The organism is Moraxella sp. CTOTU48717, from assembly GCF_032057165.1.
GTDB classification, from domain to species: Bacteria; Pseudomonadota; Gammaproteobacteria; order Pseudomonadales; family Moraxellaceae; genus Faucicola; species Faucicola tetraodonis.
Genome location: NZ_DAMBBC010000001.1, coordinates 173015 through 230685, shown reverse-complemented (window position 1 = coordinate 230685; position 57671 = coordinate 173015). Strand labels below are relative to the sequence as shown.

The window sequence follows — 57671 nt, the reverse complement described above, 5'->3', positions numbered from 1 at the left end:
GGCTTTTTAAAACAGCATACCTTAGCCCAGTTGCACCAGTGGCGTGAACAATATTTGCAAGATGAAATCGCGCCAAAAGTGCGTCCAAAAGCGGTTAACGCTATCCAATCACATTTACAAGCAGGACACGATGTGGTGGTAATTTCCGCTACCAATGCCTTTGTGGTCAAAGCGATTGCTAACAAATTATTTTTGGTAGCGGAAGATAATATTTTAGCCACTGAGCTTGAAGTCACCGAGCAGGGGTACACGGGTAAGGTCGCAGGGCAGCCAAACTTTAAAGAAGGCAAAATCATTCATTTAAAAAATTGGATTGCTCAAAAAAACGCGCAAGGCATTACTTATACCAAAACCTACGCCTATTCGGATTCAAAAAATGATTTACCGCTATTAGAATGGGCAGATGTGGCGATTGCGGTCTGCCCCGATGATACCCTACACGCGCATGCCTTAGCGCATCATTGGGCAGTGGAAGATTGGTCGATAAAAGCACAGGCGTAGTAGGCAACAGCTAAGATGAATCCAGTGACAGATTCAGGTATAATAGCGCATTTTTCATAGAAACACATTAAGGTAACCTCACATGGAAATCAACCCGTATTTAGAGCATATCAAAGACTTAACTGACCGTGGCAATCAGCTTCGGGGGTATCTTTGACATCGAAGCCAAGCAAGAGCGTTTGGAAGAGGTCAATTTAGAGCTTGAAAACCCAGAATTGTGGAACGACCCAGAGCGTGCCACCAAAATCAGTAAAGAGAAATCGCAGCTTGATAATGTCATTGGCGTGATTACTGCTTTAGATGACAAGTTAGAAGACGCCAAAGCCATGATTGACTTAGCGGTGGAAGCCGATGATGCGACGCTATTGGCAGACGTACAAGCGGAACTCGATGAGGCCGAAGCCAAAGTCGCAGATTTAGAATTTAAACGTATGTTTAGCGGTGAGATGGATGGCAACAACTGCTATGTTGATATCCAGTCAGGCTCAGGCGGTACCGAAGCCCAAGACTGGGCAGAGATGCTGCTGCGGATGTATTTACGTTGGTGTGAATCACATGGCTTTAAAGCCGAAATCATGGAACTATCAGCAGGTGGTGTCGCAGGGATTAAAAGCGCATCGATTCATGTCAAAGGTGACTATGCGTTTGGCTGGTTACGTACCGAAATCGGCGTGCATCGTTTGGTAAGAAAATCACCGTTTGATAGCAACAACGGTCGCCACACGTCGTTTGCGGCGGTGTTTGTATCGCCTGAGATTGATGATAATATTGAGATTGATATCAACCCTGCCGATTTACGTATCGATACTTATCGCTCAAGCGGTGCAGGCGGTCAGCACGTTAATACCACCGACTCTGCGGTACGTATCACCCACCAACCGACAGGAATTGTGGTAGCGTGTCAAAATGAACGTAGCCAACATGCCAACAAAGACACGGCAATGAAAATGCTACGCGCCAAACTGTACGAGCGTGAAATGATGCAGCGCATGGAAAAGCAACAAGCGCTAGAAGACACCAAATCGGATATCGGTTGGGGTAGTCAAATTCGCTCGTATGTGCTCGATGACTCGCGGATTAAGGATTTGCGTACAGGGGTGGAAACTTCCAATACCCAAGCGGTGCTAGATGGCGACCTTGATAAATTTATCGAAGCGAGCCTAAAAGCAGGGCTTTGATTTAACTGCGTTGCCTACAATAACCCATTGCTAATTTATCCGCACTTGCTAAAATTAGAGAGTCAATTTTTTAGTTGACGCTCTTTTTTTCATAAGGATTTGATATGCTGTACCAATGGCAAGACAAAAAACCCACCTATCAGGCACCCTTCACAGGCTGGGTCGCAGACTCGGCTGAAGTCATCGGCGATGTGCATTTAGCTGATAACGTCAGTGTGTGGTTTGGCGCGGTGATACGCGCGGACAATGCACCGATTTATTTGGGCAAAAATAGTAATGTGCAAGAAAACAGTGTGATACACACTGATGAAGGTATCGCCGTCACCATTGGCGAAGGCGTGACGATTGGGCATTTGGCGATGCTACACGGCTGCACTGTTGGTGATAATAGCTTGATTGGTATCGGTGCGATTGTGCTCAATAATGCCCAAATCGGCAAAAACTGCATCATCGGTGCCAATGCGCTTGTCACCGAAAATATGCAAATCCCAGATAATTCCATCGTGATGGGAAGCCCAGCTAAAGTGGTCAAAATGTTACCAAAAGAGCGCGAAGTGATGCTTCAACAATCAGCTTTACATTATGTTGATAAAGCCCATGCTTTTAAAGCAGGACTTAAGCCTCTAGCGATAGTGTATTAAGTTTGATAGCAGTTATTGGAGCATACAGATTAGTGCAAAAAAAGGATAGTGAATGCACGCTCCTTTTTTATGCCGTGTTGCTTTATGCCCTGTTATTCCTGTTACTTGACTATTAAGCAATACGTTGTCTTAACGCTGTAGCACGTTCTACCAACGCCGTGTTGTTGCTGTCTTTGATTTCATCAAGCAAGCGTTTGGCACTGTCGTATTCCCCTAAATTCACATACTGTTCTGCCAAATCTACGTTTAACGTATCCGTGTCGATATCCTTAATGACATCGAGAATCGCTGATAAATCTTCAACAACTGGCGCAGTCTTTAGGCTTGCCTTATCTGCAATCGATGTTGTTTCAGGACTAGCGGTTGGGGTCGTAGTTGTTTGTGTATTTGCTGGAGTGGCTGCCTGAGTAGTTGAGTCATCAAAAGACAAATCAAACATGTCATCTGAGATAAGTAGCGAATCAGATGGTTTAGGGGCGTTGACTTCTGCCAAGTCAACGACAGGCTCAGCGACCGATGGGGTAGCAGGCTTGGCTAGTGAAGCCGCTTCTGCTTGGCGTAGTAATTCATCATCCAAAGCAAACGATGCAATATCTGTGGCTTCATCACTGGCAACCGGTACAGAAGTCACCGCATCAGAAGTTAGATTGCTAGATGCTTTAATATCTGACGCGTCAAAGCTTAAGTCGGCTTCTGTAGTAGCGTCATTGGTTGGAGTAACCGCTGGCTCAGCGTTCAACTCAAAGTCGAAATCAAAATCATCTGCGACATTGTTGTCAGCGCTCGGTGCAGCCGTTGGGGTCGTTAGCGCTGGAGCAGTAGCGGTAGGTGTTGATTGCGTCTCTGGTAAACTAAAGTCAAAGTCAAAATCGCTGTCGCTAATAGCATTGTTATTGTTATTGACGTTACTTGCTGACGTGGTTGTAACAGGTTCATCTATCGGCGCAAAAATTTTGGTAGTCGATTCTAGGACAGGGGCAGCGACAGTCTCAGCGGTCGCGGGCTCTTTGCTAGATAGATCAAAATCAAAATCGTCAAAAGTTAACTCATTTGATTGTGATTGTGCCGCTGTAGTCTCGGTAGTAGGCTTAGTTGCAGGTGGGACAGGTACAACAGGTGCAATTTTGGTTTCAGGCACATCGAGTGCAAAGTCAAAATCTAACTCGTTATCGGCTTTGCTGCTAATACCATCAACTGGGTTTGCTGGCTGTGCCACTTGAGTGACGGTCGGCCTGACAACATGTAAGGTACTGTTGATTGCGGGTTTATCACTGTCTTGTTTAAAACCTGGCAAATCAAAATCAAGTCCATCAGGTTCAACCGCTTCAGCGGTATGGGTCATCGCTGTGCTGCGTGCGTTTATTGATTGATCTTCATCTACCAGCGTTTTTAGGTTATGGGCTTGGGCGTTGAGATTGAGGGTTTGAACAGTCTGCAAAGTCGTTTGCGTTAGGTCAGGCACAGCTGGGCTTGGCATCTGCGATTGACGTTCCAGTTCTAGTTCACGCTGCTGCTCAGCCAAGGTTTTTGGACGTTTGACTTGGGTCTGAGTATCAACCGTTGTCTGGTTCTTACCTTTTTTCATCAAGAAAACGCCAGCAACAATTACCAAAATCACTACTGCTGCGATACCTATCATTATTGGATCCATCTTTCACCTCATCGTTACGGTAGATAGTTATCATTAGGGCATAGCAAGATATAAGCTACCGTGCGACTAATGAATCACCACAAATTTGTTGTACGGTATGAAATGACACAGCACACAGGCAATATCATCCACGCGCTGTATTATTTTTTGTTTAACTCTTTTAAGCGTTTTTCTAATTGGGCAAGCTTGGTGTTTTGTATTTTCAAGCGATTTTCAGCGCCCACTAAGTCTTGATTGAGTTTGTTAACTTTAGTGGCTTGCTGGGCGGTAGCTTGGCGTTTTTGCTGAACTTGAGCCGCCACTTGGGATGACATCCCTTTGCCTACCTTGTTCTTGGTACTCTGACCTTGTACTGAACCATTGCTATGATTAGGTGCGATGATGGTCATTTCAGATTTTTTAGTCGCTGCGTATGGCCGCGGTGTTTTTTGTGCTTTAAGTGTCTTTTTTGTCGTTTTTGGGGTGGCTGGTTGTTTGGCAGCAGATTTTGGTGCGATGACAGACTTTTTGCTTGCGACACGTTTTTTGTTTTGACGATATTGTTGTCGCGCTTTATTGGCAGATTTTATCCCAATTTGTGAAGGGACTACTTTGTATTTTGGGATCTTTAATTGGGTATTGGCGACAAGTTTGGTTGGGTCATTATCGGGGAACGCGGTCGGGTTGGCTGCCATGATATCTGCCATCACTTGATCCACATCTTTGCGGTTTGCCGCTGCGATATTACTGGCGATGGTCCAAAGGTTGTCATTGCGCTGTAGTGTATAAGTGGTTGTCTCGCCAATGACTTGCGGGTTTTTGGCGCTATACTTGGACTTAGATTTTTCTGAAGATTGATTGCCATAACTAGCTGCTGGGCTTGGCAATTGATTATCTGCGGCGTTTGTTTGGATGGGGTTTTGCGTTTGTGGCACGGCTGGCGTATAGACAGCGCCATTTGGCCGAATAGCTCGAACTGTTCGCGTCTCTTGGATACGCAGGTAGTCACTGTTTTCGCTAGCCAGCGTCATTGGGGCGGCGCCAGCGGGCATACCAGTCGTAGGTAAATTAGGCAGCTGGTTGATGGTGGTTGATGGCAATATTATCGCTTGCATGGGCATAGGGTCGGGCGACGTAACAGGCAACTGCATAGGATTGGCCGAACCTATGACGATGTTTTGCGCAGGTGATTGCAAAGCCGTAGTATTGGCTTGCGTGGTGATTTTTTGTGCGCTGTCGATGGGCATCAACAAGGTTTTTGGCAGCGTTTTGGTCACGCCATTTTCCGTGATATTGAGCACCACGTCGGTAAATGGGGCATTAATCGCACGTTTGGTGGTCAATACAATCTGACCGCCATTGCTACTGGTTGGGACAAATTTGATTTGAATATCGGCATCTTTTGACAAGCCTAGCTGGCGATACACATCAGCTTGGGCGACTTTGACAGAAAAAGTTCTTGGATTGATATCACTGACATTAATACTGGCGTTTAAAGGTTGGTTTTGTTGGGTTTGTACATAAGTATCGCCAATATTGACAGCGTAAGCGACAATGGGAAGCGATAAGGGAAAACCCAATACCAAGTGTACAGAGTATTTTTGCCAAGACATAAAAAATCCTTGCTGAAGGTATCATAGCCTAGTTAGGGGTGTTAAAAAATGCCTACTTGTGTGGTCGCATGGTAGTCAATATACCGACAGGTAATATTCAAACATCAAATTAATCGATAGTCCAACAACTTGACAAAAGTTTCAGTCAAATTATCTGCTCAACTTTACACTTTTTGTCCAAAACTCTCAATAGTCTGGCTCGCTTATTATTGGCATAAAGCCCGCTGTTGATAGCAATTTGAGCGTGGATTGATGCTTGGATAATGACGCTGTACTATCAATACCCTGACAATACCCTGATAATACCCTGATAACGGCAATCCCTGTTTACTGGTCATGGCGTTTTTTAGGGATAAATAAGGGATTAACACTATCAGGTTTATCTACTCAGGCATAAAAAAACACGCCTTAACAAGCGTGTTTTTTTTATAAAACCTTGGGTTTATAATTGATTGCGGATAATCGCAAGGGTGCGGCGTAATGGCTCTGCCGCGCCCCATAACAATTGATCGCCCACGGTAAAGGCGGATAAATATTCGCCACCTAGATTCATCTTACGAAGACGACCTACGGCAACTTTAAGGGTGCCAGTGACCGCCACTGGGGTTAAACGCTCAACGCTTGCTGCTTTGTCATTTTCTACCACATCTAGCCACTCATTGCCACTGTTACGAAGCGCAGCTTCAATTTCTTCTAGAGGGATGTCTTTTTTTAGTTTGATGGTCAAGCCTTGTGAGTGACAACGCATGGCACCGATACGCACGCAGATACCATCAATCGGCACAATGTTGGCATTATTTTTGTCTGCATCATTGCCTAAGATTTTGTTGGTTTCAACACAGCCTTTCCATTCTTCTTTTGATTGACCGTTTTCTAGTTGTACATCAATGTAAGGAATTAAGCTACCAGCAAGCGGCGCACCAAAGTATTGTTTTGGGAAGTCGCTGCTACGTTGTAATTCGGCTACTTTACGGTCAATCTCTAAAATTGCGCCTGCCGGGTTATTGAGTTCGTCTGCAACGCCATCATGAATGTAGCCCATGCCCTTGATAAGCTCACGCATGTTGTTGGCGCCCGCCCCACTTGCCGCTTGGTAAGTCATCGCAGATACCCATTCAACCCAATCACGTTTGAACAACTCGCCAATCGCCATCAACATCAAAGATACTGTACAGTTACCACCGATAAAGTCTTTTTGACCATTTTTGATAGCGTCATCAATGACATTGCGGTTGACTGGGTCTAGGACGATGACGCTATTGTCCGCCATACGCAGGGTGCTTGCTGCATCAATCCAGTAACCTGTCCAGCCTTTATCACGTAGCGGTTGATGGACTTCTTTAGTATAGTCACCGCCTTGACAGGTAATAATGGCATCACAAGCCGCTAAAGCCGCTAAGTCATGCGCATCTTCAAGCTTGCTAGGGGCAATGCCATTTGGGGTAGGGGCATCACCACCGGCATTACTGGTAGAGAAAAACACTGGGGTAATCCCTTCAAAGTCGTTTTCATCCATCATACGTTGCATTAATACCGAACCGACCATTCCACGCCATCCGACCAAACCTACGCGTAGCTGACTCATGATAACCCTTCCTTACTGTAAACAAAATAAAATAAATAGTGCAGAAAATCCACATTGATTTTTCAATTAGTAACCTGTTACCTTGCCTGTATTTGTAATGTTTTGCAAGTGAATTTTTTTTTACATGGGGCATCTATTTAGCTATAGATGGTAGTTAGCTATAGATGGTAGGCTGATAGCGATGTCAGGGTGAAAAATAGCGTTTGGCAACACAACTGCAATTTATCAGCCGTATTTTTGCGGCTACTATATCGCCATGCTAATGATCACAAGATAATGATAAGAAGCTAATATTGACCAATGTGAACCGCAATATAACATGAAAGGATAGACAATGACGCTGTTGTTACAGTTGCTAGCAGGTTTTGTGGTTTTTGCAACTTTTTGGGCAACCATCCCTAGGTTTGAATGGTGGTTTAGGGTTGCTGATTTTCCCAGAAATCAATTGATTTTTTTTGGGGTGGTGGCGCTCATTGGCTTACTTTGGCTGGGCGCTTTTGACAGTCGTTGGCAGATGGGATTGATTTTGCTGCTGGTTATTGCGCTGGCTATGCAAGCGTACATGGTGTTGCCTTATACGTTTTTGTGGAAGAAACAAGTGCAAACGGCACAGCCAAAATCACGCGATTATCAAGTGAAATTGTTGGTTGCCAATGTGTTGACGACCAATCCAAATAAACAAGCTTTGATTGACCTTATCCATACCCATCAACCCGATATTGTATTGACGCTCGAAACTGACCAAGTGTGGCAAGACGCTTTAAGCCCAATCGAAGCTGACTATCCATTTAACGTCAAAGTGCCACTCGATAACTTGTATGGTATGCATTTGTACTCAAAGCTTGAGCTTATCAATCCGCAAGTAAAATATCTGGTGGTGGATGATATCCCATCGATTCATACCCAAGTTCGACTAGCCATGGGGAAGGTTGTTTGGCTATACTGCTTGCACCCCATGCCACCGAGTCCAACCGAAGCCGATAAATCGGTAACACGGGATGCTGAGCTGTTAATGGTAGGCAAACACATCAATGCCAACGACTTAACGGTGATTGTTGCAGGCGATCTCAACGATGTGGCTTGGTCGCATACCACACGCATGTTCCAGCGTATCTCAGGGCTACTAGACCCTCGCATTGGGCGAAAATTCATCAATACCTTTCATGCCAGTTACCCATTTTTGCGCTGGGCGCTTGACCATGTTTTTCACAGCAATCACTTCACGCTGGTATCGATGGCGCGTATGCCGAACATTGGATCTGACCATTTCCCCGTGCTCACTACTTTACAATATGAACCTGAAGTCATGGATGAGCAGCCTGAACCTTTGCCAAGCATCGCCGATCTCCAAGAGGCAAAAGAAACCATCAAAGAAGGGGTCACAGAAGGTGAAAAGCTATCGGAAGCTCAGACTGATAGCGCTAGTGATGCTAGCAAATTATTGAAAGGCGCATGAGAAAGCTAACAGCGGGCAAGTTAAAACCCCATGTAAGCATTTGCTTACAACAGATTCCGCCTTTTGCGGCTAGTAAGCAACCGTGCAACAACCTACAATGAACTCATCAACACAAGGATGATACCAAGGAATGGTAGTGTTGAGACGCTCAGGATGAGTAATATCATGGAAAGCCAATAATAATAACATAGTTGACATGAAGTGCCCTAAAACCCAAGTCTATTGCCCTAAGACTTGGGTTTTATCTTTTTTGGTACTTATCAATCATAATCTAGCCTAATTTAGCATAGTCTAGCTACCTTGTTTTTTGCTTGTTTTGACTACTTAAATGCAAATTCTGCAAGGCTTATGGCAGATTTATTTTCACGGACAGCAAATAATCGCTGTCAATAGTTATAGTCACCAAATAATAGCTACCAAATAATAGTCACCAAATAGTCTAAGTTTTTTAAAATAATCTTTGCTAAAATATCCGCACTTTTTAATCAAAGCTGACGGACAATGACGATGAACCAGTCTGAAATTCTTGAAGACTCACCTAAACAAGCCCCTAATAAATTTGCCCATCCAAATAATGATAGCCAATTTTTGATTGCGCCTTCGATTTTGTCGGCAGATTTTGCCCGTCTGGGCGAGGAGGTCGAGAAGGTTATTGCCGCAGGTGCGGATGTGGTGCATTTTGACGTGATGGACAATCATTATGTCCCAAATTTGACCTTTGGTAGCATGATTTGTCAGGCGCTGCGTGATTATGGGGTAACTGCGCCGATAGATGTGCATTTGATGGTGTCACCGGTTGATAGTATGATTGAGCAGTTCTTAAAAGCGGGCGCCAGCATCATTACCTTTCACCCAGAAGCCACGCAACATGTCGATCGCTCTTTACAACTCATTAAAGATGGGGGTGCTGACTGTGGATTGGTGCTGAATCCTGCCACGCCGATACACTATCTAGACTATGTGATGGATAAAGTTGACCAGATTTTATTGATGAGTGTTAACCCAGGGTTTGGTGGGCAAGCATTTATTGATGGCACCCTCAAAAAAATAGAAGCGGTGCGCGAAATGATTAGGCTATCGGGTCGCAATATTCGTCTTGAAGTCGATGGCGGTATCAAAGCCAGTAATATTCGTGCGGTTGCCGAAGCAGGGGCTGATATGTTTGTCGCAGGTTCAGCGATATTTAATCAACCTGATTATCGCCAAGCGATTGATGCGATGCGTGCCGAACTGGCTTTGGTCGGTCGCTTGCCAGCGTAAATGCTACACAAGCAATGATACACAAGGAAATTGGTATGGACGTTCAATCCCCGTCTTTAGTACCCAAAGGTCTGACAATTGGGCTGGCAATATTTGCGGTGTTGCTAGGGTTGGCAGGTTTTGGGTTTAGGTTGATGTTTGGCGATAGTTTATCATCAATGCTGCCCTCACTGGTGAGTACCATTGCGATTTTTTGGCTAGGTATTCCACTGGCTTTTGTCGTGGGCTCAAAGGTGTTAAATCGCTACTCAGGGCGTGCACCGATTCAAAATCGCAATGCGTTAACCTTGGGTTTGTTATTTAGCTGTGTGGCGATGCTATGGATGATGGCGGCATATTCGTAACGGTTCGCTCGGTGAGTCGGTACCCATCAAGACATTGAGATTAACGCCACAAATTGATGCTAGACATTGACGCTATACATAACACCAATCCTCAGTAATTATTTAGGAATTTATTGAATGGCATTGCCACATTATACTAAGCAAGAATTATCGATTTATCCCAGCAATCTTCCAAAAGGCTTAATCAACACACTGATAGTTGCTTGCTTGCTGTTAGGGTTGGCGGCTTTACGCAGTAGCAAGGGAATGCAAGGCTGGCTCAATGTCATCGAAAATTGGGTGTTTATGCTATTGTGGATTCCGCTTGCCGTCACCCTTTGCGCATTACCTTTTAAGTTACGGGATGACAGTTTTGAGCTTAAATTGGCGTATTATCTCGGTATGTTTGTGGCATTCTTATTTGAAATTAATAAACTTCGTTATTGGCATACCATGTAAATATGACAATTTAGGGTAGCAGTTAATAGCTAACAGTTTTGGGCAATACTTTTTTTCGACCGATGAATTTTTAGGTTTAGCCAACGCTAACATGCTTGAATTTTTAAACAGTTGCAATCATAGTAATGCTATATTTGCTTTTTATAGGCAGGCTGTTATTGTATAGACAAGCTGTTAGGGCGTATAGATGAATATTTTGCTCGGTATATTGTTGACTGTATTGATAAGCTTTTTGGTGTATCGATGGATAAGGCTGGCTTGGTATAAACTGCATGATATGGCGGGTATTGAGGTCGGTATGTCTCAATATTCTGTGCCGCCCACCGCATCACTGGCAAAACCAGAAACCATGCGCTTGGCGTACCAATCAAACCTGCCAATTCCCAATACCTTCGGTAGTGATAGCCGTTTTGAGTTGATGCCACGTGCTAGCAAAAATGCAAGCAATAAAAAATGGTTTAAAGCAAAAAATCAACAACCGCGATTATCTTCACCTTCGATTTTAGGTATTGATGGCGCGTCAATTGAACGTATGCCAACCGCTGCCGTGATGCTGCTTGATACCATCCATGACAAACTTATTCGTTATCAGGCGTGGCAACGTGACCAAAGCCAGTCAGCCAATCAACCAGACCACCCGCAAACCCAATGGTTGACTGAAAATAAGTTTGTGGTCAATCGCTTGATAGAGCAGACGATTCCCGAAGCTGTACACCAGTATGACCAAATTGCCAAATATCATCCCAGTCAGCTCAATCAAAAAATTCAGGGGGAGATGACCGCAGGCGAGATGCTCATTGAGGTATTGGCTCGGGTCAATCTGCAATTAGATGAATTGCTCAATGAGATGTTTCATGAAGTCAGCCAGCAATTTGCGTCAACTTACCGCTATGTCAAAAATCGCACATAGTCGATGGTAGATTAACATTGGTATATTAAAATGAAAAAAGCGTATCAATTTGATACGCTTTTTTTTAAGTTTTTTTGTGTAAATTTTATAGCGGTTAGCTGCTTCTTTTTTCTTTATCGCGGCGTAAGTGATGACCACCGCGGCGCGCTTTTAGCGGTTTTTTCTCAAAGCGTTCTTGGCGGCGTTTGGCAATGCCGTAAAGCCCTGTGCCTTGGCGCGGACGAATGTTGACAAGACCTGCTAAGGTGTCAATCTCACGGCGATCTAGTTCAAGATAACGACCCGTGCGAAGTTCCCTTGGGAGACTGACAGAGCCGTAACGGATACGCAGTAATCGGCTTACTTTTAAGCCTTGCGATTCAAATAAGCGGCGTACTTCACGATTGCGACCTTCTTTGAGTTTGACTTGGTACCATTTATTGATACCTTCACCGCCTTTTTCAACGATGTCATCAAACTGTGCCATACCATCTTCTAGCATGACGCCTCGTTTGAGATTTAAGATAATCTCAGGGGTGACTTCGCCCATCACACGCACCGCATATTCGCGCTCTATTTCATTTGATGGGTGCATCAGACGGTGAGCCAGTTCACCATCATTGGTAAATAGCAATAAACCTGTTGAGTTGATGTCCAACCGACCCACCATTACCCAGCGGTCATGATTTAGGGGTGGCAGGCGCTCAAACACCGTGGGACGACCTTCTGGGTCATGGGCTGAGCAAATTTCGCCTTCTGGCTTGTAATACATCAAGATACGGCGGCGTTTTTCGTTTTCTGCGGTATAACGTAGCAAACGTCCATCGACTCGGATTTCATCGCCCTGTCCGACACGGTCACCAATGGTAGCCACAGTCCCGTTAACACTGACGCGACCTTCGCGAATCACATCTTCCATTTGGCGGCGCGAACCTAAGCCTAGACGGGCGAGCGCTTTTTGCAGTTTTTCGTCTTTCATTCAATAATCCTTTAATAGGTAGCAACATTTCACAATGTTGTGATAGCATGAAACTTCATGCTTGTGCCTATTGTAGGACAAGCGATGGTTGAATGCTAGTATAAAGTCATGTGGCTAAATTTTAACCAGTATTTTAATCAAAAATTGAACATAAATAATGTCACATTGTAAAAATCATTTTACGTTATAATCATCAACATAAGTAAATCAATACAACTACAAGGAATAATAACAATGAAAGGGCAAATAGCCAATTTCTCGCCGCAACATGGTCAAGGTATCATCATGGCGGAGGACGGAAAAAATTACCCATTTACTAGCCAACAATGGCAACAAGCCACGGCACCGATAGCAGGACAACAAGTAGAATTTAGTGTCGATGCGCAGGGTTATGCAGTGGCAGTTGTCGGTCTTGCCGTAGGCAATGCAATCAATCTGAACAAACCGATGGATAGCATGATTGCGCCCATCCCTCACGGCTATACAGACAACCCTACAACTGCCAACTATGGTCAAGTTATTCACACAGCGGGCATAAATGCTGTCAATCCAGCATGGGCGATTGAAGAAAATTATGGCTTTTTTGATTGGGTTAAAAAAAGTCTCAGCAATTATGCCAATTTTAAAGGGCGTGCTAGACGTAAAGAATATTGGTATTTTTATTTGGCGTGGTTCATGTTGTATCTGGGTGCGGCAATCATCGATTATATGATGGGTACTGATGGTATTGTGGCGGGGCTTATTTCTTTGGCATTGGTGATTCCAAATATCGCAGTAGGTGTTCGCCGTTTACATGATGTTAATAAATCAGGTTGGTGGATGCTGATTGCCTTTATCCCCATCATTGGCGGGATTATGCTGCTGGTATGGTATTGCACAGATACCAAGCCGAATGTCAACCAGTGGGGCGCCCCTGCTCGCCGCTTGCCTTGAGGCAGGGTGTTGTTGATGCAGGGTCTTTAAGAAGCTGCCCAGTCGGTAGCTTTTTTTATATCTCAAGCTGTTGCACATCAGCTAGCTTTGGTAAATCTTGCAAGCTTTTAAGCCCAAAGGCGGCTAAAAACGCTGCGGTGGTATGCAGTAGTGCAGGACGTCCTAGCGTATCGCGAAAGCCTTGCTCAATAATCCAGCCCTTATCAAATAGTTGCCGTAGGATATTGCTCGATACAGTCACGCCACGAATTTGCTCAATATCGCCACGCGTCACCGGTTGTTTATAAGCAATCACGCTTAACGTCTCTAATAGCGCTTGACTTAAGGTTTCTTGACGCTGGGGAAAAACTTGCTGAATAAGTGGGCTAAAGTCATTGGCGATTTGCAATCGGTAGCCGCTCGCGGTATCCGCTAAGGTTAACGCGCCTTGTGATAGACGCTGCTGCAAGACTGTGAGCGCCATGCTCAGTTGGTTTGGATTAATCGATAGCCAGTGACATAGCTGTTTGGCAGTAATCGGGGTTTCTGAGGCATGTAAAATCGCTTCGATAGATTTGCTATGCTGCTGGGCAAGCTGATGTTGTTGGTTAAAATCGGTCATGACGATGCCCATATCAAGGTTAGTTCGCTTACATCGGAAGATTCGTAATCTTGTGCGACAAACTTTAGCATCCGCTGTTTGGCTAATTCCAAAATGGCGACAAAACTCACCACCACGCCCAGTTTGCCTTGTGATTTATCTAATATGTCGTGGAAAGTGCCTTGACCACGACTTGCCAATATACGGCTAATACTTGCCATACGCTCTGCCAAAGGCACGATATCGGCTTTGACATGGTGCATTTGGTAATCGGGTTTTAGCTGCATTTTGATTAAGCTGTCGGCAAGCATGGTGGCAGGATAGGGTGCCATCTCTTTGGCTAATATATCAGGGCTTGGCAAACTGGCATATGCCAAAAACACATCGCGCTCAAGGCGCATTAACGCATCGATACGCTGACTGGCGTGTTTGATTTGGGCGTATTGTTCAAGTCTGTCAATCAGCTGCTTGGTGGGGTTTCTTTCATCTTCTGGTCGTTGAGGGCTTGGTAGCAGCAATTCGCTTTTGATAGCAATTAAGGTACTTGCCATCAGCAAATAATCGCCTGCTAACTCAAAATGATTGTCATCCAATTCCTCAATATAAGTCAGGTACTGCTCGGTAATCGGCAAAATTGCTGTGGTGGTGATATCAAAGTTATTTTTTTTGACTAAGTACAACAAAAAATCCAGCGGACCTTCAAACTGCTCTAGCCAAATGGCAAAGGCTTCAGGCGGAATATAGAGGTCTTCTGGCAGACTTTGAACAGGCGTCTCAAAAATTCGAATGGCTAAATTGGTCACTACTGTCGAACCGCCACAAACAATCCTGCCCCAATTGATAGGGTAGCGCACAGATAGTTGTTGTCCTGTTCAAAGGCTGACAAAAACGCTGCTACTTCATCGGCATGAGAAATGACATTATCGACAATCAACATATCGCCAAAGGTCAACAATCGCTTAAAGTCAGCCACATAGTCGCCATAAAACCTGCGCTCTGCGTCCAAGAAAATCACATCAAAATGGGCAGTTGACTGACGTAAAAAATCCTTGGCATCGACTTGTTGTAGCGTGATATTGTGGTCAAACTTCAAGGTGCGCAGGTGATTGCGAGCAGTTAGTAATCGCCATTCATCGATATCAATCGATGTCAATGTGGCAGTATCCGCGGTATTGGCGCGATTGATTTGGGCTAACGCATAGCCTAGCCATAGCGTAGAGTAGCCCGTTGATGTGCCAATTTCTAACATATTTTTAGCCCGCTTACTGATAACCAGACTGGCAAGAAACTCGGCTGAATCAGGCTCAAGGTGGCGATGTCGGTTGAGACGGTTGGGCTGCGCATCGTCAAAGGCTTTATCGATTTGATAAAGCCTATCGGTGTAGGCTTTAAAGTGGGCAAATGACATGAGTGACTCGTTATTTTTTGAGTTTGGCAAGGGGTTTGATACCAATGGCTTTTCGTACTTTTTCTAGGCGTTTTCGCGCATCACGGCGGGCTTTTTCTGCGCCCATTTGTAGGATTTCTTCCAATTCTTTTGGATTCGCCATCAATTCATTGTAACGAGCACGGAAAGGGGCAATTTCGCTGTTAATTTTTTCAAACAACATTTCTTTGGCATCGCCCCAACCGATACCTTGCTCAAAACGTTGACGCAGTAGTTGTTGTTCTTCTGGGCTAGCGAATGCACGATAAATCTCAAAAATCGTGGACTCATCGGGGTTTTTGGGTTCTTCTGGCAACTGTGAATTGGTGACAATACGCATGATGGCTTTTCGCAGCGCTTTTTCACCATCTATTTGTGGGTCGTCGCCAAACAACGGAATGGTATTGCCATAGCTTTTTGACATTTTACGACCATCAAGCCCCGTCAGTAGCGGCGTGTCATCATCTACCATGGCTTCGGGCAGTACAAAAATCGGTTTTTCTGGGTCACAATAGCGAAAATTAAAGGTACCTGCTATATCACGTGCCATCTCGATATGCTGGATTTGGTCTTTACCCACAGGGACATGGGTGGCATTGAACATCAAAATATCCGCGGCCATTAGCACAGGATAACTAAATAACCCCATCGAAATGCCATAATCAGGGTCAGTGTCTGGCGTTTCACGGTTAGCATCTACGGCGGCTTTGTAGGCATGCGCACGGTTCATTAAGCCTTTAGCACAGTTACAGTTGAGTACCCAAGTTAGCTCTGGAATTTCGATAATATCCGACTGGCGGTAAAACACCACGCGCTCAGGGTCGAGACCACAGGCAAGCCACGTAGCGGCAATTGCCTTGGTCGATGCATGAATCGCCTCAGGGTCGTGGCATTTGATGAGTGCGTGCAAATCCGCCAAGAAAAAATAAGCATCGCTTTCTCCCGTACTCGCGCCTTGTATCGCCGATTGTATGGCTGGGCGAATGGCACCGACATAGTTGCCAAGATGGGGAATTCCACTGGTGGTAATACCTGTTAAAATGCGGCGCGGCGCGGCTGTTTTGTCATTCATATTCAAAATTCCAAACAAAAGCAAAAAAAGTACAAAATAGGCAAAAAAATTGTCCGTTAGTATAGCGGGTTTTGACTACAAATTCATGCCAAAAATTGGCTGAGCTCCATGAGCCAAATGAGCAAAATTAGCGGTAATAGCGGATACCAGTAGGCTGGGTTTTATAGCGCCGATGAAACCACATGTATTGGGTCGGGTCGATACGGATATAATTTTCTAATAGCTGATTGATGCGATTGGCATCCGCTAATTCATCTTCGGTTGGGTAGTTGTCAATAATAGGCGAGAAGATGATGTGATAATGCGGTTTGCGACCTTTTGGCATCTCATCCGGGGTTTCCCGATAGAAATGCAATATCATCACGGCAGGCAGATTGGCTTTATTGCCCAGTTTTGCCATACGACGTGGTGCAGTCAAAGTGGCAGCGGGTACCCCAAAAAAGTCTGCCATCACGCCTTGTTTTAGCCCAAAATCTTGGTCGGGGGTGATCCATACCACATGATTATCTTTAAGGTTTTTGGCAAAATGGCGCATATTGCGATGACTGATTTGGTCGCTATAAACTTTTGAGCGAGCATTAAAAATGAACCAATCAAGCAGCGCATTGTTTTGCGGTCGATACACCACATCCAGCGGGGTAAACATGGTGGTCAGCCGTCCACCCAAATCGAGCAAAGTCGAATGGATACCGAGTAAAATCACCGCTTTACCTTGCGATTGGGCGTTTTTTACATGTTGCAGCCCTGATACAGTGACGCAGCGGGTAAATACATCCGGTCGATACCACGCACACAGACTCTCAAACACACCCACACCGGCATTGATAAAAATCTTCTCTGCCATCTCTAAACGCTGATCTTCGCTAAGCTCTGGAAACGCCAATGACAAATTGGTCAAAGTATCGGCTCGGCGGCTTTTAATCAGTCCAAATAACAATTTTCCCAGAAAATGACCGATTTTAAATTGATAGCGCAACGGCAAATAAATCAATGGCAAAATCAGCGCGACCCCAAGCCAAATCCCCCAATATTGCGGCAACAAAAACTGCCACTGAAAAGGCTTACGCGCTGTACGGTTATCTGATTGCAGTTTTTGCAACTCGCTCACCTTTGGCATGCCTTCAAGTGTTACAGTTGACTGATGTAGCAGATTGGCATCGGCATTACTGGCAGTATCAACCGGAGGCATTTTGGCTGTTGGGTCAAACATTTGGGGCTTATGATTTTGGGTTGGTTTCATAGGGTATGTTTCATTAAAAAAAGCATAAAAAAATATAAGAAAAGACATAAAAAATGCAAAAATAAATGCCGTGGCAGTGACTCGGTCGATTAAGTTTGTAAAGCTGGTCAAAAAATATAAGCTAAAATGTACAGGCATTTAAGCCGATTGGGTCATTATACCAAACAACGACGCAGGCTAAAGCCAGTAAATTTAGTATATATTGGGTAACAGTCATACATTGAATGACGAATAACCATTAATCCATGTTACAATTTGCAAAATATTACAAAAAACTAGCAATGATTATTTAACGTAATTACATGTTGATTTAGTTCCATTTAACACAATTGCTTTTTAACATACTTGCGTTTATCTCTATCCTAGGATGATCTTCATATAAAAAGGAGTTGACATGCAGACAAATTCCGCAATGACAAGTAACTCCCCCATGCTATCAAAGATAGTATGGTTACTTGTTGCAATTATTGGCGCAGTGGCATTAGGGACAATTGCCCTTCACCGCGGCGAAAGTATCAATGCCGTGTGGCTTGTTGCTGCTGCCGTGTGTTCGTATAGCATTGCTTATCGCTACTATAGCTTATTTATCGCCAAAAAAGTCTTTGAGCTCAATCCTCGCCGCGTGACACCGGCTCACCGCCTAAAAGATGGCTTAGATTATGTGCCTACCAATAAATACGTCTTATTTGGTCACCACTTTGCTGCGATTGCTGGGGCAGGCCCATTAGTCGGTCCTATCTTAGCGGCACAAATGGGTTATTTGCCAGGTACGCTATGGCTCATCATTGGTGTGGTATTTGCAGGTGCGGTACAAGATTTTACTGTACTATTTATCTCGACCCGCCGTGATGGCAAATCACTGGGTGAAATGGCAAAAGACGAGCTGGGTACTTTTACGGGTATTACGGTGATGCTCGGTGCGCTAGGCGTGATGGTCATCATTCTTGCAGTACTGGCACTGGTAGTCGTCAAAGCATTGGCACACAGTCCTTGGGGGCTATTTACCATCGCGGCAACGATTCCTATCGCGCTACTGATGGGCATCTACATGCGTTATTTACGCCCAGGTAAAATCATGGAAGTGTCTATCATCGGCTTTGTGTTGATGATGGCGGCGATTGTATTTGGTGGCGATATTGCCAAAGACCCTGCGATGGCTGAATTGTTTACCTTGACCGGTACCCAGCTGACTTGGGCTTTGATGATTTATGGTGTGGTGGCATCGGTATTGCCTGTGTGGCTGCTGCTTGCGCCGCGTGATTATTTATCTACTTTTTTAAAAATAGGGGTGATTGTAGGTTTGGCACTGGCGATTGTCTTTACCATGCCAGAGTTAAAAATGCCTGCGGTTACCAAATTTATCGATGGTACAGGTCCGGTATTCAAAGGTGGGTTATTTCCGTTCTTGTTTATTACCATTGCTTGTGGTGCTATCTCTGGTTTTCACGCCTTGGTATCGAGTGGTACGACCCCAAAACTTGTGGACAATGAAGTAGATACTCGCGCCATTGGTTATGGTGGTATGCTCATGGAGTCGATGGTTGGTATCATGGCAATGATCTGTGCCACCATTCTTGACCCTGGTATGTATTTTGCGATTAATGCCCCAGCAGCGCTTTTAGGTACAACCCCAGAGACAGCGGCAGCCGCTATCCAAAAATTGGGGTTTGTAATTACCCCCGAGGCGCTTACGACGCTAGCGCAGCAAGTGGGTGAGAGCTCCATTATCTCACGGACAGGCGGTGCGCCGACCTTTGCGATTGGTATGGCGCATATCCTATCGTCTATCTTTGGTAGTACGGCGATGATGGGGTTTTGGTATCATTTTGCGATTTTATTTGAAGCCTTGTTTATTTTGACTGCCGTAGATGCAGGGACGCGTGCTTGTCGTTTTATGGTACAAGATACCATCGGCATCGTGGTGCCGTCGGTGCGTAATTCAACCAATCTCGGCGTGCATTTGCTTGCGACTTTAATTGCAGTAGCCGCTTGGGGCTTCTTTGTCTACCAAGGCGTCATTGATCCGCTTGGGGGCATTAACTCATTGTGGCCACTATTTGGCATCGGCAACCAAATCTTGGCAGCGATGGCATTGACCCTAGGTACTGCAGTTTTATTTAAAATGAAAAAACAAAAATATGCTTGGGTCACTGTGGCACCCACGGTCTTCTTATTGATTACCTGTTTGACGGCAGGTTGGCAAAAAATCTTCCATGAAAATCCAGCGATTGGTTTCTTGGCACAAGCGCACAAATACAGTGCCGCGATTGCCAAAGGTGAGGTGTTAAAACCTGCCAAAACCTTGGATGAGATGCAAACCATCGTATTCTCAAACTATGTGGATGCCGTGCTTTGTGGCTTCTTTATGATTGTGATGATTGTCATGATTTTCGGTACGATTCGCGCATTAACAAAAGCCTTGGCAAGTGATAAACCTACCGTGGTTGAAGGTGAGGCGATTTATGAAGATCCAAAACCCTTGAATATTTCTGCACCGCATTAGTGAAAAATTGACAGTGATTGCACTTATATTTGTGCAATTGCTTGGATTTCACCAAAACCATGCTGGGCAGATAGGAGGAGAGTCACATGAGTAATAATGCGTTAATCGCCAACTTGATTAAAATGACCTTGAAGGCGCAAAAGGAGGTAATTTTTAGCCCAAAAAATATGACCCGCCTAATCACGCTGGTCAAACGGATGCAACAAAGCTTTCGTTTGATGGTCGGTGTCCCTGATTATGCGACTTACGTCAGCCATATGCAGGAGCAGCATCCTGACCTAGAGCCGATGGATGAAAAGACCTTTTTTCGCTACTGCGTCGATGCGCGCTACCCGAGTAATGGCGGTGGCATGAAGCGATGTCCTTGCTAACGCTATAAATCGGTAAAAAACAGTCTAAAATTAGACGGTATTTAGATAAAACTTAGCACCGCATTAACAAACTTAATAAAACCGCAAACCCTTGTAATTATTGCATTACAGGGGTTTTTTATTTAATATTGTTGTATGAAATAGCATGGAATAGTTTGTTGTTATGGCTACTAAATGGCTATTAAATTGGCTACTAAATGGCTATTGAATTTAAAAGGTTAAAGTTATGGCTATGCAAGGTTTAAAGACAGTTACCCAGCTAGATAAGGCGATTAAGGAAACCACCAAAACAACACCTTATTCAATCGCAGGTTATAGCGGTTTATTTCTTGGTGTAGAAGTCAGCAAGCATACAGGCAAAAAGACCGCAATTTTTAAACACCGCTACAGCCACCCTATTTTGAAAGGTAAACGCCCTACAATCACACTAGGACAATATCCAGCTTTTACCCTAGAACAAGCCCGCCAAGCCTACAATGACAACCTTGCTATATTGGCAAAAGGCATTGACCCTATAGAACACCGCCAAGATGAAAAGCAAAAGGAAATAATAGACAGGCAAAACACACTAGAACACTTTATCAATCAGTGGCAGGCCAATCAGCAAAGAAAAGAATTAAGCCCTAGCACATACGCCAAGATTGAAAAAAATTTAGCGATTATAAGAAAGCATTTTAGCAATATGCGAATTACTGATATTAAACCTAGTCACGTTATTAAATTTGTTAATTCTATCCAAGAAACTAGCACAAATAGGGGGATAAGGATTAAAGGGGAATTAAAGGCAATTCTACAGTTAGCTAAAGCGAATGGGGTTATTGAGTACAATCCAGCCAGCGACCTACAAGGAACAATTAAAACTCATAAAACCAAGCATTACCCAGCAATCACCATGCCCGCAGAATATGGCAGGTTATTAAACGACATTGACAGCCTAGCCGATAGCCCACTATTTCAAAAAGAGATTTTGCAATTATTGGCTTTAACCCTTGCCCGTGTTGGTGATATTTGCGCTATGAAGTGGAGTGATGTAAACCTACTTACTAAGCAATGGGAATTTAGACCACAAAAGGCAGGCAACCGTGACGATATGACTGATATAGTAACGCCACTTGCACCGCAGGCAATAGCCATTTTAGAACGTATGAAAGCTAAAACAGGCGGTTATGAATATGTTTTTCATAACACTAGACGAAAACAGGAAAAACACACGCACCGCCAAGAAATTAATAAAGTATTGAATAGCCCTACCATGAATGACGGACAAGGCTATAAAGGCATACACAGCCCGCATGGGTTCAGAGCCAGTGCAAAGACAATGTTAATGGAACGGCTAGGCTATGATGAATTAATCACAGAGTTACAGCTAGGCCACCGCATGATGAACAGTTACGGGCGAGCGTATAGCCGTATGGATATGTTAGACCAGCGCAGAGCCATGTTAATCGATTGGGCGAACTACTTAGACGATTTAAGAGCAGGCAAGATTGATAATATTATTTACCTGGATAAAGCCAAAGCCAACCAACAGGCGGTTAATGAATAATGAATACTACCCCAGCCAATAAAAACACCTTGCCAGCAATGGACACCAAGCCAACCGCAAGCGGGCATATTTTGGTGATGACCCATGAGCAGATAGACCAGCTAGGCGATATCCTGGACAATCCTTTTTTACCACTGAATGACCTACAAAAGGCGTTATTTATGCGGGGCTATCGCTTGATTAGAGTTTAAGACCAGTTTTGCAAGGCTAGGAACTGCAGCCCGAAAGCGGGGAATTTTCGCACCAAACCCCGCCCGCCTTGCACCCTCTTTTATTGGTGCGTATGGTGCAAGTTATGGCTTTATACGAGTATAAAGAATTTTTAAACTTTCATGATGTGGCAAGATATTTACATGATAGAGAAATAGAGTATTTCAACCCCTATGATGACAATGATATAAATAGATTAAGGAATTTTATTTTAGATTTATACAATGAAGATAAACTGCACCCAGTATTTTATTACGATGGTTTAGCTAGATATGGTTTTGAATTAGATACAAGCCTTATTTTATTAAGGGGTTGGATTAATGTAAGTAAAAAAATGATTACGGATTTATTTAATGATTCTAAAATTGATTTAAACGTAAATGATTATTTGAAGGTTTATAAATTACATTCAGATACAGAAAATACCAATATTGGGGATATCATTGAAGATGACTTAAATAATTATATTTATATGGATACAAGTAGATATAAACTTGACCCGCCGAAAATAGATGGTGATGGAAACCTTATCCCACCAAAAAAAAGAATGGATATTGTATTTGAAGTTTTAAAAGAATATGGCGAAGATATAAAGCATAACCCAGCATTGAAATTAGAGGATTATCACGACAGATTACCTAAAATAATTAAAAATGATATATGGTTAAATTTTGATGAATTACTCTATCCTAAAATTGACTTAGACAAGCTATTTGACACTAAAGCCCAAATAGATAATAGTGAATTGATTGAACAAATATCTAAACTTAAAAGTAAGCTAACAATCGCTAACGATACTATTGCTAGCCAAATGGCTGAATTAGCTATCGTTAAAGCCAAATTAGATAATTTAGAGCAGAAAGGTGGGCTATATCAAAGCAACAAGGCAGCAGATGATGAGCAAGTAAAAGATAAAAGCAAAGAAGCTATTAGCCGATTGGTATATGTTTTATTAGATTTAGCAAAATTTGACGTAACCGCCCATAGTGGCAATGATAATTTAGCTATTGAAACTCATAGCCAAAAACTACTAAATAAACCACTTACCAAACCATTTATTGCGGAATGGCTTAAAAATGCCATTAATGCCAAAGAGAAACACGCCAAAAATCAAACCTAGTTTTTAGGTAAATATCACAAACTTTTAGGGCAATATTACCGTAATATTGCCTTATTTCATTTTTAGCACCCTTTCATAATACGCCTTACAACATAACCCCACTTGTAAGGAGTAAAGGCAATGAGCCACACCACCACGCCAAAAGGCGAAAATCAAACAAATATTACTTTTAGTGATATTGCCAACAACCCGCAGGGCTTAACCCCGCTTAACGACACAGCCAAGCTATTTAACCGCCACGCTGAAACATTGCGTAGATGGGTAAGAGCAAAAAATAATCCTTTCATTAAGCCAGTCAATGTTAATGGGTTTTATTTTTTCAAAAATAGCGACCTTTTGGAATTTATCGAAAAGCAACAGGCAACAGCATAAGGGGCAAACCATGACAGCGAATACAAGCAAACCCAAACGCATAACCAAACGCCAACAAGTAAAAAACCGCCTTTTAGCGGGCGAGGTTTTAACCGTGCGTGACATTATCCATATGGGTATTAACCGCCCAACCGATATCATTTGGCTATTGCGCAAAAAGGGCATGGATATCATTAGCCTTGATTGCAAAGACCCAGCCACAGGCGAACAGTACGTAAAATACTACCTACAGGAAACCACCGCATGAATGAGCCAGTAAACCCAGCGTTTTTTGCTGAATTTGATAAATACAAACGTATCGTAGAAAAGTATGGGGAGGACAGCGAACAAGCCATAAACCAGTTTATGAAAGTGTTTGAGTTATCGCCCGAATATATCAAGCAGGAAGCCCACGCAAAGGCTAAAGAACTGGACTTGATACCACCTATAAGCGGTTACAGTGATGATGGCGAACCGCTTTATAGCGCAGCAGATATAGCCGCCAAACTTGGCATAGATGAAAGTGAAGCGATAAGCCGCCTAGATGAATTGGGCGTATATCAAGGTAATATTAATCGCATACAGTGAGCAGAATTATGAACCGGTATAAAGACACCACCTACAACCCAAACACGCTAGAAACGCTTAAAAATGGGCAAATTGACACTAGCACAAAGGTAACTTTACTCGATATGGTAAAAAGCATATTACTAGCGGTTTTGATGATTGGTTTATTGCTACTCATTAGCAGTTATCATCAAGCCCACCCAAAAAATAACTTGCAAAGTGTGGCGGGCGTGATTGATAATAAAGACCTCTCAAAATCACATAGCGGACAAGCCAGCCGTTACCCATTGGCTTTTTTTGTGCCTAAATTTCGCTTACTCTCTCAAAGTGGCGATAATAAAGCACAAATCCACCCACCCCAATTCACAGGGGTAAACCGTCATATCATGCCAGCATTGGCAGCCGTTTATGATGGGGTGACATTGAAAAATAAGCCAATAGGCGAATATTCAAGGCGGTTCTATGTGACCGAGAGTGAACCCCATCACCCTATGACTTTTCATAGTGTGGTATTAACTCAAAACTACATAGGAGGCTATCATGCCTAAGTCAATCAATACCCTTTTACCACGCCCACAAGCAACCACCCAAGCCGAACTACAAAATCAGATTGATAGCTTGAACGGTGATATTTACGACAATCTAACCTTGCATAGTAGCCATTTGGAAATGCTATTCAAAATGGTAAGAACTGCTATTGATGATTTAACCAACGATAACGCACCACATCACGCCATTTCACAGGCTAAACAATCGTTACTCATTGCCCAATACTTAATTGATGAATTTGATTATTGTATTCAAAGCATGATTGAAGCCCACCCATTGTATAAAGCGGAGGGCAAAGTTTGAATAAAACCAACAATAACAGCAGTAAAAATAAGGCGCGTCATGCGCTTTATTTGCTTAAGTGGTGCAGATGTACCAGCCACGACACAAAACGCTCACAGCGCAAAATTAAAGCCATTGGCAAGGGGTTAAGATGAGTAATCTTACTACAAATGAAAAAGCCCACACCGCTACAGACGGCATGGACTTTGAAAAACAAAATAGCATTGGACAGCAAACAAGCAAGCATAATGTAAACCAAGCGGCAGACAATGGCAAGCACAAAACCAACATATTAGCCCAAATCTTAAACCGCCCCAAAAATCAGAAGTTTAAAGGCAAAAAGCAATTTAACCCTAACAAACTACCCAAGCCCCAAGCGTTTTATGCACGTTTCAGCATTGCCATAAAGGTGGCAGGCTGGAACATGGCGAAATGCCCATTTCATGATGACAAACACGCCAGTTTATCGGTTAACGGTTCTCACGGTGGCTATGTATGCCACGCTTGTGGCGCAAAGGGTAGCTTAATCGGTTTTTACATGGCAATGACTAACAAAGATTTTAAAACCGCTATGACTGATTTAGGGGCGTATGATGAATAACGAATTAATCAACCGTGATTTACTACTACAAGCCATTAAAGCGGTAGCGGGTAAAGATAAAAAGCTAATTAGCATGGGCGCAGGCGTGCGTGATATCACCGCCTTTTACCCCTACTATGCAGACAATCAAGAATTGTTTGTTAAGGTGCGAATTGATAAAGATGGCAGCAAATGGATAAAGCCATTCTATTATGATGGGAACTGCTACCGATTAGGCGAACACCCAGCCACCAAAGACCCAAACTACAAAAAGCCCTTGTATCATCAACCATTGCTAGATGATACGGTTTATATCGTAGAGGGTGAAAAATGCGTGCATAGCTTGTTAGAAATTGGCTTGACTGCTACCACCACAGGCGGGGCAACGTCAATTAATCAATGCGATTTAACCCCACTACAGGGCAAGCGGTGCATTGTATGGCGTGACAATGATAAGAGCGGGCAAGATTGGCAGGCAAACCTACTGCAAGCCTTAACTGCCTTAGATATCGCCTATGATGTGATTGATGTGGACAAGGTGCAGTTACCCACAGGCGAACCTATGCCAGCAAAAGGCGATTGTTACGACCTAATACAAGCGTATTTTGCAGATGGGCAGGACAGTAGTGGCATTATTGAGATTATCCAAACCTTGCCCACTTATCAGCCGCTTACCAGCATTGAAACCACCGCCAACCCATTGGCAGATGATGACCCATTGCAGGAACTAGAAAATAAAAAGCAGCAATTAATCGCTTGTATTCAAGAACTGGCAAAACTTGATGATATTAAAATTACGCTTGCATTGGGTGAAGTAGCAAAACGGTTTGGCGTGAGCAAAGATAAAATCTTAGCATTAGTGAGCGAGCAAAAGCAGGGGCAGCTTGTGGCAGAAATAGAACCCTATCATGAGCCAGTAACGCATGACGAAATATACACCGCCCTTTATTCATTGGTTCATGAACACATGGCGATAGATGAGCCGTTAAAGGTGGCGTTTGTGTTATGGGTGATATTCACTTATTTAACCGATATTAGCGATTTTGCCCCGATTGCATGGATAACCGCACCCGAGAGGCAATGCGGTAAAAGCACCCTTTTAGGCTTGTTTGAGCGTGTTGTTAATAAGCCGATGGCATTTAATAACATTACCCAAGCCGTGCTATATCGAGTAATGGAACAATTTAAACCTACCTTACTTATTGATGAGATAGACACCAGCCTAAAGGATAAAAACGAGTTATTAGGCATTGTTAACGCAGGCTATAGCAGACACGCCAGCAACGTACCCCGCATGAACCAAGACAAGGGCGGTATTGTAGAAAAGTTTGATGTTTTTGGGGCGAAAGTATTTAGCGGCATTGGTGAGATGAAAGGAACTTTTGCCAGCCGTGCCATACGTTTTGAGTTAAGGCGCAAAACCAACAGCGACAAGGTTAAACGCTTTAATAAGCGAACCTTACCGCATGAAACCACCAACGAAATACAAAGCAAGGTTAAACGGTGGGCAGTAGATAACCGCCAAGCGGTGCAGGCAGTACAAACCCCACTACTACAAATCAATGATAGGGATTTTGATAATTGGGAAATACTGCTACAGATTGCTACCGTATTGGGTGTATATGACAAGGCGTTACAGGCGTGTTTGATTATCTGTAATCGCAAAGATGAGCCGAGCCTTAACGAAATGCTACTTTCAGATATTAGAGAAGTGTTTACTACTGAACGCATTAAAAGCGTGGATTTATTGGCCAGGTTAAATGCTGATGATGAAAAATGCTGGAGTACATTTAAAAATGGTTCGCCAATGGATATTTATCAATTAGCTACTAAATTAAGAAAGTTTGGGATAACGTCAAAAGGCATGAGAGTAGCAGGCGAACCAGGAACAGTAAAAGGATATGAAAGGGCGGATTTTGTGAAAGTATGGGCGAATTATTTGCCACCGCAGGAACTAGAACAAAACCCATTTTTAACGCCTTTTATTGATAGCCCACAAAAAACGGCATAGAAAATGGTAACACGGTAACAACCTAGTATTATCAAGGCTTAGAGCGATTTTAAAGCGGTAACATTTTAGATTGATGTTACCGTTTTTAATTGTCTGAAACCCGCCACCCATGCGGATTGTTACCATGTTACCGATTTTGTAGGGTATTTTAGAGCGCATATTGTTTTTAGATAATATTTTAAGATTGGGCAGGCATGATGGGGTATGGTGATTTTAGCCATGCCCTTTTTCTTTGGTCAACACTTCAAAGCCAGTATTATCAAGGGATTGAGCCTAAAAATACCCCAAAAAATGCTAATATTGGTCAACACCTCATTAAGCACACCACCACGCCCACCCATTGCCCCATATCGCCACGTTAAGCCATTGGATAGGCAAACCCACCACCGACACCACAGGCAAGCTAGAGAAACCGCCCACGCCAAAAATGGCGAAAGGATATTTTGCCTTTCGTTATCAACCATAGGCGCAAAGGTAGTTTTTCATAAATTTGTGAAAAACCTAAACCAGCAAGCCAGCCATGTTTATATGAACATACCAAGCCTAAGTATAGGACTGTCGAAAATCAGACATACATAGCGGCATAGTCATTTTAACCATACCCAAAACTGAACACCACCACAGCCACCAAGCCAGCAATAACAAGCCATTGGCAAAAAGTGAACACCAAACCGAACAGCAAAGCCGAACGATAGGCGGGCATGATTGATTTAACAAATGACTGTAACAGCCCACTGTTAAAGATACGCAACACTGATGTATGATAAAATACACTAAATTTGCTTAATGATTTAGATATGGGAAAACTAGCCACAGCTCACAGCCTTAGCGATTATCCAAAGATGACGATTACCAGCGTTAAGCACAGGCTAGGACAACACGCCAAAGCAATCCACCTTGATTATTCTTTTAGGGGTAAGTCATACGGCTATGATGTTGGAATTACCACCTCATCATGCCATTACGGTAATTATCGCTATTGGTTTAATTGTCCTAACTGCAATAAACGAGTAGGCGTTTTATATTGTGCAGGGGTTTATGTATGCAGGCATTGCATTGGTGCGAACTATGCCACCCAGTTAATGCAGCCGATTGATAAACTATTTCGCAAAGTGGCAAAGATTAGACACCGCCTACAGTGGCAGCAAGGTATAGCAAACGGACATGGCAGCCGCCCCAAAGGTATGCACCGCAAAACCTATGATAGATTAGTCAGTGAGCATGACCGCATAGCCGACCACTTGCTAGGGCTTGAATTAGAATGGGTAAGCAAACTTAAACGCTAATACAGCAGATTATAGGAGTAATGAGCAAATGAAATTACCCAACCTAAACGACCTTATCGCAGATTTACAGCTTGCCAAAGATATAGCGATTAGAAACGAGAACGCCAACAGCCTTGTAACTGCTACCCTTGCACAAGCTAAGTTACTTGGACTAGATAAGCCAGCGAAAGAGCCAGCGCAGCAGATTGATGTTAATGTAAGTTATGTTACCCCACTACCCGACAATTTAGCCGAATTATCAGCCACTGAACTAGCAAAACTTTATTTTGAGGTCATGCAATGAAACTAGATGATATTTTGCAGGAATTGGAAGCCGCTAGACAAATGGCGATTGAGGAAAGAAAGCCAGCGTCAATGATACAAGCAAGTATGGCAAAGGCTAAGTTACTTGGATTGGATAAAGGCGATACATTGACGATTAAACACAATGAGCCGCCAGTATTCAACATTCAGCCAGTGCGACCAGTAACGCAATGGGAAAGAGATGAGTTTAGAGAGATAGCAAAAGAAGTTTTAGCAAAGGTTTAACGAGTGGTTTTTTGATTGGCGAACCACTACAATAATTTCGTAGTGAGTTTTTACACACATTAGGCGGTAGAGTTTTCGGACAAGTTAACCCTACTTTTTGCATACGTTAGGCGGTAGAGTTTTCTGCACAGTACGAGCAAGGACTTTTTAGACACGTTAGGCGGGCATGATTTTAGCTAGTTACAAAAAATAAATTCTATCTAAATTCATCAAAAATTTTAGTAATTGGCTATTAAATTGGCTACTAAAAGAAATTTAATTATTTAAAAATATATTATTATCAATAACTTAATTATAATTAAAACCGCCTAAAATTAGGCTGTTTTTTTTATCAAAAATTGAATTGTTAATTTTTGTAAATATTGGCAATGATTTTGCATACAATTGCCAGCTTGTCGATTGACCGCACGTCGTTGATGCCTCGCTTAGGGGCAAAAAGGGATAGCGGTTAAAAAGATTTATTGCTTTAGCAAGCGTTTTTAATTTTGCCTAAGTGTTTGACCATGTGAGTGAGGTGTGTTAATGCAGCAGCCAGTTTTGCATTCAAGTTTAGATGTGTTGTTTTTATTGATTGGGTCAGTGATGATTCTAGCGATGCATGCAGGTTTTGCGTTTTTAGAATTAGGGACAGTCAGGGCAAAAAACCAAGTCAATGCACTCGGTAAGATTTTGGGCGATTTTTGTATTTCCACCATTGCCTATTACTTTATTGGCTATCCACTTGCGTATGGTATCAATTTTTTTCATAGTACTGATGTTTTGTTGCTCGGCAATGGCTATGAGCTGATGAAGTTTTTCTTCTTACTGACTTTTGCCGCCGCAATTCCCGCTATCGTATCAGGTGGGGTAGCAGAACGTGCCAAAATATTGCCGCTTTTTTTGGCGACCTTTGTAATTGTGTCTTTCTTTTATCCTGTGATGGAAGGGGTGGTATGGAATGGCAATTATGGGTTGCAAGGTTTTTTTGCGTCGCTATTTGGGGTGCAATTTCATGATTTTGCAGGTTCTATCGTGGTGCATGCGTTTGGTGGTTGGATAGCCTTGGGCGCGGTGTTGTTGCTTGGTGTCAGACGTAACCGCTATAAACACGGCTATGCCAGTACCCATCCACCGTCATCTATTCCGTTTTTGGCATTGGGTTCATGGATTTTGATTGTCGGTTGGTTTGGCTTTAATGTCATGTCGGCACAAAAAATCGGCAATATCTCAGGACTAGTAGCTGTCAATTCGCTGATGGCGATGGTGGGCGGTACTTTGGTGTCGATGATAGTGGGCAAAAACGACCCAGGTTTTATGCATAACGGTCCGTTGGCAGGTCTGGTGGCAGTGTGTGCAGGCTCGGATATCATGCACCCTTTAGGCGCCTTGGTGGTCGGTGGTATCGCGGGCGGGTTGTTTGTATGGTTATTTACCTTTACCCAAAATCGTTTAAAAATTGATGACGTACTTGGCGTATGGCCGCTGCATGGGGTGTGCGGATTGTGGGGTGGGATTGCCGTGGGTATCTTTGGGCAACATTGGCTTGGTGGTCATGGTGGCGTGAGTTTTTGGGCGCAGCTGCTCGGCAGTGTGATGGGCGTCCTTTTTGCGACAGCGACAGGATTTTTGGTGTATGGGATTATCAAGCAGTTCATGGGACTACGTTTAGGCGATGAAGAAGAGTTTAATGGCGCGGATTTGTCGATTCATAAAATATCCTCTACCTTTGATCGTGATATGTTTTAGTGATTTGATTTTTGGCCATTTAGGTTCTAGCTATTTAGATTTTAGTTATTTGGTTGAAAAAAGGCAATCGTGAACGTGATTGCCCTTTTTTATTGTTTAATGATTCGTATGTGGCTAATGGGGCTTGGGTTCATCAGCCAATTTTTCAAACCGCTCTTTTTCTTTATGGAGTTCATTTTTCGCGGTGGTCATATCGCTATCGAATAAGCTTTCGAGTTCTTGAATCGCCGATTGTGCTGAGGCAATCATCTCTGCTTCATCTTCATAGATGGCGCGCTGCCGTTCAATCAATGCGTCATCATAATCGCGGAACATTTGCACGGTTTTTCGTGCGGTTTTTGGCTCCATGCCCAATACTTCCAAGGTTTCGCGTGACATATCCAGCGAAGATAGGTAGGTTTCTCGCCAAATATACTTAACCCCCGCATCGCGCAAACGATAATAATGCTCACGGTTTTTGGCACGTGCCAAGATGGTCAGATGCGGATAATTGCGTACGGCATAATCGGCCACCGTTGCCGACAGCTCGATATCACCAATGGCAATAATAAAAACTTTGGCTCGTTGAAGCCCTGCTGCGCGTAGGATTTCAGGATTTTGGGGATTGCCATAGTATACTTGGTTACCAAATTTGCGGACGAAATCGACTTGGTTGGCAGATTTTTCAATCGCGGTAAATTCAATATTGTGCATACGTAGCACACGACCGATGATTTGCCCGACACGTCCAAAGCCTGCAATCACCACCGCGTGCTCATGGTTGGGTATTTTGTCGTATTCTTTACTGGGCTTAGCTTTGGCAAATATCGGATTGCCAATTTTTTCCAGTAATAAAAATGCCAGTGGCGTCATTGCCATTGAGACAGTCACCACAAGGTTTAGAATATTTTGTTGTTCACGGGTTAACAGATGCTGGGCGGTCGCCACGCTAAACAGTACAAAGGCAAATTCCCCGCCTTGTGCTAGCGTTACCCCAAGACGGATACTGCTTTCGTTTTTGTTGCCCATGAGCCGCGCAATGATTGTCAGCACCACAAACTTAATGAGCATCAGCAATACTGCCAAACCAATGATGAGAAAGGGCTTGGCGACAATTAATTTGACGTTGGTAAGCATACCGACTGACATAAAAAACAGCCCAAGCAGCAACCCCTTAAATGGCTCAATACTTGCCTCTAACTCGTGGCGGTATTCGGAGTCAGCCAGTAGCACCCCGGTTAAAAATGCCCCAAGTGCCATTGACAAGCCTATATAATTCATCAATAGCGACACACCCAGTACGATAAACAACGCCGTGGCGGTGAGCAGCTCGGTGGCGTTACTAGAGGCCACGAACTTAAAGAAAGGACGTACCACAAACCGACTGACAAATATCATGCCAGCAAAAATACTGATGACTTTGGCAAAATAAATCCAATCGTAATTTTGCTCTTGCGCGCCCGACAAAAATGGCAATGCGGCAAGTAAAGGAATAACCGCGATATCTTGAAACAATAAAATAGTAAAGGCTTGTTGACCATGCGTGGTGGCAAGCTGCTTCTTTTCACCCAATAACTGCAACACAAACGCCGTAGATGACAGCGCCAAGCCAAAACCGATGACAAAACTATTTGATAGCCGAATATCTAAAAAATACCACGATAGCAGCATCAGCACCACGCCCGTGACAATCACCTGCAGCCCGCCTAACACAAAAATCTGTTGCCTAAGTGCCCAAAGCCGAGAGGGCTGTAGCTCTAAGCCAATAATAAATAATAGCAGCACGACCCCAAATTCAGAAAAATGCAGCAAGTCATCGGGGTTACCCGCAACTTTCAAAAAACTTGGACCCAGTAGCAAACCGGTAAACAAATAACCCAATACCGTGGCGATACCAAAACGCTTTGCAAGCGGTATCAAAATCACTGCCGCACCCAAAAAGATAGTTGCGTCAAGCATCATAGAACTATCAGCACTGGCGGCAAGCACAAACATACAAAACCTCAATATTTTTAATTTTTGACAAAAATTTTCCAAATCCCGTTATCGGCAATCGCATTTTTATAGGCGTCATTGCGTTTCTTACGGGGAGTTTGCCGACTGTCCACCACTTTAAAGTCTGCTAACGTTTGAATCACCAAACCTGTGCGATAAAAACGAATCCGTTCAGGCTCTAGCAATTCACCTTTGGGATTGCGACAAAACACATAAGCACGTAAATCAATAAATTCACGATGCGCCACCAGCCGCACGTCTTCGCCTTTGGCTAAGGCATTTTCCATCGCCATCAACTGGGCATCCTCATACGGACCGCATTTTTCAACCAGTGCACCCACCGAGCCAAAATTTTTGGACTCTTTGGCTTTGGTACGGGTCAAATGTAGTTTTTGCACATGATAAATAAACTGCGGTATCTCAAGGCTTGCGGGTAATGGCAGATAATCAGGCGGCAATCCTGCCGAAGGATAAAACGCTTTGGCGCGATCAATCAAAGCTTGCCAGGTTTGCTCATAGCTTTGCACCTCTGCCAAATTGCCTGCATAAATAGGCAAATCTTGAATTTGGGTCAGATAGGGCGGCGGAAAAAAATTATCCCGAAACTGGGTAATATCTGCTTGCAAGGTGGACAGCAATAACTTGACCTGTTTTTTATGCGACTTTTCATCAACCAGTAATGCTGAGGGATTGCCATTATCTGAGTCTGAGCCATCAGATTGGGTGAGATGCAAGTTGGGTGCCACGAAAGGTGCAGAACGGTGTGTCATACGCGTTTACCTCCAGTAAGCTAATGATTTTTATATAGATTTAATAGAAACTTAATATAGATATTAAATACAGATGTTTAATTATTTGGCAAACGTTTAGCAAGCGTTTAGCAAATAAGGCTTGCCACAGCAGCGTGCTGATTCATCCTAACATATTTAGCCTAAGTAATGCGCACAATTAAGCAATTAATCGTAAGAAGGTAGTGGTTTGAAAAGTATGCTGAAGTATAAATAAAAAAGACAGCTTGAGAAAAAGATGATAATTTGAGGTTATGAAGACACAAATTACAATCAAATGCCCAAGCTGTCTAAGTTTCAGTATAAAGAAAAATGGATGGAAAATCTACGGCAAACAGAACTATCAATGTAAAGACTGCCATCGGCAATTTATCCATGACAGTGAACTAAAGTATAAGGGATGTCAAAGTTTCATTGAAGACAAAATTCGCTTAATGTTAGTTAGGGGATGTAGCATTGCTGACATTGTAGCCATTGAAAAGGTTAGCAAATACAAGGTTCTAAGTGTTCTAGTACAATCTAACTATCAGATAAAACCAAAGAGGCGCTATTATCGTCGATTGCAAGTCGATGAATTTTGGACGTATGTGGGTTGCAAGAGAAACAAAGTGTGGCTGGTCTATGCTTACGACCCAGATACCAATGAAATTGTTACCTTTGTATGGGGTAAGCGTAATTTAACAACAGCAAAACAGCTTAGAGCAAAGCTTCAAGAGCTGGGTGTTAATTTTGGCTATGTTTGCTGTGATAACTGGGATAGTTTTCTGACCGCTTTTGATTTTGATTTTAAAAATGTTGGCAAATACTATACGGTCGATATTGAAGGTAATAATAATCTTTTTAGGCACAGAATGAGGCGAGCTTTTAGAAAAACTTGCTGTTTTTCCAAGAAGCTCATTAATCATTTTAAGGCTTTTGATTTACTGTTTCACTATGTCAATTATGGCTGGGTCTAGTGAACATACTTTTTAGACCACAGCCCGTAAGAAAAGTTAAATAGCCAAAGCCATTCAAACTAAAAATCCAAAATTACAACAACCCAAAAACAAAACCAATGATGCTCAGCGGCAGCACCGATTTTTTGGCACCTTAGGTCAAAAAGTCGGTTAGTGCGCGTGCGCATGGACAGGGGGTGCGCTAGTAATATCACAATTAAACTGCGCGGAGTGCGCATGCAAATCACTCTCAAATTGAATGGTACTGTGCCCAATGCCTAAATGCTGTAACTCATGCTGTAAGTCTGATAATAGCGCATCAGTTTGCTGCAGGGTCAGCGAGCTTGGAACGATGATATGACAAGATAAACTATGTAAGCCGCTGGTAATCGTCCAAACATGTAAATCATGAACCGATAACACGTTTGGGTGGGCAGAGAGGGTTTTGATAATAACGCTTTGGTCAATATCATTGGGCGCGCCTTCCATCAAGATATGGGCGGCGTTTTTGACGACAGCATAGCCACTGCGGACAATCAGTAGCGCCACCAAAATACTCACTGCCGCATCTGCCCACACCCAGCCAAACAGCATAATCACAATAGCAGCAATAATCGCAGCCACCGAGCCTAGCAAGTCACTTAATACATGTAAATAAGCGCTTTTCATATTGAGATTATCGGTATCACCACCGTGCATCAGTTTGACCACCACCAAATTGACGATAAGCCCAATAGTACTGATAACTAGCATACCCGTGGTGGCGATTTGTGGCGGCGCTTCAAAACGCAGTACCGCTTCATAGATAATACCTGCACTGATAATCAGTAGCGTTACCCCATTGATGAGCGCAATCAAAATCTCAAAACGGCGATAACCAAAAGTTTTATGAGAGGTAGCGGATTTTTTACCGATGATAAACGCAAACAAAGTCATGGCAAGTGACACCGCATCACTAAACATATGACCTGCATCTGATAACAACGCCAAACTGCCGGTAATATAACCGCCGATGACTTCAACAATCATATAGCTTGCAATGATGGCAAACGCTATGGTGATGATACGCTGATTATCGGTATGGCTGTGACTGTGACTGTGACTGGGGCTGTGGTCAGCATCCTCATGGCGGTGATTGTTGCCATGACCATGCGCATTAGGGTGCACATCAGTAGGCTGCTTTGAATCTTGAAGCGGTTTTGGGGTCATTGTTATGTCCTTATGGTGATGATTGTTGCCATGACTATGCGCATTAGGGTGCACATCAGTAGGCTGCTTTGAATCTTGAAGCGGTTTTGGGGTCATTGTTATTTACTTACCCTAATCAATGGCAAAAATTAGCTAAATTGTAGCCCAATCAGCGAGTTGAAAAAAGCCCATTTAAACATCAGTGTGAAATAAGCGCTTTAGCAAAATCAATGGTTTTGCAAGTCAGGTTAAGACCAACTCATCGGATCAATGTCAATCGATAGTCTGGCATACTTTGCCGATGGCAACGCAATCGTCTGTCGCCACCAGTCCGACAATAGCTGCTGGCGAACGTGGCGTGTTTTGGTCAAAATTAATAAATGCGAGTGATAGCGACTGTTTTTCTTTGCCATCGGCGCATCCACCGGGCCATTAATGGCAATGCCCAAGGCTGTCATGTGCTGGCGTGATGGCAACAGCGCCATCGCTTGATGCAAAATTTGCTGATTGTTTTCTAACGATTTGCTTTCCACCCGTACCAAACAAGCGTAAGTAAATGGCGGCAATCCCAACATGCGCCGCTCAGCCAATAATTGCTGGGCAAAACTTAGATATCCTTCACGTACCAAAGTCAGTAACGCCGGATTTTCAGGTTGCAGGGTTTGTATCAGTACCAGACCCGCTTTATCGGCACGACCCGCACGACCTGCCACTTGGATAATCAGCTGGGCGGTATGCTCAGGCGAGCGAAAATCTGAGGATAAAAAACCGCGGTCAGCATTGGGGATTGCTACCAAGGTCACATTGGGGAAATGATGCCCTTTTGCCACCATTTGCGTGCCCACCAAAATGGCTTTGGGATTATCAGCAATACGCTGATACACTTGCTCCCAACTGTTTTTTTTACGCGTGGTATCGCGGTCAATCTGAATCACAGGCACATCGGGGAAAAGCTCAGTTAACCCTTCAACCATCCGCGCAGTACCCATGCCCACAGGGTCAAGATTGCTACTACCACAGCTGGGGCAATGGTTTGGGATGGCTTGCTGCCAATCGCAGTGGTGGCATTTTAGCATTGCCACTGGCTGAAAATGCACTGTCAAATGCGCATCACAGCGCGGGCAGTCTGCTTGCCAACCGCAAGCATCACATAATAAGATGGGCGCGTAGCCACGACGGTTTAAAAATACCAATACTTGCTCATCTTTGTCCAGCGTTTGCCGAATGGCTTGGATTAAGCTTTGCGCCAAACCGTTTTGCCATGCCTGTTGGCGCGCATCAATCAGCTGCATAATGGCAGGTTTGGCATCGCCTGCACGCTGGGTCAAAGTAAGCTCGGTGAGTTTACCTTGTTGTACCAAATACAGGCTTTCAAGCGATGGCGTCGCGGTACCCAAAATCACCGGACAATTAAGCTGAAACCCACGATAGAGCGCCACGTCACTGGCGTGATAGCGCAGTGAGTCTTGCTGTTTATAAGATTGGTCATGCGACTCATCGACAATAATCAGCCCTAAATTGGCAAATGGGTATAACACTGACGAACGGGTACCGATAATAATTTGCGCATAGCCCAGTCGGCATTGTTGCCAGCCATCAAGCCGCACGGTGTCATTAAGTCCCGAATGTAACATCAATACTTGGGCGTCAAATCGTTCGGCAAATCGCTGTCTGGTCTGTGGGGTCAGCCCAATTTCTGGCACTAAGATCAGCACTTGTTTGCCTTGCGCCAGTACCGTTTGCATCACTTGCAAATACACTTCGGTCTTGCCACTTCCCGTAATCCCATTGAGCAAAAAACCTTCGTAGTGTGGCTGCTGGCAGGCGCGGGTGATTTTTTGCACCGCTTGTTGTTGCTGCAAATTTAAGGTGAGCGGTGTGGTGGCAAGCTTAGCAAGCTTGGGTAAAGATGGCATTTGATAAACAGGCGCAATCAGACCTTTTTGCTCAAATTTTTTTAAATAAGCGGGCTCGACACCGTTGTCTACCAGCGCAAACTCAGTTACAAGTTTTGTGGCATTGCCATGCGAATTGCGATGTAAATTGCCATGCGAGTTGATGACCAGTTCACATAAAGCAAATTGTTGGCGTTGCTTTTTTGCGCTGGCAGAAAAATCCTCGTCAGTGGCATCACGTAATTGTTGCCAACATAATTGTCGGTAGTCAAGCGTCATCCCTTGACGAATCAAAGTCGGCAGCATGACAGCGAACACATCGCCAAGCGGATAGCAGTAATAAGCAGACAGCCAATAAGCGAGTTTTAGCAACGCCTCATCGACAATCGGCCGCTCATCAAGTATATCCAATACAGGTTTAATGGCATTTTGCGTAAGCTGACTGTGCTCAATATGCGCCACCACAATGCCGACCAATTTGCGCGCACCAAACGGTACTCGGACGCGGCAGCCAATCGCGGGCAACGCATCGCCCACAACGCGATAATCGAACACCGAATCAATGGGCACAGGTAAGGCAACTTGGATTAGCAAAACACACCTTTAAAAATTGTTGTAGGGTTGAATTATAGCCCAATTCTATACGTTAAACTGTGGTCAGATGGACAAAAATTTGACATAAAAAAAGGCAAGTCTGGTAACTCACCTTCCATTTGAGCGGGTTAACATTATAAAACCAAAATCAATCTAAAACCAAAATCGCTTCAATTTCGACCACCGCACCTTTTGGCAAGGCTGCCACTTGCACCGCGGCACGAGCAGGGTAAGGGGCAGACAAACGCGCCGCAAAAATCTCATTTAAGGCAGAAAAATCTGCCAAATCGGTGAGCGAAACATTAAACTTCACCACATTGGCAAGCGAACCACCTGCGGCTTGGCAGATAGCATCGATGTTTGACATGACTTGGTTGGTCTGATTAACAAAGCCATCGGCTAGGGTCATGCTGTTTGGGTCAAGTCCGATTTGACCTGAAATATAGACAGTCTTATCAACTTTCACGGCTTGTGAATAAGTGCCTACCGCAGCAGGCGCATTGTCAGTATGAATGATGTCACGGCTCATATTATTTCCTATTACAGTATGATGGGTTTATAAAATATCTTTATTTTTTGCTGCAGATGTGTTTTGGCTCTGAGAAAGTAGCACTTCGTCATTCCATTGATACAGCCTTACAATATTGGGGTAGCCCAAGAAGGTACGTAGGCGCTGAATTAAGCTTGCAATCTGGTCACGGCTTTGCACCACCACGAACAGCAAGGTGTAGCCATTACGCTGTTCGATATATTCAAAACCCGCCTGAGTATCACGTACAATAAAGATTAAATCACTGATTTGCTCATCGGTCAGGTTTTGATTAATTTTTAGCGCGGCATCAAAATAAATACGCTTGGATATCTCATCCTCACTGTTAGACACTCGCCAATGTAGCGGAATCACTTGGTATTCATTGACACGGCGAATTTCATCAATCGAAAAACATTTATGTCGATGCACCACCAAGCCATTTTTTGAAATATGCCCGACAATCGGGTCGCCATACACAGGATGACAACAGCTGGAAAAATTCATCTCCATATTGGCGGCATCCGCAATCAAGCTTTGCGGTTGGTTAGCGGCATGGGCGCTGGCTTGGTTTTTGGCAAGCTGCTCTTGGGTCAATAAGCGCGAAACGGCAATCTGCGGTAGCAATTTACCTGTGGTAAACTCCGTAAAGAACGCACTTTTATCCTGTAAGCCACGCCAATCAAGTAGCAATTGCCATTGTTCATCACTCACATCAGCGAGTGAAAGATTTTGCGTTTTAAGCGCGCGCTCAAAGGCGGTTTTACCTTCGTGCTCTTTTTGCTCTGGATTTAAGCCTTTTAACCATTCAAACAAGGCACGCCGCGCTTTATTGGTTGCCACAAAACCCAGCCACTCCGCTTTTGGAATCGCATTGGGGTCGGTATGAATTTTGACCCTATTGCCGGTTTTCAAAATCGTACCCAGTTTGGCTTCTACGCCATTGATTTCAGCGCCGGTTGCACGGTTACCGATATGGGTACTGATAGTATAGGCGAAGTCAAGCGCTGTGGAGCCGCGCGGCAACTCATAAGCATCACCGTTTGGGGTATAGCAAATAATTTTACGTTCGTGAAGATAATCAATCAGTTTATCAACCACCGTCACCGCATCAGATGGCTGCTCTTCGATATCGCTTTCATTGTCGGCAATCAAGTTTTGCAGATTGCGTAGAGAGGCCTGAATCACTGACTGGCTAAGCGGCGATGCGGCTTCACCCATCAAAATCCCTAAACGGGTGGTTTTGAGCATGGTTTTAGTCAGAATGACCACTTTGATGGTATCATGGCCGTTTTTATAGGTAATGGTCAGTGATTGGTTGCCCCCCGCACGCGGATGGCGGATATTGTCTTCGATACACTCAGGCGCAATTTGGTATTTATTGATAAAATACTTGGCGATTTGGTCGCAGTCTTCCACTTTATCCATGACCAGCATAAATTCATAATGCCACAGCAAATCGGTGATTTCGCCGCGGTTTTTAAAGAACTGGCGAAACAAAGTCACGCGATTATCGACATCTTTGACATAACCTTTAACATCCAGTCGGCTCAAAACGATATTTAAATAGTTATGAATAGCTTCTTGTTGAAAGGTGCGCCCCAAACCATGCTGCATAAGCTTATCTGATAACTTGTTATACATAGGCGCATTTAGGCTGCGATAACATAAAATCTCGATATAGTCGGCTAAATCATTAAGCCCCAGGGTACGAGCAAACGGCACATAAAAATCCAACGTTTCTTGTGCGGTTGCCTGTTGTTTTTTCTCAGGCACCGCTTCGATGGTGGTCATATTGTGCAGGCGGTCTGCCAATTTGACAATCAACACCCGCGGGTCTTCTAGCGTTGCAGTAATAATGCGATAAAAAGTCGCGGCTTTATTGATGTGTTTTTCATTGGAGGATTTTAATTTGGTAACACCATTGACGATTTGGGCAACTGCCTTGCCAAACTCTCGGGTCAAATCTTCTTCAGTGGTAGGGGTATCTTCAACGGTATCATGCAAAATTGCCGCCACAATGGTATCGACATCCATACGAAAACTACCCAAAATCTCCGCTACCGCCATAGGGTGGGTGATATAAGGCTCGCCAGATTTGCGTTTATCTTTGATATGGGCTTGGTCGCCAAAGGCACAGGCTTTGAGAACAATTTGCTGTTCGGCATCATCCAAATAATCCAATACACGCATTAGGTCAAACTGTGCAATATCCACATCAGGATGGCTTAATTTTGGTAAAGTTGATATATTCAAAAATGTGCCCTCAACGTACGATCGATAGGTTTAACCTGCTAAAAAATTCATATTGTCCTGGTCAGCAGTTAACTCTATCATAAAAAACGGTTGGATAAAAATAGCTGGCATCAAACCAGCTAAAGTTAGTAAAAACGTATTATAAAGATATCTTAATTATTCGCAAAATTACTGCGAATTGTCAAGCTAAGTTACATATAATTCCACGTTTCATTCCACGTTTCATTCAACTAAAAAGTCACCTAAAAAAGGTGACTTTTTATAAAATAATAGTCGCTAACTAGTAACAGTGGCTTAAGCTACCATTAGAATCCATGACCACTTGAAATGCTCAAATCAACATGGTGAAATTTGTTAGGCAATTCGCGCTCAGGTTGATTTAAAATCTCTTTAGTCACAAGGCCCTCAGCGATTTCGCGCAGGGCAAGTACGGTTGGTTTATCATTTTCACGCTCAACCATAGGTTCTGATACACCGCGTGCGATTTGGCGCGCACGTTTACTGGCAATAAGAATCAAATCAAAACGGTTGTGGATATTTTCTAGACAATCTTCTACAGTGACACGTGCCATGACTATGGTTATCCTATTCAAAACTAAAAAAGTAATTGATTATTTTAACAAAATTAAACCCATATTGCCAGTGACAATGCACTAATCCAAGATTTTTAACCCTGCTTTGTTCTCACGTTTTGGACGTTGTGCGTCGGTGGACTCTGCTGGTTGACTGGCATTGATTTCAGATTGCGGGGCATTATCGTATTCCGTTGGGTCAAAGAACATGCCTTGTGAATTTTCTCTGGCATAAATCCCCATCACCGCTTGCATCGGTACCCATAATTCTTGCGAAACACCGCCAAATCGCGCATGAAAATTAATAAAATCATTATTAATGACCAAATTACCTGTGGCACGGCTGGCGATATTAAGTACGATACGACCATCTTGCACATATTCGACAGGCACGGTGACATTGGGCTGCGTCGTATCGACCATAATATGTGGAGTTAGGTTATTGTCTTCAAGCCATTCAAAAATAGCGCGTACCATATAAGGGCGAGTCGGGGTGAGTTGAAAGTCGTTTTCCATGATGATTCTCTTATTTTAATGATTACTATTTTAAACTAGTTTTAAAGGTTGGGCGATTAAACATCCGATCCATATATTGATACAACGGACGGCACAGATGCAGCGGCAATTCAATACCCATGGGTTTTAAGCGATATAAAATCGATGACAAAATGCAATCACATACACCCATAGTATCTGAAAGAAAAAAAGCTTTATGGGCAAACAGCGGCGCTATGGTAACAAGAGATTCAGTCAGTTGCTTTCTTGCAATCTTTGCTTGGTTGACATCTAAGGTATCCTTATGGGTCAATAGCGTATCTGCCAGTTTAATCCAGTCTTTCTCAATGCGCCACCATAATTGACGGTATTGTGCCTTTTCAATCGGATTTTCAGGTAGCAGTTTGTTCTGATGATAGCGCTCTTCAAGGTATTCAAAAATAATGCGATTGTTATATAAAATCAATTCACGATGAATAAATACCGGTAGCGTGTTGTAAGGATTGATATCAGGTAAATCTTCGGCAAAATCCTCATCATCACGAATGTTCGTCTCACTAAATTCTATTTTTTTCTCAAGTAAAACCAGTCTTAATTGGTGACTCAGGTAGCCATCATCGGCATAAATCAACGGGGTGTTCGAAGTAGGGGTCAACATAGTTAAAAATAATAAGCTGTATCAGCGTAAAGGATAAGCCTAGCTTAAAATGACTGAATTAGCAATAACTGTGAAAGTTATCGTACCAATCAAGCAATAGATGCGCATAAAAAAAGGCAGCCTAAGCTACCTTTTCTTATATGAACCCTTATTTAACGTCTTTCCAAAATTCTTTATTGAGTAAGTATACTGGAATTAATAACGCAAGTAAGAATAAGATGACCCAAAAACCATATACTTTACGTTGGTGCGCTTGCGGCTCTGCCATCCACGCCATAAAGTTGACGATATCACCAATATTACGACGATATTCTTCTTTTGAGGTGTTCATTTGCATATCATGAAGGACGAACGGCATGGCAACATTCGGCAGTACGATATTGTTGGCACCCCAAGGACGACTTGGATCTTCATAGAAGGCTAACAAGTACGTATAAACCCAATCATTACCACGTAGACGGGTTTCAAGTGACAAGTCAGGTGGCTGTGCACCAAACCAAGCCTTTTGAAGCTCTGGGTCTACGCCTGCATTGATATGGTCACCGACTTGGTCAGTGGTCAGCATCAAGTATTTTTCCACCAACTCTTTTGGAATGTCCAAGTCTTTATACATTTTTGAGTAGCGAACATATTGCGCTGAGTGACAGCCTGCACAGTAACTCATAAATAATGAGGCACCACGTTGAATAGATGCTTTATTGGTCAAATCTACAGGGGCGGTTTCACAAGCCAAATGCGCTTCTTTACCATCAACTGTTTTGTAAGTGCCACAGCCGCCTTCGCTAGCTTGTGCGGCTGTCGCGCCCAAACCTAGTGCAACTGTCAAACCCAATCCAGCAACTAATTTTTTAACCGCTTTCATTAGTGACCTCCAGTTACACGTTCAGGTGGCTGTTTGCAAGTTTCAATCGATGTATAGATTGGCATTAGCAAGAAAAACAAGAAATACAAAATAGTACAAATACGTGCCACAATCGTTGCGGTATCACTTGATGGAATTACCCCTAAGTAACCTAAGATCAAGAAACTAACAACAAAGATAGCAAGCGCAATTTTTGACAAAATACCTTTATAACGCATTGAACGCACAGGCGATTTGTCTAACCAAGGCAATACAAATAAAATAGCAATTGATGCTGCCATCACAATAACACCCGGCAGGGCTGAACCAAACATAGATGGGGTTGCACGTAACATCGCATAAAAAGGCGTATAGTACCAAACAGGGGCAATGTGAGCAGGTGTCTTAAGTGGGTTTGCTGCTTCAAAGTTTGGTGGCTCAAGGAAGAAACCGCCGCCTTCTGGGAAGAAGAATACCACAGTAAAGAAAATGATAAAGAATACCACGATACCAATCATATCATGTACGGTGTAATATGGGTGGAAAGCCACACCATCAAGGGGTACACCATTTTTATCTTTAAGTTTTTTGATATCGATACCATCTGGGTTATTAGAACCAACATGGTGCAATGCTACCAAGTGAACAAATACCAGACCCACTAAAATCAAAGGAATCGCAACAACGTGCAAGGCGAAGAAACGGTTTAAGGTAATACCAGAGATGATATAGTCACCTTTTACCCATTCTCCCAATGCATCACCAATAAATGGAATCGCTGCTGGTAGGTTTAAAATAACCTGGGCACCCCAGAAAGACATATTACCCCAAGGTAATAAGTAACCGAAGAAACCTTCTGCCATTAAGCACAGATAGATACCCATACCGATGAGCCAAACCAGTTCACGGGGTTTTTGGTATGAACCATACAACAAGCCACGGAACATATGCAGATACACGACCACGAAAAATGCCGAAGCACCAGTTGAGTGCATATAACGGATTAACCAACCACCTTGTACATCACGCATAATGTATTCTACAGAAGCAAATGCGCCTTCTGCACTTGGGTTGAACATCATGGTTAGCCAAATACCCGTCACTAACTGATTGACCAATACCACCATGGATAATACGCCAAAGAAGTACCAAAAGTTGAAATTCTTTGGTGCGTAATACTTTGACATATGGTATTCATAAGTTTCTGTCGCTGGAAAGCGCGCATCCACCCAATGCATAAATTTCTTTGCACTCATATTATGCCCCCACCGTTAAGATAGTACCGCTGATGCTATACTCAGGAACTGGCAAATTACGAGGCGCAGGTTGACCCTTAAAAACACGTCCAGCTAAGTCATACTTTGAGCCGTGACAGGGGCATAAAAATCCGCCAACCCAACTGCTGCCACCCAAATCTGCTGCGCCGACATCAGGACGATAACCTGGCGCACAACCTAAGTGAGTACAAACCCCTTCACACACTAGAACTTCACTATTGTCTTTTGAGCGGCTATTATTTTTGCAGTAGTCAGGTTGTAATGAACCTTCTGATTTTGGATCGGCAAGTGATGATTCTACTTTTGATAAATTATCCATCATCTCTTTGGTACGTTTGACAAGATAAATCGGTTTACCACGATATTTGATAACAATCATTTGTCCTGCTTCGAGTTTGCTTAGGTCTTGGCTAACAGGTGCGCCCGCAGCTTCTGCTTTTGCACTTGGATACCATGAACGCACAAACGGCGTAGCAATAGCAGCGACACCGACTGCGCCCATAGCGGCAGTGGATGCGATTAAAACTCTTCGACGCTTAACGTCGACGCCTTCGGCATGGCTCATTAAGAACTCCTCCAGATTAATGAAGTGGGTAACCATATTCCCACACTGGGTTTGTGGCTATTGTAAATCAGTTGTTACAGAATTGCCACCTTAGCTGTGCCTAAATTACGCTAATTTTGCTATTTTATGCTATTTTTGCAATAAAATAAATTACCTAAGGTAAATAAAAAAGACCCTTGCAGTAAACAAGAGTCTTTTTTGTAAACGCCAAAAAACGCGGTCGATACGAGAATTTCGACCACGAAAAATATTAACGTTTTGAGAATTGGGGACGTTTACGTGCTTTACGTAAGCCCAATTTTTTACGTTCAACTTCACGCGCGTCACGAGTGACAAAGCCCGCTTCTTTAAGCGCTGGTTTTAAGGTTTCGTCTGACTCGATCAATGCACGGGTAATACCGTGGCGAATCGCGCCTGCTTGACCATTGATACCGCCACCTTTTACAGTCACATAGATATCATATTTGCTAGCAGCATCTAGTAATTCTAAAGGTTGACGTACAACCATTACTGATGTTTCGCGACCAAAGTATTGATCAAGTGGTTTACCGTTGACGACGATGTTACCTGTACCCGCAGATAAGAACACACGAGCTGTTGAAGTTTTACGACGACCTGTACCGTAATTGCGTTCCATGTGTTACTCCTTAGATATCTAATACTTGAGGTTGTTGAGCAGTATGAGGATGCTCAGTACCTGAGTAAACTTTTAACTTTTTAATCATCGCATAGCCCAATGGACCTTTTGGCAACATACCTTTAACGGCTTTGTTAAGTACGTCAGCAGGTTTGTGTGCGATAAGTTTAGTAAAGTTAGTCTCTCTGATACCACCTGGGTAACCGGTGTGACGGTAGTATTTTTTGTCTTGCGCTTTTTTACCAGTCACGGCAACTTTCTCAGCATTAATCACAACGATATAATCGCCTGTGTCAACGTGAGGGGTGTAAGAAGGCTTATGCTTGCCACGTAAGCGTGATGCGATTTCGCTCGCCAAGCGACCTAATGTTTTACCTTCAGCGTCGACGATGTACCAATCGTGTGTCACTTCATGTGGTTTAGCACTGATAGTTTTCATGTTTAAAAACCTTTTTGAGTTAATAGTTGAGAGTGAGTGTCTGGGAAACGAGGGCTCTCAAAATTACGAACGCATATTATAGGGATTAAGATAGTGACTTGCAATACAAGTCAAGCATTTTTAAAAAATAAACTTGCAAAAAATAGGCAACTAAAATTGCCTATTTATATCAATCGGCGTATGCGTGCACAATCAGACATTAAATCTAAAGTGCATGACATCGCCATCTTGCACGATGTAGGTTTTACCTTCAAGGCGAGATTTACCGGCCGCTGCCGCGCCTTTTTCACCGTTATATTCAATAAAATCATCAAACGCAATCACTTCGGCACGGATAAAACCACGCTCAAAGTCAGTATGAATCACGCCTGCTGCTTCTGGTGCGGTGGCACCCACTTTGACCGTCCAAGCGCGCACTTCTTTGACCCCTGCGGTAAAATACGTTTGCATATTAAGCAGCTCGTAGCCTGCGCGAATCACCCGATCAAGCCCTGCTTCAGTCATACCCATACTTTCTAAAAACTCTTGTTTTTCATCGTCATCCAGCTGGGCGATTTCAGATTCGATTTGGTTGCATAGCGCGACCACCAACGCATCATCTTTTGCCGCAAACTCACGTACTTGGTCAAGATAAGGATTGTTGTCAAAGCCATCCTCGCTCACGTTAGCAATATACATGGTCGGTTTTAGGGTGATTAAACCATAGCTGCGGATGATTTTTTTCTCATCCTCATCCAGATTTGCCATGCGCGCAGGCTTACCATCGGCTAAAAATGGCTCAATTTTGTTAAACACATCCAGCATGGCTTTGGCGTCTTTATCACCGCCTTTGGCTTTTTTACCGACATTGATAATCGCACGGCTGACGGCTTCAAGGTCAGCTAGGGCAAGTTCGGTGTTGATGGTTTCGATATCGGATAATGGGTTGACGCGTCCATCAACGTGAATCACGTTGTCATCATCAAAGCAGCGCACCACATGGGCAATCGCATCGGTTTCACGGATATTGGCTAAGAACTGATTACCCATACCTTCGCCTTTGGATGCGCCTGCCACCAGACCTGCGATATCCACAAATTCCATTGAGGTGGGCACAACGCGCTCAGGTTTGACGATATCGGCAAGTTGTTTGAGACGTGGGTCGGGTACAGGCACAATCCCAGTATTGGGATCTTTGGTACAAAACGGGAAGTTTTCTGCCGCAATCCCAGCTTTGGTCAATGCGTTAAACAGGGTTGATTTACCAACATTTGGCAGTCCGACGATACCACAATTAAAGCCCATACAATGCTCACTAAATAAAGGGTTAGTTAAATTTGTTGCATTATAACAACTTAGTCATCAGAATTCGACAGGCGATTGACCTATCAAAAAATAGACCCATCAAAAATTTGTAGCATGACATGAACTACAAAAATTCAAATTGAGCGATTGGGCAGATTGTTGTCATGCTGTTGCAAAGCTATTGCTATCCTATTGCCATAGTCTAGAGTTGTCATGAAATTGTCATAATGGAGCGTCAAGCTATGCTATAATGAGCAGTTTAATAGTGATTTGTGTCTGATGACGGTGAGGGTTATCGTATACTGCACAACATTGATAATTATTTCATTTTTATAGGAATGTTTTGAGTGACGGTCTCTGCTTTTTTATCCCATCAGCCTAGAAAACGTTTTGGGCAAAATTTTTTACACGATCAAGTGATTATTGGGAGAATTATTGACAGTATTCATGCAGGTCGCGATGATTTGATGGTTGAAATTGGTCCAGGCATGGGCGCGATTACTGAGCCGCTACTCAAGGAAGTCAATCGCTTGACCGTTGTCGAGCTTGATACCGATTTGGCAGACAGCTTGCGCATTCGTATTGGCGCCAATAGCAATGACGGCTTAACCATTGTCAAAGCCAATGCCATGGAAGTGGATTACCGTGCGCTGTTTCAGCAAATCATTGGCGATAACCCTAATGCTACCACCGACAAGAAAATGCGCATTGTCGGTAACTTGCCATACAATATTTCTACGCCGTTATTGTTTCATTTACTAAGTTTTGCCGATGTCATTGAAGACATGCATTTTATGCTACAAAAGGAAGTGGTGGATCGCATCACCGCAGCGGTGGATAGCCGAGAATATGGTCGCTTATCCATCATGATGCAGTATTATTGTGAAACTGATTATTTACTGACGGTGCCAAATGGGGCATTTAACCCCCCACCCAAAGTGACGAGTGCGGTATTTCGACTCAGACCTTATCAACAAAAACCGATTGTGGCTGACGATGAGAAGCTGTTTGCCCTTGTGGTGCGTGAGGCATTTAATCATCGCCGTAAAACACTGCGCGCGATTTTTAAAAAATCGCCGATTTTGCCTGCGGTCACAGAACCCCAGCTTGTGGCATGGGGGCTTAATCCACTGGCGCGTCCTGAAACGTTATCAGTACAAGATTTTGTGACCTTGTCTAATGGCATCGCGGCTAATGGTATCGCGGCAAACGGCATTGCGGCAAATGGTTAATTTTTTTATAGCTGTTTAAAATTTTACTTTCAAGATGTATGAGGTGTTATGGGTTTTCGACATCAATTTGTCATTGGCGATATTCAAGGCTGTTATGCCGATTTGCAGGCACTGCTCAAGCAAATTGGGTTTGATGAACAGCAAGATAAATTATGGTTTGTTGGCGATATCGTGGCACGCGGTGAAGACTCGCTGAGCGCGCTGCGTCTGGTAAAACGTCTTTGCCAAGCTGGTGCTGCCGAAATGGTGTTGGGCAATCATGATATTAACTTGATCGCGGTATGGCGTGGTGTCATAAAGATCAAAAAAAAGGATAGAACACAAGCGATTTTTGACGCCCCAGATTGTGATGAATTACTCAACTGGCTTCGTCGCCAGCCGCTGCTTGTCTATCCCAATGATAAAACCGTGATGGTGCATGCAGGCATCCCGCCAAACTGGAGTATCACCCAAGCAGCCATGCATGCGTCAGAATTGCAAACTCAGCTGCAAAGTAGCTTATGGCAACTCGATAGACTGCTGCCAAACCTGTATAGCGATACAGCTGTTCCTTGGTCAAATATGCTGACAGGCTACGCGCGTATGCGGGCGATTTGCAATTATTTTACCCGTATGCGCCTTTGTCAAATGGACGGCACGCTAGAGTTTAGCTTTAAATCCAGTTTGGATGATAAAATGCCAGAGGGGTTTCGTCCATGGTTTGAATGGCAAGTGCCGCGCGAACGTAAAATCTTATTTGGTCACTGGGCGGCGCTAAAAGCCAAAGTCGATTTGGCAAATGCCCGAGCCACGGATGCAGGGTGTGTGTGGGGCGGCAGTATGATGGCATACCGCCTAGAAGATGAGCAAGTTACCTGTCAAACTTGTAAAGCAAAATAACCTTTGTAAGACAGGACAATCATACATTTACTGAGCGAGCTGCAGCAGCTGCACAAACGCTTTGGGCAAACGGGTAGGGCGAACTTGGGTTTGCCCTTTTTCATCTTTACTAGTAGCCACGCATACAATACTTATCTCGGCTTGGCTTAAAAGCTGTTGGTGGCTATCATAAATCCGTTGCTCAAGCTGTAATGATGCAGATTTGCAGTCTGCCGTCTCAATCACAACGGTGACTTCGCTATCAAGCAGAATCGGACGCAAATAGCGGATGTTGGCTTGGCTCACTACAAATTGGATATCAGGTTTGCCTCTATCGCTCTGGTGAGTAACGTCTTGACTCACAGCGTCGGCTGAATGCGCTTGATAAAAATAACTGGTCATACCCAATTCCCGTAACCAATCACGACGACAACGCTCAAACAGCTTTAAATGATTGGCGTGATATACAATCCCGCCTGCATCGGTATCTTCTAAATAAATACGGTATTGGGTGGCATAAACAGGCTGAGTGCTTGATTGAGTGAGGGGCTGATTCTGAAGCTGGGTCACGTGCTATCCTTAGATTAATAATATTAACAATAAATTCAGTAATTTTTAAAAACGACAAAGTGATAGCATAAAAAAAAGAATGGCGTTAAACCATTCTTTTTTGAAAATGTTTAGTTTTTATACGCAAAACCATCAAGTCAATTGACGATTATTGACTTTATCTAATTTTAACGCCTCCAAATAACTGCGGATATGGGTGACGTAATCTAAGCACTGCACATAACGGCTATTGCTTTGACTATTAACTTTTAAATACTGATACACGGCTGCCCAATTGTTGCCATCAATACCGCGCTTTTCCAAAATCTGCTGGATATCTTTAATCGCTTGTGGACCCATATTGTATGCCGCTAGGGTAAACCATACTCGATCCGATGCTGGCACTTGGGCAAATTCATGTTGCAGCTGACTTAGATACTTAGCGCCCCCTTGGATACTCTGGGTCGGGTCAGTCCGATTATCAACGCCCATCGCATTTGCAGTGGCATTGGTCAACATCATGATACCGCGCACACCCGTTGGCGAAGTGGCTTCTGCATCCAGATGCGATTCTTGGTACCCCATTGCCACAAGCAGTTGCCAATCAAGACGGTATTTGTTTGCTGTCTGCTTAAAAGATGGTTCATAAATGGGCAACACGCGTGTCATGGTATCGGCAAAATGTTGTTGATTAAACGGCTCTGCCAATGGTGTTTGACTATAAAACGCGGCTAAATGTTGATTACGGGTGAGCGATTGACCGCCACAAAGGAAGTTTTTTACATCGTCGTTGAGTTTGACATCATTGGGGTTTAGCTGTATGGCAACATGTTCGTTGAGACCCTGCTTTGATAAATAATCTTTGTCACAGCTTAGACTCAGCGATGATAACGCAGTGGCGGTGGCGTTTTGGTGATCCGACACATTGGTTAAGGCGACATCGGCTTTGCCTGTTTTGACAGCCGCCATCGCGTCCGCATCAGTGGCAAATACTTGTGTGCTTAGGGTGACATCCAATCGCTTGGCATAATGGCGCATGACATCATAGCCAAAGCCGTGCTCAAAACCATCTTGAGCAAAATAAGTAGTATTACCATTGACGGTGGCAATACGCAGCTGCTTTTGAGATAGGATACTATCAAAGGTCGCCATTTTTGGTGCTGCAACCACGCTAGTAGGTGAGGCAAAGGTATTAGGATTGCCATTGTCGACTTTGTCAGTAACGCCCATCTGGGTGGCAACATAAGCTAAGGGCAAACCAATCCCCATCACAACTACCAGCTTTTTACTGGCGCCCAACCATTTTAACGGCTTGATAAAGCGCCCAATGAGACTAGTGGACGGATTAGCCAGTTGCGCCAAATCTTGCACATGGCTAGGCACCGCTGGCACACGCGACTGGGTAGTTTTTGGCGACATCACCCCACCCAAACAAGGCTTGAATTGAATCGGGAAGAATTGCAAGCGTTTAAATTGGGTCGCGTATTTACTAAAGCGTAATAAAGGGTGTTGAAACGGGTATAAAGTTAAAGGGCTTAAAAATGCTTTGACCGACATCGAAATCGAGGCAGGATAGGTCAAAGCCAAATCATCACAATACTCAAATGATGAGTTTAGCGGCATGTGTCACTCCACGGTGCACATACGTTAGATACGTTAAATTAATAAAAAACAACTATGCCAAATGAAAACATTTTATGAAACTAAGAACCGAATCGATAGTTAAACCTAGTACCCATCAAACTAAGCACCAGTTAAACCTAGTACTAGTCAAAATAAGCACCAGTCAGACAAGCCAAATAAGTACATGGCTTCCAACTATCTAACTCTATCCTAAATCTTAACAAAAAAGCTTCCATCCAAAATAGGTCGTTATTAACTTAACGCTAAAAAAAGAGCCAAACAGGTTGGCTCCCCTTATACCTAGGACGGTGATAATTCCCTATCCATCGTAGAGAACTATCGAAATAAATAATAATCAATTAAAAACCGTAAGACGGTTAAAATTTTTGTAAGTACTGGCAAATTAAAAATTGTTTAATAAGCCCAAGCGCTTACCTAAAGAATTTAACGTAGGTTAACGTATGGCACGCATAAAATAAATAAACAATAACAATATTTACTGCATGGCAATACAGTTAGTTATATAAAACAATGGGGGTATTGTATTGAAATTAAAGTTACGCGTCATGTTTTTGAACGTAACGAAAGGCAAATTTATGATAAAAAGCGTAAAAAACCCGCTAAAATGCAATTAACGGGTAATAATTAGTCAATAAACTGCCCAATTTTACACGGGATTATCGATATCGAAAAAATCAACGGCTAAGGCAAGATTTTCTTTGACATAATTCCCCAATGCCAGCACACCACCTCGCTCAGTGGCATGATGTCCACAAGCAAAATAATCAATACCTAGCTCACGGGCTATGTGAGTGGTTCGCTCTGACACTTCACCGGAGATATAGGCTTGACAACCCATTTGTGCCGCTTGCTCAATCATATCCTGTGCGCCACCCGTACACAGACCGATGCGCGAAATTGCTTGATTACCCCCGGATAAATGTAGGGGCGGACGGCTTAAGGTAGACGATAGTTTGTTGGTGAGAGCTGCAATCGACAACGGCGCTGCTAAATCCACGATATTACCAATCGGGTGTTTTTCGTCAGGGTATAGCGGCGACAAATCACTCCAGCCCAACGCTAGCGCCAATTGGGCGTTATTGCCCAATTGGGGATGGGCGTCTAACGGTAAATGATAAGCCAGTAAGGAAATACCGTGTTGCATCAACAAACGAATACGCTTGCCTTTCATGCCAATTAACGGCGCAGGTTCCCCTTTCCAAAAATAGCCATGATGCACCAAAATCGCTTGGGCATTGTGCGCAATCGCTTGTTCAATCAATGCCTCAGAGGCTGTGACACCGGTGAGGATGTGCTGTATCGGCTGTCCACCATCCACTTGCAGACCATTGGGACAATAATCTTGAAATTCATTAATTTTTAACAGCTCATTTAACCGATGAGCCAATTGAGTCGGACTCATTGAAGTTGCAGGTTGGTTCATTGTATTTTGCAAACTTGTATCTTTCAAACTTATATCTTCCAAAAAAGTCATCATATTTCTACAGTATTCAGTGTTTCATCAATTATTTGGGTAGCTTACTTGCCGTGTCATTTGGGGTGATATTATCGACCGCCTTTTGCACCACTTTTTCTTTAATTGCCTGTTTTTTCTCTGCAATTTCTTCATCGGTCAGTTTTTCCGTATGACTGATATTGTCGATATGGGGCGTAGTAGCATGCGGATGTTCTTCTGGCTGTGATGTTAGGGTGGTTTTATGCCCTTTACTATTTTTACCATCGTTTGCAATCGGTTTATCATCATAGATAATATTACCATCGCTATCGATGAGTGCATACTTCATCGGCTGTTTACGCGGGATGAAAAAGTCAGAGGGTTGGGTCATCAAATGCGAGGCGACCAATTCAAATAAGAATTTCCACTCAAAGACTTTCACATCACGCGCGCGTAGGGCGGTTATTAACGCGAGTGAAAAACTCACCAACAAGTTAATCATACCGATGACCATCACACCAAATAAACTGACCAAAATAATACCGATTTCTGGAAACTCGCCCGTGTTGGCATAAATATTAAAAATCCCATGAATAAAGTTGGCAGATGCAAAGGCAATGTGGCGAATATCGAGCGGCAAGCCAAAAATATAACCGATGGTCGCCGTACTACCCAAAAAGCAACCAAATAAAAAGTTGCTCATAATCGCACCCAGATTGCGCTCGATAAAATCACTAAAACGCAATAACGTTACAGGTGTCATCATCTGTTTGAGGGTAGGCTGGTTGCGGATACGCTCGCCAATTTTGTTGTGTACCGCAAGATTATCGTAATAGCCTGCAATCAATCCTGAAATATACAAATACACCCCAGCAATCGCGGCATGAAAGATAGCAAGCGAGGTAAACGGGTTGAGATCATGCAGCAAGTGCTCGGCGGTAGCTGTCGATGTTAACGGATGACCCAACCCATACAACCACAGGGATGAAATCAGTAGCGCAATGGGCATTGCAATTGAAATATTACCCATAATGGCAATAAACTGGGTGCGCATAATATCAACGACCAATTCTGTCAATTTGGTAAATCGTGCCGCTTTGCGTCCTTTTACCTCTGAGATGGTTGAAGCAATAGCGGCAGCCGTCATGGCAGGCTGTTTGGTCGCCACTGTGCCGCCAATGATATGAATCGCCACAAAGCCAAGACCGTAAATCATACTGTTTAAAAAAGCCACGCCAAAGGGTGCCAGCGGTAAGGATTTCCCTAGGATTTTAAGGGTTGCCATAAAGCCGATGAGTAGACCACCCAATGCTGCTTTTTTATACATACGGCGATAGCCCGCTTTATCGGTACTGATATAATGCTCGCCGACCTTACTGGCAGTCTCAGTCACACGGCGCGATAAGAGCGCGGTATTGATGCCAAATAAATATCTAAAACTACTGCGGTGGTATGAATCTTCATACAACGTGTTAATGAGCTCTATGATGGTTTTTTTCTTGATATGATCGTTGTCAGATAGCAGTGACACCAACAATTCAAGACGCTGCAGGCTCTGTTCAAGGCGCACCAACATATTGGTGGTACGCACAGTAATACCCGTTCGATGTATACGGCGACGGATGTTTTGCATCATAGTGCGGGCCTGGTCGGTCAACACTAAAATTTGACTGCTATCCACCTCAGGCTGTGGCATCGCTTGCTCATCCCCTGGCTGCATGCTGAGCTGGTATTGACTGACAAATTCAGCGACTTCGCGGTTCAGTGCAATGAAAGTATCTTGATTGTCAATCGGATTGGGAAATGCCTTTATTAAATCGGCATTGAGCCCGATGCCGTTGATACGCGCCGTTAAAATAGTAATGGCTTTGAGCACATTGGCTTCAAGCGCTTGCACCAATGCTTCTTTGCCTGGGGGTACTTTAAGAATAAGTATCAGTTCAATCCACCAGCGCTCATGGATTAAGCGCACCCAGTAGCGGGTTTTTGGAGTGGCAAAAAACGCATTAAATAACCCAATCAAATCGCGGTCATCGGGTACAGAGGGTAATAGCTTTTCACCGACCAAGTCAAAAAATTGCGAAGTAAAGCCAGCGTCTGACAAGATACCCAAATCCGTGTATAGCGACACCTGACGATAACGATTAATCAAGGTAAGCATAAACACACAAAACCCTTCTGCCCACACACGATTGCCGCGTAGTAGCCGAACAAATAGCGCCATCTGCTCATTGGCGGTTGTAGCATCATCTGCACGGTTGCGCAGGGTATCGAGCAGTTGTTTAAATAAGGTAACTTGCGGAAAATCACGCAGCGCATTGATTTCGTTTAAAATAGTAGTTAAACGCGCTTCTAAGGTTGGCATCACCTTTAATTGGTCTGCCATATCCGCCGCATCATAATGATGTTGGTCATTGAGTAACGTATCTTGATTATTAGGTTGCGATAAATTCGTCAAACTAACCTCGAAGTAAACAGAAAATTGAATCGTTTTTTTAAATAGGGTGAATCACAAACATAAGAAAAAAACGAAAATAGATATCTTAAGATGAAAATTTAATCGACTCATCAAAAAAAATCCATCATTTATTTGCAACAAAAATCTTATGGGCCAAGGTTTAAAGACAGTAAGGGATAAAATAACGCTACGTGTTACCGCATTCATGTATTCGAGAAAACAACCTGACTGATTATCCTAATTGATTATCTAGCCGCAGCGATTATACTATGGTTACTCTGTTGACTGATTTTTTTCTATGGCATCGACTATCACCTCTCAATCAAAAAGCCCCAAACAATCCAATATCGAATCAACACCCAATGAAGTAACCCAATACTACTATCCAGATCCCGTGAGCCAACAGGTGATACAGCAGTGGCTGTTTATGGATTTACTGCCGTGGCAACAGCCAACTTGGGAGTATTTGACCACCCACCTACATGCTTTGCCGCACGCGATGTTGTTTGCAGGCAATGCAGGGACGGGGAAACGCGCCTTTGTCTATCGATTTGTCGCATGGGCATTGTGTGAGAATCAACGGGACAATGCACAAGGTGTCACAACTGCCTGTGGGCAATGCCAAAGTTGCCAATGGCTGATCGCCAATACCCACCCCGATCTTTATCAAATTCCCACACCCACCGTGGCGCGTGACGCGTCGCCTAAACCTAAAGCAAACAATGCCCTCGTGGCGCAAGCCCCAACCCATCAGTCAGGTTATAGCATCAAGATTGACGAAATTCGGGAATTGCAGCCCTTTGTCACGCAATCGAGTGGCGGATTAAGAATCGTGGTTATTCACCAAGCGGATGCGATGACCCTAGCAGCCAGTAACGCGCTCCTTAAGACCTTAGAAGAACCTGCCGAAAATGTATTAATGCTGTTAATTAGCGATAGCCCTTCGCAGCTACTGCCAACGATTCGCTCTCGGCTACAGGCATTTTCGGTGAGTCATGTGACCCCCGATCAGTCAATGCAAGCGATGCAGCAGTTAATGCCAAATACCGATACTGCGACGCTACAACAAGTGAGTGAATTGTCTGGTTATGCGCCTTTTTTAGCACTACAAATGTTAAACAGCGAATGGTATCAACACCGCCAGACTTGGATAAACAGCTTTCAAGCGGTTCGT

The 57671-nt window shown here is 43.6% G+C and carries 58 protein-coding genes (2 of these 58 running past the window's edge); 30 read left to right on the top strand and 28 right to left on the bottom strand.

Features of this window, described 5'->3' with window-relative positions:
- The 3 genes from RT084_RS01180 to RT084_RS01170 all read left to right on the top strand — a co-directional run.
- Positions 1 to 501: the 3' portion of an HAD family hydrolase gene (locus RT084_RS01180; protein WP_313097290.1), read on the top strand. Its footprint begins 204 nt before the window's first position; 501 of the gene's 705 nt are visible here — the last part of the coding sequence; the start codon falls outside the window, past its left edge; its stop codon occupies positions 499 to 501.
- 82 nt (positions 502 to 583) lie between these two features.
- Positions 584 to 1679, top strand: a protein-coding gene (gene prfB, locus RT084_RS01175; RefSeq protein ID WP_159374384.1) for a peptide chain release factor 2 whose coding sequence is annotated in 2 segments (ribosomal slippage) — positions 584 to 655 and positions 657 to 1679 — 1095 coding nt in all. Because the reading frame shifts where the segments join, the coding sequence is not laid out codon by codon here.
- 104 nt (positions 1680 to 1783) lie between these two features.
- Positions 1784 to 2320 (top strand): gamma carbonic anhydrase family protein, encoded by a 537-nt coding sequence (locus tag RT084_RS01170; RefSeq protein WP_099807751.1) that lies wholly within the window; start codon positions 1784 to 1786, stop codon positions 2318 to 2320.
- Between the two features lie 112 nt (positions 2321 to 2432).
- Here RT084_RS01170 and RT084_RS01165 read toward each other — a convergent pair whose 3' ends face one another.
- The 3 genes from RT084_RS01165 to asd all read right to left on the bottom strand — a co-directional run bounded on the left by RT084_RS01165 (position 2433) and on the right by asd (position 7148).
- Positions 2433 to 3959, bottom strand: a complete 1527-nt coding sequence (locus tag RT084_RS01165; protein ID WP_313097280.1) for a hypothetical protein — start codon at positions 3957 to 3959, stop codon at positions 2433 to 2435.
- A 152-nt stretch (positions 3960 to 4111) separates the two neighbouring features.
- On the bottom strand, positions 4112 to 5563 hold the full coding sequence (locus RT084_RS01160; RefSeq protein ID WP_313097276.1) for a type IV pilus assembly protein FimV: 1452 nt from the start codon (positions 5561 to 5563) through the stop codon (positions 4112 to 4114).
- Between the two features lie 442 nt (positions 5564 to 6005).
- A complete protein-coding gene (gene asd, locus RT084_RS01155) occupies positions 6006 to 7148 on the bottom strand; it encodes an aspartate-semialdehyde dehydrogenase (protein ID WP_313097273.1) in 1143 nt (380 codons plus the stop codon).
- Positions 7149 to 7482: 334 nt separating this feature from the next.
- Here asd and RT084_RS01150 point away from each other — a divergent pair, with 334 nt between their 5' ends.
- From RT084_RS01150 to RT084_RS01130, 5 genes are all read left to right on the top strand, one after another.
- Positions 7483 to 8604, top strand: a complete 1122-nt coding sequence (locus RT084_RS01150; protein ID WP_313097270.1) for an endonuclease/exonuclease/phosphatase family protein — start codon at positions 7483 to 7485, stop codon at positions 8602 to 8604.
- A gap of 507 nt (positions 8605 to 9111) precedes the next feature.
- Complete coding sequence (rpe, locus tag RT084_RS01145; RefSeq protein ID WP_312384342.1) at positions 9112 to 9864, top strand: ribulose-phosphate 3-epimerase; 753 nt, start codon at positions 9112 to 9114, stop codon at positions 9862 to 9864.
- A gap of 35 nt (positions 9865 to 9899) precedes the next feature.
- A complete protein-coding gene (locus RT084_RS01140) occupies positions 9900 to 10208 on the top strand; it encodes a hypothetical protein (protein ID WP_188875439.1) in 309 nt (102 codons plus the stop codon).
- A 117-nt stretch (positions 10209 to 10325) separates the two neighbouring features.
- On the top strand, positions 10326 to 10646 hold the full coding sequence (locus RT084_RS01135) for a hypothetical protein (RefSeq protein WP_007115494.1): 321 nt from the start codon (positions 10326 to 10328) through the stop codon (positions 10644 to 10646).
- Between the two features lie 187 nt (positions 10647 to 10833).
- Positions 10834 to 11556: a hypothetical protein gene (locus tag RT084_RS01130; RefSeq protein WP_203171622.1), complete on the top strand. Its 723-nt coding sequence runs from the start codon at positions 10834 to 10836 to the stop codon at positions 11554 to 11556.
- A gap of 94 nt (positions 11557 to 11650) precedes the next feature.
- Here RT084_RS01130 and rluB read toward each other — a convergent pair whose 3' ends face one another.
- On the bottom strand, positions 11651 to 12514 hold the full coding sequence (rluB, locus tag RT084_RS01125; protein ID WP_036591148.1) for a 23S rRNA pseudouridine(2605) synthase RluB: 864 nt from the start codon (positions 12512 to 12514) through the stop codon (positions 11651 to 11653).
- A gap of 234 nt (positions 12515 to 12748) precedes the next feature.
- Here rluB and RT084_RS01120 point away from each other — a divergent pair, with 234 nt between their 5' ends.
- The gene (locus tag RT084_RS01120) at positions 12749 to 13447 is read left to right on the top strand and encodes a DUF805 domain-containing protein (RefSeq protein WP_313097266.1); all 699 of its coding nucleotides are present in this window, start codon (positions 12749 to 12751) and stop codon (positions 13445 to 13447) included.
- A gap of 55 nt (positions 13448 to 13502) precedes the next feature.
- Here RT084_RS01120 and scpB read toward each other — a convergent pair whose 3' ends face one another.
- From scpB to RT084_RS01095, 5 genes are all read right to left on the bottom strand, one after another.
- On the bottom strand, positions 13503 to 14048 hold the full coding sequence (gene scpB / locus RT084_RS01115; RefSeq protein ID WP_065252380.1) for an SMC-Scp complex subunit ScpB: 546 nt from the start codon (positions 14046 to 14048) through the stop codon (positions 13503 to 13505).
- Positions 14045 to 14830 carry a segregation and condensation protein A gene (locus RT084_RS01110; protein ID WP_313097369.1) on the bottom strand — a complete coding sequence of 262 codons (786 nt, stop codon included), beginning with the start codon at positions 14828 to 14830 and terminating at the stop codon, positions 14045 to 14047. Before RT084_RS01110 ends, scpB begins: the two co-directional genes overlap by 4 nt.
- Positions 14830 to 15435 carry an O-methyltransferase gene (locus RT084_RS01105; RefSeq protein WP_219330965.1) on the bottom strand — a complete coding sequence of 202 codons (606 nt, stop codon included), beginning with the start codon at positions 15433 to 15435 and terminating at the stop codon, positions 14830 to 14832. The genes RT084_RS01110 and RT084_RS01105 overlap by 1 nt, the downstream gene beginning before the upstream one ends.
- A 10-nt stretch (positions 15436 to 15445) precedes the next feature.
- On the bottom strand, positions 15446 to 16525 hold the full coding sequence (gene trpS, locus RT084_RS01100) for a tryptophan--tRNA ligase (protein ID WP_312384350.1): 1080 nt from the start codon (positions 16523 to 16525) through the stop codon (positions 15446 to 15448).
- Positions 16526 to 16652: 127 nt separating this feature from the next.
- Positions 16653 to 17642 (bottom strand): LpxL/LpxP family acyltransferase, encoded by a 990-nt coding sequence (locus RT084_RS01095; RefSeq protein WP_312384592.1) that lies wholly within the window; start codon positions 17640 to 17642, stop codon positions 16653 to 16655.
- Positions 17643 to 18177: 535 nt separating this feature from the next.
- Here RT084_RS01095 and RT084_RS01090 point away from each other — a divergent pair.
- The 17 genes from RT084_RS01090 (at position 18178) to RT084_RS01010 (ending at position 31394) form a co-directional block, all read left to right on the top strand.
- On the top strand, positions 18178 to 20268 hold the full coding sequence (locus RT084_RS01090; protein WP_409418413.1) for a carbon starvation CstA family protein: 2091 nt from the start codon (positions 18178 to 18180) through the stop codon (positions 20266 to 20268).
- Between the two features lie 86 nt (positions 20269 to 20354).
- Entirely contained in the window at positions 20355 to 20639 is a 285-nt protein-coding gene (locus tag RT084_RS01085; RefSeq protein ID WP_007115971.1) for a YbdD/YjiX family protein, read from the top strand.
- 226 nt (positions 20640 to 20865) lie between these two features.
- The gene (locus tag RT084_RS01080; protein WP_312384354.1) at positions 20866 to 22185 is read left to right on the top strand and encodes a tyrosine-type recombinase/integrase; all 1320 of its coding nucleotides are present in this window, start codon (positions 20866 to 20868) and stop codon (positions 22183 to 22185) included.
- Positions 22185 to 22376, top strand: a complete 192-nt coding sequence (locus RT084_RS01075; RefSeq protein ID WP_312384357.1) for a hypothetical protein — start codon at positions 22185 to 22187, stop codon at positions 22374 to 22376. The genes RT084_RS01080 and RT084_RS01075 overlap by 1 nt, the downstream gene beginning before the upstream one ends.
- Before the next feature lie 104 nt (positions 22377 to 22480).
- Positions 22481 to 23515: a hypothetical protein gene (locus RT084_RS01070; protein ID WP_312384359.1), complete on the top strand. Its 1035-nt coding sequence runs from the start codon at positions 22481 to 22483 to the stop codon at positions 23513 to 23515.
- 120 nt (positions 23516 to 23635) lie between these two features.
- Complete coding sequence (locus tag RT084_RS01065) at positions 23636 to 23887, top strand: helix-turn-helix domain-containing protein (protein ID WP_095355724.1); 252 nt, start codon at positions 23636 to 23638, stop codon at positions 23885 to 23887.
- Between the two features lie 10 nt (positions 23888 to 23897).
- Entirely contained in the window at positions 23898 to 24134 is a 237-nt protein-coding gene (locus RT084_RS01060) for a hypothetical protein (RefSeq protein ID WP_312384361.1), read from the top strand.
- Positions 24131 to 24454, top strand: coding sequence for a hypothetical protein (locus tag RT084_RS01055; protein WP_312384362.1), 324 nt, complete (start codon positions 24131 to 24133; stop codon positions 24452 to 24454). The genes RT084_RS01060 and RT084_RS01055 overlap by 4 nt, the downstream gene beginning before the upstream one ends.
- Before the next feature lie 8 nt (positions 24455 to 24462).
- Complete coding sequence (locus RT084_RS01050) at positions 24463 to 24981, top strand: hypothetical protein (protein ID WP_312384363.1); 519 nt, start codon at positions 24463 to 24465, stop codon at positions 24979 to 24981.
- Positions 24974 to 25285 carry a hypothetical protein gene (locus RT084_RS01045; protein WP_128682292.1) on the top strand — a complete coding sequence of 104 codons (312 nt, stop codon included), beginning with the start codon at positions 24974 to 24976 and terminating at the stop codon, positions 25283 to 25285. Before RT084_RS01050 ends, RT084_RS01045 begins: the two co-directional genes overlap by 8 nt.
- A 130-nt stretch (positions 25286 to 25415) precedes the next feature.
- Positions 25416 to 25865, top strand: coding sequence for a CHC2 zinc finger domain-containing protein (locus RT084_RS01040; RefSeq protein WP_312384366.1), 450 nt, complete (start codon positions 25416 to 25418; stop codon positions 25863 to 25865).
- Positions 25858 to 27855 (top strand): DUF3631 domain-containing protein, encoded by a 1998-nt coding sequence (locus RT084_RS01035; protein WP_312384368.1) that lies wholly within the window; start codon positions 25858 to 25860, stop codon positions 27853 to 27855. Before RT084_RS01040 ends, RT084_RS01035 begins: the two co-directional genes overlap by 8 nt.
- Positions 27856 to 28195: 340 nt before the next feature.
- Entirely contained in the window at positions 28196 to 28321 is a 126-nt protein-coding gene (locus RT084_RS01030) for a hypothetical protein (protein WP_264755016.1), read from the top strand.
- 331 nt (positions 28322 to 28652) lie between these two features.
- Positions 28653 to 29141, top strand: coding sequence for a hypothetical protein (locus RT084_RS01025; RefSeq protein ID WP_312384370.1), 489 nt, complete (start codon positions 28653 to 28655; stop codon positions 29139 to 29141).
- Positions 29142 to 29169: 28 nt separating this feature from the next.
- Positions 29170 to 29424, top strand: coding sequence for a hypothetical protein (locus RT084_RS01020; protein WP_312384372.1), 255 nt, complete (start codon positions 29170 to 29172; stop codon positions 29422 to 29424).
- Entirely contained in the window at positions 29421 to 29669 is a 249-nt protein-coding gene (locus RT084_RS01015; RefSeq protein ID WP_050324271.1) for a hypothetical protein, read from the top strand. The genes RT084_RS01020 and RT084_RS01015 overlap by 4 nt, the downstream gene beginning before the upstream one ends.
- A gap of 522 nt (positions 29670 to 30191) precedes the next feature.
- Entirely contained in the window at positions 30192 to 31394 is a 1203-nt protein-coding gene (locus tag RT084_RS01010) for an ammonium transporter (RefSeq protein WP_312384373.1), read from the top strand.
- Positions 31395 to 31508: 114 nt separating this feature from the next.
- Here RT084_RS01010 and RT084_RS01005 read toward each other — a convergent pair whose 3' ends face one another.
- Positions 31509 to 33368, bottom strand: a complete 1860-nt coding sequence (locus RT084_RS01005) for a monovalent cation:proton antiporter-2 (CPA2) family protein (RefSeq protein ID WP_312384375.1) — start codon at positions 33366 to 33368, stop codon at positions 31509 to 31511.
- Positions 33369 to 33385: 17 nt separating this feature from the next.
- Positions 33386 to 34138: a hypothetical protein gene (locus tag RT084_RS01000; RefSeq protein WP_312384376.1), complete on the bottom strand. Its 753-nt coding sequence runs from the start codon at positions 34136 to 34138 to the stop codon at positions 33386 to 33388.
- A gap of 272 nt (positions 34139 to 34410) precedes the next feature.
- Here RT084_RS01000 and RT084_RS00995 point away from each other — a divergent pair, with 272 nt between their 5' ends.
- Positions 34411 to 35112, top strand: a complete 702-nt coding sequence (locus RT084_RS00995; RefSeq protein WP_312384377.1) for an IS1 family transposase — start codon at positions 34411 to 34413, stop codon at positions 35110 to 35112.
- Positions 35113 to 35262: 150 nt separating this feature from the next.
- On the opposite strand, the gene RT084_RS00990 is transcribed toward RT084_RS00995, so the two are convergent.
- From RT084_RS00990 to ychF, 13 genes are all read right to left on the bottom strand, one after another.
- Positions 35263 to 36300 carry a cation diffusion facilitator family transporter gene (locus tag RT084_RS00990; RefSeq protein WP_313097237.1) on the bottom strand — a complete coding sequence of 346 codons (1038 nt, stop codon included), beginning with the start codon at positions 36298 to 36300 and terminating at the stop codon, positions 35263 to 35265.
- Positions 36301 to 36527: 227 nt separating this feature from the next.
- Complete coding sequence (locus RT084_RS00985) at positions 36528 to 38768, bottom strand: primosomal protein N' (protein ID WP_312384381.1); 2241 nt, start codon at positions 38766 to 38768, stop codon at positions 36528 to 36530.
- 148 nt (positions 38769 to 38916) lie between these two features.
- Positions 38917 to 39297: a Rid family detoxifying hydrolase gene (locus tag RT084_RS00980; RefSeq protein ID WP_312384383.1), complete on the bottom strand. Its 381-nt coding sequence runs from the start codon at positions 39295 to 39297 to the stop codon at positions 38917 to 38919.
- 27 nt (positions 39298 to 39324) lie between these two features.
- Positions 39325 to 41490, bottom strand: a complete 2166-nt coding sequence (locus tag RT084_RS00975) for an HD domain-containing protein (protein WP_312384594.1) — start codon at positions 41488 to 41490, stop codon at positions 39325 to 39327.
- A gap of 368 nt (positions 41491 to 41858) precedes the next feature.
- On the bottom strand, positions 41859 to 42125 hold the full coding sequence (rpoZ, locus tag RT084_RS00970) for a DNA-directed RNA polymerase subunit omega (protein WP_007116517.1): 267 nt from the start codon (positions 42123 to 42125) through the stop codon (positions 41859 to 41861).
- A gap of 81 nt (positions 42126 to 42206) precedes the next feature.
- Positions 42207 to 42641, bottom strand: a complete 435-nt coding sequence (locus RT084_RS00965; protein ID WP_007116516.1) for a ClpXP protease specificity-enhancing factor — start codon at positions 42639 to 42641, stop codon at positions 42207 to 42209.
- Positions 42642 to 42666: 25 nt separating this feature from the next.
- Complete coding sequence (locus RT084_RS00960) at positions 42667 to 43278, bottom strand: glutathione S-transferase N-terminal domain-containing protein (protein ID WP_312384386.1); 612 nt, start codon at positions 43276 to 43278, stop codon at positions 42667 to 42669.
- A 148-nt stretch (positions 43279 to 43426) separates the two neighbouring features.
- Complete coding sequence (locus RT084_RS00955; RefSeq protein WP_007116514.1) at positions 43427 to 44140, bottom strand: cytochrome c1; 714 nt, start codon at positions 44138 to 44140, stop codon at positions 43427 to 43429.
- Positions 44140 to 45357 (bottom strand): cytochrome b, encoded by a 1218-nt coding sequence (locus tag RT084_RS00950; protein ID WP_175405749.1) that lies wholly within the window; start codon positions 45355 to 45357, stop codon positions 44140 to 44142. The genes RT084_RS00955 and RT084_RS00950 overlap by 1 nt, the downstream gene beginning before the upstream one ends.
- Before the next feature lie 19 nt (positions 45358 to 45376).
- The gene (gene petA / locus RT084_RS00945; RefSeq protein WP_007116512.1) at positions 45377 to 45961 is read right to left on the bottom strand and encodes a ubiquinol-cytochrome c reductase iron-sulfur subunit; all 585 of its coding nucleotides are present in this window, start codon (positions 45959 to 45961) and stop codon (positions 45377 to 45379) included.
- Positions 45962 to 46211: 250 nt separating this feature from the next.
- Positions 46212 to 46598 (bottom strand): 30S ribosomal protein S9, encoded by a 387-nt coding sequence (gene rpsI, locus RT084_RS00940; protein WP_007116510.1) that lies wholly within the window; start codon positions 46596 to 46598, stop codon positions 46212 to 46214.
- A gap of 10 nt (positions 46599 to 46608) precedes the next feature.
- A complete protein-coding gene (gene rplM, locus RT084_RS00935; protein WP_007116509.1) occupies positions 46609 to 47037 on the bottom strand; it encodes a 50S ribosomal protein L13 in 429 nt (142 codons plus the stop codon).
- Between the two features lie 192 nt (positions 47038 to 47229).
- A complete protein-coding gene (gene ychF, locus RT084_RS00930) occupies positions 47230 to 48321 on the bottom strand; it encodes a redox-regulated ATPase YchF (RefSeq protein ID WP_062334373.1) in 1092 nt (363 codons plus the stop codon).
- 347 nt (positions 48322 to 48668) lie between these two features.
- Between ychF and rsmA the strand changes: the two genes are divergently transcribed.
- Both rsmA and RT084_RS00920 read left to right on the top strand, forming a co-directional pair.
- Entirely contained in the window at positions 48669 to 49553 is an 885-nt protein-coding gene (gene rsmA / locus RT084_RS00925) for a 16S rRNA (adenine(1518)-N(6)/adenine(1519)-N(6))-dimethyltransferase RsmA (protein ID WP_313097227.1), read from the top strand.
- A 48-nt stretch (positions 49554 to 49601) separates the two neighbouring features.
- Positions 49602 to 50432, top strand: a complete 831-nt coding sequence (locus tag RT084_RS00920; protein WP_135889048.1) for a symmetrical bis(5'-nucleosyl)-tetraphosphatase — start codon at positions 49602 to 49604, stop codon at positions 50430 to 50432.
- A 27-nt stretch (positions 50433 to 50459) separates the two neighbouring features.
- Here RT084_RS00920 and RT084_RS00915 read toward each other — a convergent pair whose 3' ends face one another.
- From RT084_RS00915 to RT084_RS00900, 4 genes are all read right to left on the bottom strand, one after another.
- Positions 50460 to 50981 (bottom strand): thioesterase family protein, encoded by a 522-nt coding sequence (locus RT084_RS00915; protein ID WP_313097224.1) that lies wholly within the window; start codon positions 50979 to 50981, stop codon positions 50460 to 50462.
- A 132-nt stretch (positions 50982 to 51113) separates the two neighbouring features.
- Entirely contained in the window at positions 51114 to 52583 is a 1470-nt protein-coding gene (locus tag RT084_RS00910) for a transglycosylase SLT domain-containing protein (protein ID WP_312384396.1), read from the bottom strand.
- Positions 52584 to 53250: 667 nt separating this feature from the next.
- Complete coding sequence (locus RT084_RS00905; RefSeq protein ID WP_409519583.1) at positions 53251 to 54027, bottom strand: Nif3-like dinuclear metal center hexameric protein; 777 nt, start codon at positions 54025 to 54027, stop codon at positions 53251 to 53253.
- An 82-nt stretch (positions 54028 to 54109) separates the two neighbouring features.
- Complete coding sequence (locus RT084_RS00900) at positions 54110 to 56497, bottom strand: site-specific recombinase (protein ID WP_313097220.1); 2388 nt, start codon at positions 56495 to 56497, stop codon at positions 54110 to 54112.
- Between the two features lie 298 nt (positions 56498 to 56795).
- Between RT084_RS00900 and RT084_RS00895 the strand changes: the two genes are divergently transcribed.
- Positions 56796 to 57671, top strand: the 5' portion of a protein-coding gene (locus RT084_RS00895; RefSeq protein ID WP_313097216.1) for a DNA polymerase III subunit. 288 nt of this gene lie beyond the right edge of the window; 876 of the gene's 1164 nt are visible here — the first part of the coding sequence; its start codon is at positions 56796 to 56798; its stop codon lies beyond the right edge, outside the window.

Bases quoted from the DNA above. Each gene is read 5' to 3' on its own strand.
- RT084_RS01170 (WP_099807751.1), top strand. From the start codon at position 1,784: ATGCTGTACCAATGGCAAGACAAAAAACCCACCTATCAGGCACCCTTC.
- RT084_RS01165 (WP_313097280.1), bottom strand. From the start codon at position 3,959: ATGATAGGTATCGCAGCAGTAGTGATTTTGGTAATTGTTGCTGGCGTT.
- RT084_RS01160 (WP_313097276.1), bottom strand. From the start codon at position 5,563: ATGTCTTGGCAAAAATACTCTGTACACTTGGTATTGGGTTTTCCCTTA.
- asd (WP_313097273.1), bottom strand. From the start codon at position 7,148: ATGAGTCAGCTACGCGTAGGTTTGGTCGGATGGCGTGGAATGGTCGGT.
- RT084_RS01150 (WP_313097270.1), top strand. From the start codon at position 7,483: ATGACGCTGTTGTTACAGTTGCTAGCAGGTTTTGTGGTTTTTGCAACT.
- rpe (WP_312384342.1), top strand. From the start codon at position 9,112: ATGAACCAGTCTGAAATTCTTGAAGACTCACCTAAACAAGCCCCTAAT.
- RT084_RS01140 (WP_188875439.1), top strand. From the start codon at position 9,900: ATGGACGTTCAATCCCCGTCTTTAGTACCCAAAGGTCTGACAATTGGG.
- RT084_RS01135 (WP_007115494.1), top strand. From the start codon at position 10,326: ATGGCATTGCCACATTATACTAAGCAAGAATTATCGATTTATCCCAGC.
- RT084_RS01130 (WP_203171622.1), top strand. From the start codon at position 10,834: ATGAATATTTTGCTCGGTATATTGTTGACTGTATTGATAAGCTTTTTG.
- rluB (WP_036591148.1), bottom strand. From the start codon at position 12,514: ATGAAAGACGAAAAACTGCAAAAAGCGCTCGCCCGTCTAGGCTTAGGT.
- RT084_RS01120 (WP_313097266.1), top strand. From the start codon at position 12,749: ATGAAAGGGCAAATAGCCAATTTCTCGCCGCAACATGGTCAAGGTATC.
- scpB (WP_065252380.1), bottom strand. From the start codon at position 14,048: ATGACCGATTTTAACCAACAACATCAGCTTGCCCAGCAGCATAGCAAA.
- RT084_RS01105 (WP_219330965.1), bottom strand. From the start codon at position 15,435: ATGTCATTTGCCCACTTTAAAGCCTACACCGATAGGCTTTATCAAATC.
- trpS (WP_312384350.1), bottom strand. From the start codon at position 16,525: ATGAATGACAAAACAGCCGCGCCGCGCCGCATTTTAACAGGTATTACC.
- RT084_RS01095 (WP_312384592.1), bottom strand. From the start codon at position 17,642: ATGCCAAAGGTGAGCGAGTTGCAAAAACTGCAATCAGATAACCGTACA.
- RT084_RS01090 (WP_409418413.1), top strand. From the start codon at position 18,178: ATGACAAGTAACTCCCCCATGCTATCAAAGATAGTATGGTTACTTGTT.
- RT084_RS01085 (WP_007115971.1), top strand. From the start codon at position 20,355: ATGAGTAATAATGCGTTAATCGCCAACTTGATTAAAATGACCTTGAAG.
- RT084_RS01080 (WP_312384354.1), top strand. From the start codon at position 20,866: ATGGCTATGCAAGGTTTAAAGACAGTTACCCAGCTAGATAAGGCGATT.
- RT084_RS01075 (WP_312384357.1), top strand. From the start codon at position 22,185: ATGAATACTACCCCAGCCAATAAAAACACCTTGCCAGCAATGGACACC.
- RT084_RS01070 (WP_312384359.1), top strand. From the start codon at position 22,481: ATGGCTTTATACGAGTATAAAGAATTTTTAAACTTTCATGATGTGGCA.
- RT084_RS01065 (WP_095355724.1), top strand. From the start codon at position 23,636: ATGAGCCACACCACCACGCCAAAAGGCGAAAATCAAACAAATATTACT.
- RT084_RS01060 (WP_312384361.1), top strand. From the start codon at position 23,898: ATGACAGCGAATACAAGCAAACCCAAACGCATAACCAAACGCCAACAA.
- RT084_RS01055 (WP_312384362.1), top strand. From the start codon at position 24,131: ATGAATGAGCCAGTAAACCCAGCGTTTTTTGCTGAATTTGATAAATAC.
- RT084_RS01050 (WP_312384363.1), top strand. From the start codon at position 24,463: ATGAACCGGTATAAAGACACCACCTACAACCCAAACACGCTAGAAACG.
- RT084_RS01045 (WP_128682292.1), top strand. From the start codon at position 24,974: ATGCCTAAGTCAATCAATACCCTTTTACCACGCCCACAAGCAACCACC.
- RT084_RS01040 (WP_312384366.1), top strand. From the start codon at position 25,416: ATGAGTAATCTTACTACAAATGAAAAAGCCCACACCGCTACAGACGGC.
- RT084_RS01035 (WP_312384368.1), top strand. From the start codon at position 25,858: ATGAATAACGAATTAATCAACCGTGATTTACTACTACAAGCCATTAAA.
- RT084_RS01025 (WP_312384370.1), top strand. From the start codon at position 28,653: ATGGGAAAACTAGCCACAGCTCACAGCCTTAGCGATTATCCAAAGATG.
- RT084_RS01020 (WP_312384372.1), top strand. From the start codon at position 29,170: ATGAAATTACCCAACCTAAACGACCTTATCGCAGATTTACAGCTTGCC.
- RT084_RS01015 (WP_050324271.1), top strand. From the start codon at position 29,421: ATGAAACTAGATGATATTTTGCAGGAATTGGAAGCCGCTAGACAAATG.
- RT084_RS01010 (WP_312384373.1), top strand. From the start codon at position 30,192: ATGCAGCAGCCAGTTTTGCATTCAAGTTTAGATGTGTTGTTTTTATTG.
- RT084_RS01005 (WP_312384375.1), bottom strand. From the start codon at position 33,368: ATGTTTGTGCTTGCCGCCAGTGCTGATAGTTCTATGATGCTTGACGCA.
- RT084_RS01000 (WP_312384376.1), bottom strand. From the start codon at position 34,138: ATGACACACCGTTCTGCACCTTTCGTGGCACCCAACTTGCATCTCACC.
- RT084_RS00995 (WP_312384377.1), top strand. From the start codon at position 34,411: ATGAAGACACAAATTACAATCAAATGCCCAAGCTGTCTAAGTTTCAGT.
- RT084_RS00990 (WP_313097237.1), bottom strand. From the start codon at position 36,300: ATGACCCCAAAACCGCTTCAAGATTCAAAGCAGCCTACTGATGTGCAC.
- RT084_RS00980 (WP_312384383.1), bottom strand. From the start codon at position 39,297: ATGAGCCGTGACATCATTCATACTGACAATGCGCCTGCTGCGGTAGGC.
- RT084_RS00975 (WP_312384594.1), bottom strand. From the start codon at position 41,490: ATGCGTGTATTGGATTATTTGGATGATGCCGAACAGCAAATTGTTCTC.
- rpoZ (WP_007116517.1), bottom strand. From the start codon at position 42,125: ATGGCACGTGTCACTGTAGAAGATTGTCTAGAAAATATCCACAACCGT.
- RT084_RS00965 (WP_007116516.1), bottom strand. From the start codon at position 42,641: ATGGAAAACGACTTTCAACTCACCCCGACTCGCCCTTATATGGTACGC.
- RT084_RS00960 (WP_312384386.1), bottom strand. From the start codon at position 43,278: ATGTTGACCCCTACTTCGAACACCCCGTTGATTTATGCCGATGATGGC.
- RT084_RS00955 (WP_007116514.1), bottom strand. From the start codon at position 44,140: ATGAAAGCGGTTAAAAAATTAGTTGCTGGATTGGGTTTGACAGTTGCA.
- RT084_RS00950 (WP_175405749.1), bottom strand. From the start codon at position 45,357: ATGCATTGGGTGGATGCGCGCTTTCCAGCGACAGAAACTTATGAATAC.
- petA (WP_007116512.1), bottom strand. From the start codon at position 45,961: ATGAGCCATGCCGAAGGCGTCGACGTTAAGCGTCGAAGAGTTTTAATC.
- rpsI (WP_007116510.1), bottom strand. From the start codon at position 46,598: ATGGAACGCAATTACGGTACAGGTCGTCGTAAAACTTCAACAGCTCGT.
- rplM (WP_007116509.1), bottom strand. From the start codon at position 47,037: ATGAAAACTATCAGTGCTAAACCACATGAAGTGACACACGATTGGTAC.
- ychF (WP_062334373.1), bottom strand. From the start codon at position 48,321: ATGGGCTTTAATTGTGGTATCGTCGGACTGCCAAATGTTGGTAAATCA.
- RT084_RS00920 (WP_135889048.1), top strand. From the start codon at position 49,602: ATGGGTTTTCGACATCAATTTGTCATTGGCGATATTCAAGGCTGTTAT.
- RT084_RS00910 (WP_312384396.1), bottom strand. From the start codon at position 52,583: ATGCCGCTAAACTCATCATTTGAGTATTGTGATGATTTGGCTTTGACC.
- RT084_RS00905 (WP_409519583.1), bottom strand. From the start codon at position 54,027: ATGAACCAACCTGCAACTTCAATGAGTCCGACTCAATTGGCTCATCGG.